The organism is Alcaligenes faecalis (genome assembly GCF_009497775.1).
Classification (GTDB): domain Bacteria; phylum Pseudomonadota; class Gammaproteobacteria; order Burkholderiales; family Burkholderiaceae_B; genus Alcaligenes; species Alcaligenes faecalis_D.
Map to the genome: position 1 here is coordinate 4,054,307 of NZ_CP031012.1, position 57,671 is coordinate 4,111,977.

51 protein-coding genes and 1 tRNA gene (1 of these 52 cut by a window edge) are annotated in these 57,671 nt (G+C 56.4%); 19 read left to right on the forward strand and 33 right to left on the reverse strand.

All coding sequences use genetic code 11. The features are described from left to right. Positions 1–591 carry the 5' end (the start) of a TolC family outer membrane protein gene (locus DUD43_RS18595; protein WP_153231440.1) on the reverse strand. The gene continues 927 nt to the left of window position 1, outside the view, so only the first 591 of its 1,518 coding nucleotides appear in the window; its start codon is at positions 589–591; its stop codon lies off the left edge, out of view. Between the two features lie 848 nt (positions 592–1,439). Between DUD43_RS18595 and DUD43_RS18600 the strand changes: the two genes are divergently transcribed. From DUD43_RS18600 to cysG, 12 genes are all read left to right on the forward strand, one after another. Then, on the forward strand, positions 1,440–2,867 hold the full coding sequence (locus tag DUD43_RS18600) for an NAD-dependent succinate-semialdehyde dehydrogenase (RefSeq protein ID WP_153231441.1): 1,428 nt from the start codon (positions 1,440–1,442) through the stop codon (positions 2,865–2,867). Between the two features lie 106 nt (positions 2,868–2,973). Further along, positions 2,974–3,627, forward strand: coding sequence for a TetR/AcrR family transcriptional regulator (locus tag DUD43_RS18605; RefSeq protein ID WP_094198158.1), 654 nt, complete (start codon positions 2,974–2,976; stop codon positions 3,625–3,627). A gap of 214 nt (positions 3,628–3,841) precedes the next feature. Further along, positions 3,842–6,187 (forward strand): acyl-CoA dehydrogenase, encoded by a 2,346-nt coding sequence (locus tag DUD43_RS18610; protein WP_153231442.1) that lies wholly within the window; start codon positions 3,842–3,844, stop codon positions 6,185–6,187. Next, a complete protein-coding gene (locus DUD43_RS18615; RefSeq protein WP_153231443.1) occupies positions 6,184–7,479 on the forward strand; it encodes an acetyl-CoA C-acetyltransferase in 1,296 nt (431 codons plus the stop codon). Before DUD43_RS18610 ends, DUD43_RS18615 begins: the two co-directional genes overlap by 4 nt. Continuing rightward, positions 7,476–9,419 (forward strand): 3-hydroxyacyl-CoA dehydrogenase NAD-binding domain-containing protein, encoded by a 1,944-nt coding sequence (locus DUD43_RS18620; protein WP_153231444.1) that lies wholly within the window; start codon positions 7,476–7,478, stop codon positions 9,417–9,419. Before DUD43_RS18615 ends, DUD43_RS18620 begins: the two co-directional genes overlap by 4 nt. Before the next feature lie 125 nt (positions 9,420–9,544). Beyond that, positions 9,545–10,864, forward strand: a complete 1,320-nt coding sequence (locus tag DUD43_RS18625) for an OmpP1/FadL family transporter (protein ID WP_153231445.1) — start codon at positions 9,545–9,547, stop codon at positions 10,862–10,864. Positions 10,865–10,873: 9 nt separating this feature from the next. Next, the gene (locus DUD43_RS18630) at positions 10,874–11,392 is read left to right on the forward strand and encodes a DUF4442 domain-containing protein (RefSeq protein WP_026484839.1); all 519 of its coding nucleotides are present in this window, start codon (positions 10,874–10,876) and stop codon (positions 11,390–11,392) included. Between the two features lie 19 nt (positions 11,393–11,411). Further along, positions 11,412–11,984 (forward strand): chalcone isomerase family protein, encoded by a 573-nt coding sequence (locus tag DUD43_RS18635; RefSeq protein ID WP_153231446.1) that lies wholly within the window; start codon positions 11,412–11,414, stop codon positions 11,982–11,984. A gap of 23 nt (positions 11,985–12,007) precedes the next feature. Then, entirely contained in the window at positions 12,008–13,672 is a 1,665-nt protein-coding gene (locus DUD43_RS18640) for an AMP-binding protein (RefSeq protein WP_153231447.1), read from the forward strand. A gap of 154 nt (positions 13,673–13,826) precedes the next feature. Then, entirely contained in the window at positions 13,827–15,659 is a 1,833-nt protein-coding gene (locus DUD43_RS18645) for an assimilatory sulfite reductase (NADPH) flavoprotein subunit (protein ID WP_153231448.1), read from the forward strand. An 11-nt stretch (positions 15,660–15,670) separates the two neighbouring features. After that, positions 15,671–17,380 (forward strand): assimilatory sulfite reductase (NADPH) hemoprotein subunit, encoded by a 1,710-nt coding sequence (cysI, locus tag DUD43_RS18650; protein ID WP_153231449.1) that lies wholly within the window; start codon positions 15,671–15,673, stop codon positions 17,378–17,380. A 1-nt stretch (position 17,381) separates the two neighbouring features. Next, positions 17,382–18,836, forward strand: a complete 1,455-nt coding sequence (cysG, locus tag DUD43_RS18655; RefSeq protein ID WP_153231450.1) for a siroheme synthase CysG — start codon at positions 17,382–17,384, stop codon at positions 18,834–18,836. Between the two features lie 303 nt (positions 18,837–19,139). On the opposite strand, the gene DUD43_RS18660 is transcribed toward cysG, so the two are convergent. From DUD43_RS18660 to DUD43_RS18680, 5 genes are all read right to left on the reverse strand, one after another. After that, positions 19,140–19,889: an ABC transporter permease gene (locus DUD43_RS18660; protein WP_153231689.1), complete on the reverse strand. Its 750-nt coding sequence runs from the start codon at positions 19,887–19,889 to the stop codon at positions 19,140–19,142. Between the two features lie 86 nt (positions 19,890–19,975). After that, positions 19,976–21,172: an ABC transporter substrate-binding protein gene (locus DUD43_RS18665; RefSeq protein ID WP_153231451.1), complete on the reverse strand. Its 1,197-nt coding sequence runs from the start codon at positions 21,170–21,172 to the stop codon at positions 19,976–19,978. A 10-nt stretch (positions 21,173–21,182) separates the two neighbouring features. After that, positions 21,183–21,992: an ABC transporter ATP-binding protein gene (locus DUD43_RS18670; protein WP_153231452.1), complete on the reverse strand. Its 810-nt coding sequence runs from the start codon at positions 21,990–21,992 to the stop codon at positions 21,183–21,185. Further along, positions 21,989–23,080, reverse strand: coding sequence for an acyl-CoA dehydrogenase family protein (locus DUD43_RS18675; protein ID WP_153231453.1), 1,092 nt, complete (start codon positions 23,078–23,080; stop codon positions 21,989–21,991). The genes DUD43_RS18670 and DUD43_RS18675 overlap by 4 nt, the downstream gene beginning before the upstream one ends. After that, the gene (locus DUD43_RS18680) at positions 23,065–23,625 is read right to left on the reverse strand and encodes a carboxymuconolactone decarboxylase family protein (RefSeq protein WP_009462432.1); all 561 of its coding nucleotides are present in this window, start codon (positions 23,623–23,625) and stop codon (positions 23,065–23,067) included. The genes DUD43_RS18675 and DUD43_RS18680 overlap by 16 nt, the downstream gene beginning before the upstream one ends. Before the next feature lie 129 nt (positions 23,626–23,754). On the opposite strand from DUD43_RS18680, the gene DUD43_RS18685 reads away from it, so the two are divergent. After that, positions 23,755–24,723, forward strand: a complete 969-nt coding sequence (locus tag DUD43_RS18685; RefSeq protein ID WP_086069905.1) for an AraC family transcriptional regulator — start codon at positions 23,755–23,757, stop codon at positions 24,721–24,723. 324 nt (positions 24,724–25,047) lie between these two features. Here DUD43_RS18685 and rpsQ read toward each other — a convergent pair whose 3' ends face one another. The 17 genes from rpsQ to rpsL form a co-directional block, all read right to left on the reverse strand. Then, positions 25,048–25,323, reverse strand: a complete 276-nt coding sequence (rpsQ, locus tag DUD43_RS18690; protein ID WP_003803027.1) for a 30S ribosomal protein S17 — start codon at positions 25,321–25,323, stop codon at positions 25,048–25,050. Between the two features lies 1 nt (position 25,324). After that, on the reverse strand, positions 25,325–25,516 hold the full coding sequence (rpmC, locus tag DUD43_RS18695; RefSeq protein WP_003803032.1) for a 50S ribosomal protein L29: 192 nt from the start codon (positions 25,514–25,516) through the stop codon (positions 25,325–25,327). Positions 25,517–25,525: 9 nt separating this feature from the next. After that, entirely contained in the window at positions 25,526–25,942 is a 417-nt protein-coding gene (rplP, locus tag DUD43_RS18700; protein ID WP_003803033.1) for a 50S ribosomal protein L16, read from the reverse strand. A gap of 3 nt (positions 25,943–25,945) precedes the next feature. Then, entirely contained in the window at positions 25,946–26,719 is a 774-nt protein-coding gene (gene rpsC / locus DUD43_RS18705) for a 30S ribosomal protein S3 (protein WP_003803035.1), read from the reverse strand. A 9-nt stretch (positions 26,720–26,728) separates the two neighbouring features. Next, positions 26,729–27,058, reverse strand: coding sequence for a 50S ribosomal protein L22 (gene rplV, locus DUD43_RS18710; RefSeq protein WP_009462426.1), 330 nt, complete (start codon positions 27,056–27,058; stop codon positions 26,729–26,731). A 3-nt stretch (positions 27,059–27,061) separates the two neighbouring features. Beyond that, positions 27,062–27,337, reverse strand: coding sequence for a 30S ribosomal protein S19 (gene rpsS / locus DUD43_RS18715; RefSeq protein WP_003803039.1), 276 nt, complete (start codon positions 27,335–27,337; stop codon positions 27,062–27,064). Positions 27,338–27,349: 12 nt separating this feature from the next. Further along, positions 27,350–28,177 carry a 50S ribosomal protein L2 gene (gene rplB, locus DUD43_RS18720; RefSeq protein WP_003803041.1) on the reverse strand — a complete coding sequence of 276 codons (828 nt, stop codon included), beginning with the start codon at positions 28,175–28,177 and terminating at the stop codon, positions 27,350–27,352. A 1-nt stretch (position 28,178) separates the two neighbouring features. Continuing rightward, complete coding sequence (rplW, locus tag DUD43_RS18725) at positions 28,179–28,475, reverse strand: 50S ribosomal protein L23 (protein WP_003803043.1); 297 nt, start codon at positions 28,473–28,475, stop codon at positions 28,179–28,181. After that, positions 28,472–29,092: a 50S ribosomal protein L4 gene (gene rplD / locus DUD43_RS18730; RefSeq protein ID WP_094198176.1), complete on the reverse strand. Its 621-nt coding sequence runs from the start codon at positions 29,090–29,092 to the stop codon at positions 28,472–28,474. Before rplD ends, rplW begins: the two co-directional genes overlap by 4 nt. Positions 29,093–29,095: 3 nt before the next feature. Continuing rightward, positions 29,096–29,770 (reverse strand): 50S ribosomal protein L3, encoded by a 675-nt coding sequence (gene rplC, locus DUD43_RS18735; RefSeq protein WP_003803046.1) that lies wholly within the window; start codon positions 29,768–29,770, stop codon positions 29,096–29,098. Positions 29,771–30,010: 240 nt separating this feature from the next. Continuing rightward, entirely contained in the window at positions 30,011–30,853 is an 843-nt protein-coding gene (locus DUD43_RS18740) for a quaternary amine ABC transporter ATP-binding protein (RefSeq protein ID WP_153231454.1), read from the reverse strand. Further along, positions 30,850–32,784 (reverse strand): glycine betaine ABC transporter substrate-binding protein, encoded by a 1,935-nt coding sequence (locus DUD43_RS19445; protein ID WP_153231455.1) that lies wholly within the window; start codon positions 32,782–32,784, stop codon positions 30,850–30,852. The genes DUD43_RS18740 and DUD43_RS19445 overlap by 4 nt, the downstream gene beginning before the upstream one ends. A 145-nt stretch (positions 32,785–32,929) precedes the next feature. After that, positions 32,930–33,241: a 30S ribosomal protein S10 gene (gene rpsJ / locus DUD43_RS18750; protein ID WP_003803053.1), complete on the reverse strand. Its 312-nt coding sequence runs from the start codon at positions 33,239–33,241 to the stop codon at positions 32,930–32,932. 146 nt (positions 33,242–33,387) lie between these two features. Then, positions 33,388–34,578 carry an elongation factor Tu gene (gene tuf / locus DUD43_RS18755; protein WP_054513288.1) on the reverse strand — a complete coding sequence of 397 codons (1,191 nt, stop codon included), beginning with the start codon at positions 34,576–34,578 and terminating at the stop codon, positions 33,388–33,390. A gap of 77 nt (positions 34,579–34,655) precedes the next feature. Next, positions 34,656–36,758 (reverse strand): elongation factor G, encoded by a 2,103-nt coding sequence (gene fusA / locus DUD43_RS18760; RefSeq protein ID WP_153231456.1) that lies wholly within the window; start codon positions 36,756–36,758, stop codon positions 34,656–34,658. A gap of 17 nt (positions 36,759–36,775) precedes the next feature. Continuing rightward, positions 36,776–37,246: a 30S ribosomal protein S7 gene (rpsG, locus tag DUD43_RS18765; protein WP_035269562.1), complete on the reverse strand. Its 471-nt coding sequence runs from the start codon at positions 37,244–37,246 to the stop codon at positions 36,776–36,778. A 140-nt stretch (positions 37,247–37,386) separates the two neighbouring features. Further along, the gene (gene rpsL / locus DUD43_RS18770; RefSeq protein WP_042489490.1) at positions 37,387–37,758 is read right to left on the reverse strand and encodes a 30S ribosomal protein S12; all 372 of its coding nucleotides are present in this window, start codon (positions 37,756–37,758) and stop codon (positions 37,387–37,389) included. Between the two features lie 420 nt (positions 37,759–38,178). Between rpsL and DUD43_RS18775 the strand changes: the two genes are divergently transcribed. The 6 genes from DUD43_RS18775 (at position 38,179) to azu (ending at position 44,201) form a co-directional block, all read left to right on the forward strand. Beyond that, the gene (locus DUD43_RS18775; protein ID WP_045930639.1) at positions 38,179–38,883 is read left to right on the forward strand and encodes a response regulator transcription factor; all 705 of its coding nucleotides are present in this window, start codon (positions 38,179–38,181) and stop codon (positions 38,881–38,883) included. Positions 38,884–38,893: 10 nt separating this feature from the next. Next, positions 38,894–39,985, forward strand: a complete 1,092-nt coding sequence (locus DUD43_RS18780) for a FecR family protein (protein ID WP_153231457.1) — start codon at positions 38,894–38,896, stop codon at positions 39,983–39,985. A gap of 19 nt (positions 39,986–40,004) precedes the next feature. After that, entirely contained in the window at positions 40,005–41,972 is a 1,968-nt protein-coding gene (locus tag DUD43_RS18785) for a CHASE2 and HATPase_c domain-containing protein (RefSeq protein ID WP_228125854.1), read from the forward strand. Next, positions 41,962–42,756: a helix-turn-helix transcriptional regulator gene (locus tag DUD43_RS18790; protein ID WP_153231458.1), complete on the forward strand. Its 795-nt coding sequence runs from the start codon at positions 41,962–41,964 to the stop codon at positions 42,754–42,756. The genes DUD43_RS18785 and DUD43_RS18790 overlap by 11 nt, the downstream gene beginning before the upstream one ends. Before the next feature lie 107 nt (positions 42,757–42,863). Continuing rightward, complete coding sequence (locus DUD43_RS18795) at positions 42,864–43,499, forward strand: LysE family translocator (protein ID WP_153231459.1); 636 nt, start codon at positions 42,864–42,866, stop codon at positions 43,497–43,499. A 255-nt stretch (positions 43,500–43,754) separates the two neighbouring features. Next, positions 43,755–44,201: an azurin gene (azu, locus tag DUD43_RS18800; protein ID WP_153231460.1), complete on the forward strand. Its 447-nt coding sequence runs from the start codon at positions 43,755–43,757 to the stop codon at positions 44,199–44,201. Positions 44,202–44,358: 157 nt separating this feature from the next. Here azu and rpoC read toward each other — a convergent pair whose 3' ends face one another. The 10 genes from rpoC to tuf (DUD43_RS18850) form a co-directional block, all read right to left on the reverse strand. Then, complete coding sequence (rpoC, locus tag DUD43_RS18805; protein WP_153231461.1) at positions 44,359–48,621, reverse strand: DNA-directed RNA polymerase subunit beta'; 4,263 nt, start codon at positions 48,619–48,621, stop codon at positions 44,359–44,361. Continuing rightward, positions 48,621–52,733: a DNA-directed RNA polymerase subunit beta gene (gene rpoB / locus DUD43_RS18810; RefSeq protein WP_153231462.1), complete on the reverse strand. Its 4,113-nt coding sequence runs from the start codon at positions 52,731–52,733 to the stop codon at positions 48,621–48,623. The genes rpoC and rpoB overlap by 1 nt, the downstream gene beginning before the upstream one ends. Before the next feature lie 162 nt (positions 52,734–52,895). Next, entirely contained in the window at positions 52,896–53,273 is a 378-nt protein-coding gene (gene rplL, locus DUD43_RS18815) for a 50S ribosomal protein L7/L12 (protein WP_003800851.1), read from the reverse strand. 79 nt (positions 53,274–53,352) lie between these two features. Then, on the reverse strand, positions 53,353–53,877 hold the full coding sequence (gene rplJ, locus DUD43_RS18820; RefSeq protein WP_153231463.1) for a 50S ribosomal protein L10: 525 nt from the start codon (positions 53,875–53,877) through the stop codon (positions 53,353–53,355). Between the two features lie 233 nt (positions 53,878–54,110). Then, complete coding sequence (gene rplA, locus DUD43_RS18825) at positions 54,111–54,806, reverse strand: 50S ribosomal protein L1 (protein ID WP_042489519.1); 696 nt, start codon at positions 54,804–54,806, stop codon at positions 54,111–54,113. A gap of 3 nt (positions 54,807–54,809) precedes the next feature. After that, positions 54,810–55,244, reverse strand: a complete 435-nt coding sequence (gene rplK, locus DUD43_RS18830) for a 50S ribosomal protein L11 (RefSeq protein ID WP_009464323.1) — start codon at positions 55,242–55,244, stop codon at positions 54,810–54,812. 67 nt (positions 55,245–55,311) lie between these two features. Then, positions 55,312–55,845 (reverse strand): transcription termination/antitermination protein NusG, encoded by a 534-nt coding sequence (nusG, locus tag DUD43_RS18835; RefSeq protein WP_009464325.1) that lies wholly within the window; start codon positions 55,843–55,845, stop codon positions 55,312–55,314. Between the two features lie 9 nt (positions 55,846–55,854). Further along, on the reverse strand, positions 55,855–56,235 hold the full coding sequence (secE, locus tag DUD43_RS18840) for a preprotein translocase subunit SecE (RefSeq protein ID WP_009464327.1): 381 nt from the start codon (positions 56,233–56,235) through the stop codon (positions 55,855–55,857). Positions 56,236–56,280: 45 nt separating this feature from the next. Continuing rightward, positions 56,281–56,356 (reverse strand) — tRNA-Trp (locus tag DUD43_RS18845). Positions 56,357–56,451: 95 nt separating this feature from the next. Next, complete coding sequence (tuf, locus tag DUD43_RS18850) at positions 56,452–57,642, reverse strand: elongation factor Tu (protein ID WP_153231464.1); 1,191 nt, start codon at positions 57,640–57,642, stop codon at positions 56,452–56,454. Positions 57,643–57,671 lie beyond the last annotated feature (29 nt).

The window sequence follows — 57,671 nt, forward strand, 5'->3', positions numbered from 1 at the left end:
ACGGCCCACACCCGATGCCGAACGTTCCTGAATCTGGCTCAGGATGTTCATGTGCATGCCGTAGTTTTCACGGGCCAGCTTTTCCATTTCGCGGTAGCGCAGCACGTCGATGTGCGCGTTGGCCGCTTCCAGAGCCAGAGAGTCTACCGAAGCCAGCAGCTCGTAGTAGGTAGCCAGTTTCTCGTAACCCAACTGACGAACCTGGTTGATCGAGGAGAAACCATCAAAAATCAACTGACGCAGTTGCAGGCTGTAGCCATTGCGCGACCAGTCGGTAGACGGAGCACCCGAGGTGCTGCCACGCCATTCTTTGCCAACCCAACCCTGGGCATTAACTTCTGGCAACAAGGCGCCACGACTGACATTCTGGCCTTCAAGCGCAGACTGGAAATCCTGAAAGCGAGCGCCAAGTTCAGGATTGGACATGATTGCCCGCTCAATACTGTCCTTGAAGCTCAAGCTGTTTTCCTGCTGGGCAAGCGCTGGTTGCGCCAGCAGTAGCGCTGTCAGCAGCGCACTTACCGTTAGAGTTTTCTTACCACGCACGTCGGCCTCCGTCAGATCCTGAGCCGCGTTTGCAACAGACGTCATCGCGTCAGCGTTGCCACGCATTGCCGGATCAAATTTAAGTACAAGAATGAAAGAAGAATGGGTTCGGTGTGCCGCTTAAACCAAGCTAAAGGAACACCACCCGAGGGCCCAACACCTATGTATTGCACATGGGCTTTACATCCAAGGCTGGCAAACCCAACGCCAGCCGCAGCAGTATGTTCATAATGGACCGGGGCAAGACAAGGCGGAGCTACAGGCTTCTGACCTGTATTCTTGGAGCATAACCTTGTGTCTGATTGTGACTTTTTACGCGATGCAGAGTGAAACTCATCACGCGGATCACGGGACAAATTGTATCTTAGATTACAAGGGGCTTCGTGGATGACAATGTTAAAAATGATAAATAGCCTGTGACAAAAACGGCAACAATACCCTGAAATTAAACGATTTCGAGCGATTAGGCACTTAATCATTAACTGTTGCGTGTAGTCCACTGCGTGCGATCGTTGGTAATAATCTACAAAAAACTTTCACCTTAATAAGCATTTAGGTTACATCAAGGCAAAACCAAGTTATCACCAAACGATAAAAAAAAATTTATCGTTAAAAACATAACAATCACTCACATTGAGAATGCTGCACTTGTAACGATTTCTTATTGCGTTTTGATGTCTGTTTTCATCTCTTTGTCAGGTTTCAAAAAGAGATATGAAATCAAAAACTTATAACAATCGAATGAAGTGCCCCCTGTTTTGCGCTCGTTTGTTGCTTCTCTGAACAATCCGTTGCTGCAATATCCGCCGCCCACGCTTGTCCCGCTTCTGCCCGCCCGATACCATCGAACGGTACGTATTTAGTTAGCAACACAGACAACTTGGAGGCCGCTCATGTATCAACACCTGGCCCTGTATATCAATGGTCAATTTCTGGACGGACAAGGTCGCCAGACCCAGGCCGTCATCAACCCTGCCAATGGCAGCACCTTGGGCCAACTGCCGCTGGCATCCCAGGCGGATCTGGATGCGGCTCTGAACGCCGCCCAGGCCGCGTTCAAAAGCTGGCGTCACAGCTCGCCCATGGATCGCAGCGCGATTCTGCGCAAGGTCGCGGAACTGTCGCGTGAACGCGCGCAGGAAATTGGCCGCAATCTGACACTGGACCAAGGCAAGCCTTTGGCCGAGGCGGTGGGCGAAATCATGTCCTGCGCGGACCATGCGGATTGGCATGCCGAGGAATGCCGCCGTATTTATGGCCGCGTCATCCCCGCCCGCAATCCCAAAGTGCAGCAAATGGTGTTGCGTGAACCTATTGGGGTCTGCGCCGCCTTTACGCCCTGGAACTTCCCCTATAACCAGGCCATTCGCAAAATCTGCGCCGCTATTGGGGCTGGCTGCACGATTATTCTGAAAGGCCCCGAGGACTCCCCCAGTGCAGTCATGGCTATTGCCCAAGCCTTTCACGACGCGGGCCTGCCGCCCGGCGTGCTGAATATTGTCTGGGGTGTGCCGCAGGAGGTGTCGGACTACCTGATCCGCTCGCCCATTGTGCGTAAAGTCTCCTTTACCGGATCGGTACCTGTGGGCAAGCAACTGGCTGCGCTGGCCGGTGCCCATATGAAACGCATCACCATGGAATTGGGTGGTCATTCGCCCGTGCTGGTCTTGCCCGATGCCGATGTGGCTCGCGCCGCCCGTCAGCTGGCTCGTTTCAAAATCCGTAACGCTGGGCAGGTTTGCATTTCGCCCACGCGCTTTTATATCCACGACGATATTTACACGGCATTTGTAGACCGCTTCACCGAAGAACTGGCCAATGTAAAAGTGGGCGATGGCCTGGACCCGGATACGCAAATGGGCCCCTTGGCTCACGAGCGCCGCCTGCCCATGATGCAAAAGTTTGTCGATAACGCCCGTGCTCTGGGCGGCAAAGTGTTGTTGGGTGGTGAACAGATCAAGCGCGACGGTTTCTTTTTCTCGCCCACGGTGCTGACGGATTTGCCTGACGATGCGCTGGTCATGACCGAGGAGCCGTTCGGCCCCATCGCCCCCCTAACCCGCTACAGTGATCTGGACGATGCCATTGCCCGTGCCAACAGCCTGCCCTTTGGTTTGTCGGCCTATGCCTTTACGCAATCCCTGCAAGACGCGCATCGACTGGGCACCGAGCTGGAATCCGGTATGGTCAATATCAACCACTTTGGCAGCTCCCTGCCCGAGACTCCGTTTGGCGGCGTCAAGGACAGCGGCATTGGCAGCGAAGGCGGTGCGGAAACCTTTGACGGATACTTAGTCACCAAATTTGTGACCCAGATCTAAGACTGGCTCCTGGCCCCGCTTTGCGGGGCTAGGGTGAACCCCTACTGTACTAACTGCGCATTCCCGTTACATTATTCAAACACTCGTTTGAAATTAGGAAATAACGGTGAAACGCTCTGATCGGACACAGTCCGCCATTCTCGATGCAGCCGAACATCTTTTCGCGCTGTATGGCCACGAAAATACCTCCATGCGCCAAATTACGGCGCAAGCCAAGGTGAACCTGTCGGCTGTCAATTATCACTTTGGCAGTAAAGACGGACTGACACAGGCCGTGTTCCAGCGCCGCCTGAACAGCATCAATCAAGAGCGCCTGGAAAAGCTGGCTTTTTATCGCCAGCAAGCCGGTGAAGGCCCGTTGAAAGCATCTCAGGTGGTGGATGCCTTTTTTGGCCCACTGATCCGCCTGGCGGGTTCAGGCAACGGCACGCCACGCTCGTTTATTCCTTTGCCAGGGCAAGACCGCCCGGCGCCGCAGGATTTCATTCAGTCCATCTGTTGGGACGAACAAGTCGCCATCTTCCTTCCCTTCAAGCAGGCTTTGCACGAAGCCCTGCCCACTGTGCCGGAAGAAGAAATTATCTGGCGATTCCACTTCATGCTGGGTGCCACCTCTTATGCCTTGATGGGCACCCAATCACTGCGTCGGGCTTTGCAATTACCCCTGAGCGACAGCCCCGAAAGTGAGCAACAACTGCAACAGCGTCTGATGAGTTTCCTGCTGGGTGGATTACGAGCTCCTTTACCCGCCAGCACCTGAGCTGAACGGTCCTGTCCACCAAGCTACACCAAGGTGAACCACGCCCCTCTTTTAGGGGCAGCAAGTCGAAGGTGCAGCGTGGGGTGTTTTTACCGCCGGGCCGCTCCCAAGGCTCGGCGCCCCCGGTAAAAAGCGCCCCCTCGGGGGGGGCAGTAAGCCGAAGGCGCAGCATGGGGGCATCCTTCTTTTTTTTCTGAGCTAGTCCGGAGTTGCTATGTTTGTGACCTTGCTATTGATAGTGCTAGTGCTTGGCTGCGTCTACGTTCTCAAAAACCGGAATCTACGTACCAAGTGGCTAAGCCGCCCAATCTACCGCGCTTTTTCCAGCGTTTTGCCTGCCATGTCCCAAACCGAGCGCGATGCGCTGGAAGCGGGTACGGTCTGGTGGGAAAGCGAGCTGTTTCGCGGCAAACCCAACTGGAATACCCTGAGCTCTTATCCGGCCTACCGGCTCACCGATGAAGAGCGCCAGTTCATGGACAATGAAGTCAATGTGGCTTGCGCCATGATTGACGACTGGCAAGTCAGCCAGGAAGACTTCGACATGCCTGCCGAGGTCTGGACCTACCTGAAAGAAAACCGCTTCTTCAGCCTGATTATTCCCAAGGAATACGGCGGTCGCGGTTTTTCGGCGCAAGCGCACTCGGCGGTTGTGGCCAAGCTCTCCACCCGTAACTCGGCCTTGTCCGTCTCGGTCATGGTGCCCAACTCGCTGGGCCCGGCTGAATTGCTGCTGCACTACGGTACTGACGAGCAGAAACAACACTATCTGCCCCGTCTGGCTGATGGCCGTGACATCCCCGCTTTCGCACTGACCAGCCCTTGGGCCGGTTCCGATGCCGCCTCCATTCCTGACGTAGGGATTGTTTGCAAAGGCGAGTGGGAAGGTCAGGAAGTTCTGGGCATGCGCGTCACCTGGGACAAGCGCTACATCACGCTGGCTCCGGTTTGCACCTTGCTGGGTCTGGCCTTCCGCCTCTATGACCCGGACGGTTTGCTGGGTGGCGAAAAAGACATTGGCATTACCTGCGCCCTGGTTCCTAGCGACCATCCCGGCGTGGACACAGGCCGTCGTCATTTCCCCTTGAACGCCATGTTCATGAACGGCCCCACCCGTGGCAAAGACGTGTTCATGCCGCTGGAGTTCATTATTGGTGGTCCCGCCATGGCCGGCCAAGGCTGGCGCATGTTGATGGAATGTCTGGCTGCTGGCCGCTCCATCTCCCTGCCCTCCTCCTTTACCGGCATGGCCAAGCTGACCAGCCGCGCCGTGGGTGGTTACTCCGCCGTCCGTACCCAGTTCCGCAGCGCCATCAGCAAGTTTGAAGGCGTGGAAGAAGCTCTGGCCCGTATCGCTGGTCACACCTACGCCATGGATGCTGCCCGCACCATGACGGCTGCCGCCGTGGACCTGGGCGAGAAACCCTCCGTGGTCTCGGCCATCGTCAAATACCACGTGACCGAACGCGGTCGTATTGTGGTGAACGACGGTATGGACGTAATTGGCGGTAAAGGCATTTGTCTTGGCCCATCAAACTTCCTGGGCCGTGCTTACCAGCAAATCCCCGTCGGTATCACGGTGGAAGGCGCCAATATTCTGACGCGCAGCCTGATCATCTTTGGTCAGGGCGCTATCCGTTGCCATCCTTTCATTCTGGAAGAGATGACCGCCGCGCTGAACCCCGACCGCGAAGCCGGTTTGCGCAAATTTGACCAGGCTTTCTGGGCGCACATCCGCTACACACTGGCCAACACAGGCCGCTCCTTCTGGTTGGGTCTGGGTGGCTGGCGCTTGCTGAGTGGCCCCACCGGCACCTCCAAGGCCATGCACACCTACTACAGCCAGGCCAGCCGTTACAGCGCCGCCTTCTCCTTGCTGGCCGACGCCTCCATGCTGGTGCTGGGTGGTTCCCTGAAGATGCGTGAACGTCTGTCCTCGCGTCTTGGCGACGTGCTGTCCGAGCTGTACATGCTGAGCGCCGTACTCAAGCGCTATCAAGACGAAGGCCGTCAGCAGGAAGATGCGCCTTTGGCTCACTGGGCGGCTCAAGACGCTTTGATGCGCGCTCAACACGCCCTGGACAAGGTACTGGAAAACTTCCCGAACCGTCCTTTGGCTGCCGTGCTGCGCTTCCTGGTCTTCCCCCTGGGCCAGCGCCGTCTGGGTCCCGATGACAAGCTGGATCACACCGTTGCCAAGCTCTTGACCAAACCCGGTGCCACTCGTGATCGCCTGACTTACGACACCTACTTGCCTGACGACGATATGGAACCCGTCGGTGCGATTGAAGCCGCCTTGCTGGCTTCGCTGAACACCCGCGATATTGACGCCAAAATCCGTCAGTTCGAGAAAAGCGGTCAATTGCAGGACAACCCCAAAGCCAACGTGCGCGATCTGGCCGAAGCCGTCTTCCAGGCCGGTGGCATCACCGCCCAGGAATACGAGCAAATCCAGGCCCGCGACATCGTGCGCGACCGCGTTATTGCTGTGGATGATTTCCCCTTCGATCTGCGTCGGGAAAATCCTGCCGCTGAAGCCGCCAGTGGGAGCCAGGTATGAGTTTTCAACCGGTCTATATTATTGACGGCGCACGCAGCCCGTTTCTGAAAGCGCGTAATGCGCCCGGCCCCTTCTCCGCTGGAGATCTGGCCGTGCAAACAGGTCGCGAGCTGCTGCTGCGCCAACCCTTTGAGGCCCCGCAGCTAAGCGAGGTCATCCTGGGTTGCGCCGCCCCCTCGCCCGATGAAACCAATATCGGCCGGGTTCTGGGTCTGCGTCTGGGCACAGGTCACAAAGTGCCGGGCTGGACCGTCATGCGTAACTGCGCTTCGGGTATGCAAGCGCTGGATTCGGGCGTGCAGGCCATTCAAACCGGCCGCTCGGATCTGGTGCTGGCCGGTGGCGTCGATGCGCTGTCTCACGCCCCCATCCTGTTCAGTGACGATATGGTGCGCTGGCTGGCCACCTGGGGCAAAGCGCGTAGCCTTGGCGCACGCCTGAAAGCACTGCGCAGTCTGCGTCTGGCCTACCTGAAACCGGTCATCGGCCTGCTCAAAGGGCTGACCGACCCAGTCGTTGGCCTGTCCATGGGACAGACCGCTGAAATCCTGGCACACGAGTTTGGTATCAGCCGTCAGGATATGGACGAGTTTTCGGCCCGCAGTCACCGTCTGGCCTTGCGCGCCCAGCAAGAAAACGCTTTTGAAGAAATCGTGCCGCTGAGCGACACGCGCGGTAATAACTACCCGCAAGATGATGGCGTACGCGAAGACTCCACGCCCGAGAAACTGGCCAAGCTGCGCCCGGTCTTTGACCCGCCCTGGGGCAATATCACCGCAGGCAACAGCTCCCAGGTAACCGATGGTGCGGCCCTGCTTATTCTGGCCAGCGAAGCAGCCGTCAAGGAACATCAGCTCAAACCCATTGGCCGCATTGTGGATGCGCAATGGGCTGGGCTGGACCCGGCCACGATGGGCCTGGGTCCTGTATTCGCCGCGACGCCTATTCTGGAGCGCAACCGTCTGGCCCTAAATGGCCCGGACTTGTGGGAAATCAACGAGGCTTTTGCCGCACAGGTACTAGCATGTCGTGCTGCATGGAACGACCAGGAGTGGTGCCAAAAGCATCTGGGTCGTGATGCGTTGGGACTGCTGGATATGGACAAGCTCAATGTGGACGGCGGTGCCATTGCGATCGGCCACCCGGTGGGCGCCTCCGGTGCCCGAATTGTGCTGCATTGCTTGAATGCCCTGCGTCGTCGCAACTTGCGTCTGGGCATGGCCGCTATTTGTATTGGCGGCGGTCAAGGCGGCGCCATGCTGATCGAATCGCTGCAAGGAACTGAATCATGATGCCCGTCGCTACCTTGGATTTGCAAAACTTCACGCTGTACACGGACGATCAGCAAATTGCCTGGCTGAACATCGATTGCGTGGGCAGCTCGGTCAACCGGCTCTCGGCCGCCGTCTTGCAGGAACTGAACCAGGCGCTGGACTACCTGGGCAGTCATCCTCCCAAAGCACTGATTATTTACTCCGGCAAAGCCGCCGGTTTTGTAGCCGGTGCGGACATTGACGAATTTTCCGAACACAACAACAACCCTGAAAAGGGTCTGGCGCTGGTCACGCGTGGCTGGACAGTTTTCAACAAGCTGGCCAAGCAAAGCTATCCCACATTGGCACTGGTGCAAGGTCACTGCCTGGGCGGTGGTCTGGAACTGGCCCTGGCGTGCCGTTACTGCCTGGCTGTGGAACAAGACGACACGCGTCTGGCTCTGCCTGAAGTGATGCTGGGTATTTTCCCCGGCTGGGGCGGCATGTTGCGCTTGCCTGAATATATAGGCCCCGCCGCTGCCATGGACTTGATGCTGAGCGGCAAAAGCGTGGATGCCCGCAAGGCTGCCCGTCTGGGTATGGTCGATGCTTGCGTCCCTGTCCGTCTGGCCAAGCAAGCCGCCGTCAAGCAGGTACTCAGTGGCAAGAAGCCACGCCGTGCCAAAGGTCTGCCCCGCCTGATGAATACCAAGCTGCTGCGCCCCCTGGTCGCGAATCAGGTACGCAAGCAACTGGCCAAGCGCGATCCCTATCAGCACTATCAGGCGCCCCGTGCCATCCTGGAGATCTGGGAAAAACACAACGGCAATGCCTTGAAGGCTCCCGAGCTGATCGAGCAAATCACCCGCTCCAACACCGCAGCCAATCTGCTGCGCGTCTTCCATCTGCAAGAGCGTCTGAAAAGCGTAGGCAAGCATTCCTCGACTCAAGAAGTCAGCCATATTCATGTGGTGGGTGCGGGCGTCATGGGGGGCGATATTGCCGCTGTATGCGCACTGAAAGGCATGCGTGTGACACTGCAGGACCAGGACCGTACACGGATCGCCCAGGCTCAGGGTCGCGCCGCCAAGCTGTTCCAGCGCCGTCTAAAGGACCGCAGACTGGTACAAGCTGCACTGGATCGCTTGATCCCGGACCCGGACGGCCACGGCATCCCTTCGGCAGACCTGGTTCTGGAAGCCATCTTCGAGAACGCCGATGCCAAGCGCAGCCTGTACGCCACGATTGAGCCCTTGCTAAAGCCCGGTGCTGTGCTGGCGACCAACACCTCCAGCCTGCCCCTGTCCGAGCTCAGCCTGAATCTGATCAATCCGGAACGACTGGTGGGCATTCACTTCTTTAACCCGGTCTCTCGCATGCCCTTGGTTGAAGTGGTGGAAAGCGAATTGCTGGCCCCGGAAGTGCGCAGCGCCGCCTACGCCTTTGTGAACCAGATTGGCAAGCTGCCCCTGCCCGTTAAAGACAGCCCTGGCTTTCTGGTCAATGCGGTCCTGGCTCCCTATATGTTGGAAGCCATGCGCTGCGTGGACGAAGGGCTGGACCCGGCCACCGTGGACAAAGCCATGGTGCAGTTCGGCATGCCCATGGGCCCGCTTGAATTGGCCGACACCGTGGGCCTGGATATTGCCCGTGATGCAGGCGCACAACTCAGCCAGCAGGCGGCCATGCCAGCCTGCCTGAAAACCCATCTGGATCGTCAGGAACTGGGCCGTAAAACCGGCCAGGGTTTCTACACCTGGAAAGATGGCAAAGCCCAGAAATCCCCTGCGGGAACGGTTCCAGGCGGTCTGGCTGATCGCCTGATTAAACCCTTGATCGAACAGACCGAACACCAGGTTCGAATTGGTGTTGTGGAGAACGACGATCTGGCCGATGCAGGCGTAATTTTCGGTACCGGCTTTGCTCCATTCAGAGGTGGTCCTCTGCATTACAAAGCAACACAAAAACAACGCAATTAGTTCGGATTGGCACAAATACCTATACGCCGATTGGCCTAGGTCATGCACCATAGAAAACAAACAGGTGTTTTAAAACCTGTCCCAAGCCTCTGTCAGACGTCGCACCTATACCTTGGAGAAGAGACATGAAAAAGACGGTAGTAGCTTTGCGTACCATTCCCGCCTTGCTGATTCCTCTGGGAATGAGCCTAGGGATGGGCCAAGCCCATGCGGCTGGTTTTAACTTGCTCGAACAAAATGCGAGCGGCCTGGGCAATGCCTACGCAGGCTCGGCCGCCATTGGTGAAAATGCCAGCACGATCTACTTCAACCCGGCCGGCATGACCCTGTTGCCCGAGACGAACTTCTCGGCAGGTTTTAACGCCATTAAACCTACCTTCAAGTTCTCCGATAAAGGCAGTACCGACCCTCTGGCCCTGACGGGTGGCGCCAGCCGTCCTGCCACCGGCGGTTCGGGTGGTGATGCCGGTAAAGTCGCCGCTGTTCCCAATATTTATCTGTCCCATCAGCTCTCGCCCAAGTGGTGGGTGGGTCTGGGTATTGGTGTCCCATTTGGTCTGACAACTGAATACGACGAAGGCTGGATTGGCCGTTACCACTCCGAAAAATTTGCCATTGAAACCATCAACGTCAACCCGTCGGTGGCCTACAAGGTCAACGATCAGTTGTCCTTCGGTGTGGGTGTGAACTGGCTGCACATTGATGCGGATTACCGTCTAGCGACCCCCGCTGGCTATCATCCGGCACTGGGCCCACTGGACATGGACACCCGCGTCAAGATGAAGGGCGACGCCTGGGGCTGGAACGCTGGTTTCCTGTACCAGATGACCCCAAGCACTCGTCTGGGTGTTTCCTATCGCTCGCAAATCAAGGTCACGGCTGACGGCGACACCAAGCTGCGCAACCGCAACATTCCAACCGGCGCTCCCAACATCAACTGGGATGCCGAAGCCACCATCAAGCTGCCTGACACCGCCATTGTCAGCTTGGTGCACGACCTGAACTCGCGCTGGCAATTGCTGGCCGACGTGTCCTGGACAGGCTGGAGCAGCATCCCACGCCTGACCATTGAAAACAGCGGCCCCGGCGCCAAGGATTCCGGCCTGGAGCTGAAGTTCAAGGACGCATGGCGTGTGGCCCTGGGTGCCAACTACCACTACAGCGAACAGTGGACCTTCAAGGGTGGTATTGCCTGGGACCAATCGCCCGTACGCGACAAGAACTACCGCCCAACTGCCCTGCCTGACAGCGACCGTTACTGGGTGTCCCTGGGTGCCCAATACCGCCCCAGCAAGAACGCCACCTGGGATATTGGCTACACCCACTTGTTCCTGAAGAACACCGACATGAACAACAACACGGATCTGGTTGGCCGTGGCTTGACTCGCGGTACCTACAAAAACAGTGGTGACATCCTGGGCGTGCAGTTCAGCTATCGCTTCTAAGGATGCACTATGGCCCGCAGTCGCCGCATGGAGCTGCTCGCACGCCTACCCCCCACATGGCGTGCGCGCTTTTTGCAGCTGGGCTTTAACTGGCACCCCGCCTTCCGGGCAACCGGCGGGCGGGTCCACAAAGTTTCAGCGAATCTGCAACACATCGTCGTACGCCTGCCATTGCGTCGTCGCACTCGCAACATCAATGGCTCTTTATTTGGCGGGTCCCTGTTTGCCATTACAGACGGCGTGCACGCCACCATGCTCCTGGCCGGGCTGCAACGTCATGTGATTGTCTGGGACAAGAATGCAGAGATCCAGTATCGCCGCCCCGGCTACCAGACGCTGTACGCCAATTTTCAAATCAATCCAGATGAACTGGACGCAATACGAGGACAGCTAGACCAATACCACGAGGCTGAAGCCACGTTTACCGTGCAGATCCAGGACCCGGAAGGCCAGATCTACACCACGGTGGAACGCACCATCTATATCGCCGACGCCCACTTCTACAAGCAGAAATCACAATCACGCTAATTTGCCGGAGGACCGCTTCATGTTTACCCCCCGCTGTGCCGCCCTGATTTTAAGTCTGTCCCTGGGGCTACCCGCCGCCCAGGCCGCTACTGTTGCGAATGTCACCGTGCCGGACACGGTCACCGTCGAACAGCAAAGCCTGAAACTGAATGGGGCAGGCCTGCGCAAGAAAGTTGTTTTTGATGTGTACGTTGCCGCCCTGTATACCGCCTCACCGTCCCAAGATGCCGAAGCCATTATCCAATCTCCCGGACCGCATCAGATCCGGCTGGTCCTCAAACGCGACCTGGATGCCCAAACCCTGATCGATGCCCTGAAAGACGGCATTCACAGCAACCTGACTGATCCTGAAAAACAAGAACTGGACCCCGTCATCAAGCAATTTGAAGACTTGATGCGCCAGGTGGGTGAAGCCAAGGAAGGCGACGTCGTGGTGCTGGACATGCATGCACCACAGGTCAAGATCCTGTTTAACGACAAGACGCTGGGCGAGCTCTCTCACCCCGGTCTGACCCCTGCTTTGTTGAAAATCTGGCTAGGCAAGAAGCCTGCTCAAGAATCGCTCAAAAAGGCCCTGCTGGGATTGTCTTGAACCTACACGCCTCGGAGCGCTTCATGGATAAAGTCTGGCTGCAGAACTACCCCACCGGTATTCCTGCCACTATCGAAGATCAGGCCCAGCAGTACTCGTCCTTGCTGGATGTATTTGAACAAAGTTGCACCGAGTTCGCGCAGCGCACGGCCTATATCAGCATGGGCAAACGCATGAGTTACCGCGAACTGTCGACCAATGCCTTGGCCCTGGCCAGCTGGCTGCAAAGCCAAGGCGTGAAAAAAGGCGACCGTGTCGCCCTGATGATGCCCAATATGCTGCAATACCCCATCAGCCTGTATGGGGTGTTGCGCAGCGGGGCCACCATTATCAATACCAACCCGTTGTATACCGCCCGTGAACTGCGCCACCAGCTGCAAGACAGCGGCGCGGAAACCATCATCATTGCGGAAAACTTTGCCCACGTGCTGCAGGAAATCCTGCACGAAACGCCGATCAAGCGAGTCATTGTGACCAGCGTGGGCGATTGCCTGGGCGGCTTCAAGGGCTGGCTGGTCAATCAAGTAGTACGCCACATTAAAAAGGGTGTGCCTGCCTGGTCCTTGCCCAGCGCCGTTCCGTTCAAAACCGTGCTGGCACAAGGCCGTAACCGCGCCCCTGCGCCGGTCGAACTAAGCCACGATGACATTGCCTGCCTGCAATACACCGGCGGTACAACAGGCGTTGCCAAAGGGGCCATCCTGACCCACGGCAATCTGGTCTCGAACCTGAGCCAGGCCCTGTCCTGGATTCGCCCGTATCTGAAAGAAGGCCAGATCGACTGCGTTGTCACCGCCCTGCCGCTCTACCATATCTTCGCTTTCACCGCGAACCTGCTGGTGTTCCTGCGTCTGGGTGCCGAGAACCTGCTGATCATTAATGCACGCGACATTCCGTCCATGATCAAGGACATGTCCAAGCTGCGTTTTACCGCCATTACGGGGGTGAATACGCTGTTCAATGCCATGCTGAACAATGCCGAGTTCCGCAAGCTGGATTTCTCCTCGCTGCGCTTTACCTTGGGCGGCGGGATGGCGGTGCAGGAAGTGGTCGCCAAGCGCTGGCTGGAAGCAACCGGCAAACCTCTGGCCCAGGCGTATGGCCTGACTGAAACCTCGCCGGCTGCCACCATCAATCCGCTGGATAAGAAAGAGTTCACCGGCTCGATTGGCCTGCCCGTTCCTTCTACCGACATACGCATACGCGACGAAAACCAGAACGACCTGCCTTTGGGCGAAACGGGCGAGCTGTGCATTCGCGGACCGCAAGTCACCCCCGGCTACTGGCAACGTCCCGATGAAACCGCCAAGGTCTTTGATCGCGACGGCTTTTTACGCACGGGCGATATCGGCTATATGGACGAGCTAGGCTACGTCTTCCTGCTGGATCGCAAGAAAGACATGATTCTGGTCTCGGGCTTTAACGTCTACCCCAATGAAGTGGAAGCCGTCGCCGCTCAGCACCCGGATATTGTCGAGGCCGCCGCCGTCGGTGTGCCGGATGAAAAAGCAGGCGAAATCGTCAAACTCTATGTCATCAGCCGTAATCCCGCGCTGACTGAAAAAGACGTGATTGCCTTCTGCCGCAAGGAACTGACCGGCTACAAATGCCCGCGTATTGTGGAATTCCGCGATGATCTGCCCCGCACCAATGTAGGCAAAATCCTGCGTCGGGAATTGCGCCCATAACACGTATTTCGCACGCGCTTAGACCAAGATGAAAGGGGCTTATGCCCCTTTTTCATTAACCGGAGGATTCATAAACAAATAAGAATCAGATCGTTCGTAGCCCTGATACCGCTCTTTAGAATGGGACAAACTATTTATATAAGCGAGTGTCAGAATGCACGCCCTGTCCCGCCTCTCGGAGTCCAATCGCACCGCGATTGCCCAAATTACCGACGAGCTCGATCCGCTGTCCCTGAACTGGCTGTCCGGCTATCTCGCAGGTGTCGCGCAAGTGCGCCATGCCGGCCTTCCCGCTCAAGCGCCTGTTTCCCCTGAACTGTCTTTGGTGCCCGCCGCCGCTGCGCCCGCCCAACGACCTGCCACCATTGTATTTGGCAGTCAGACAGGCAATGCCCAGCGCGTTGCCGAAGCCTTTGCCCAACGCTGCGAAGCCGCCGGTATCCCCGTGCGCCTGCTGCGCGCCGACCGTTACCCTACGCGCGAGCTGAAAGAAGAGCGTCTGCTGTACGTCATTATCAGCACCCAGGGTGAAGGCGACCCGCCAGATGATTCCATCGCGTTTTTCGAATTCCTGGCCGGTGCCCGCGCCCCCAAGCTGCCCGAACTGAAATTCGGTGTGCTGGGCTTGGGTGATTCCAGCTACCCCCTGTTCTGTGGGATCGCGGAAAAGATTGATCAACGTCTGCTGGCTCTGGGTGCGGAACGCATTCTGGACGCAGGCCTGGCCGATCTGGATATTGATACGGTTGCCGCCCCCTGGCAGGACAAGGCCTTCGGTTTTCTGGAAACGGATCACCAGACCCATGCCGCAGCGGCAGTTCCTGCTGCCCAGTCCAGCAACGTTACAGTGCTGGAAACCCAGGCTCGCAGCAGCTTCACCCGCGACAATCCCTTCCAGGCCACGGTGCTGCAAAGCCAAAGCATTACAGGCCGCGACAGCACCCGCAATATCTATCACTACGAACTGTCGCTGGAAGGCAGTGGCCTGAAGTACCAACCCGGTGATGCATTGGGTGTCTGGCCTACACAAAACGCCAAGCTGGTCGAAGCGGTTATTCAGACTTTGAAGCTGGACCCGCAAGAGACCGTCACCATTCAGGACAAGTCGCACACGCTGCAAGAGTGGCTGAGCCACTACCGCGAGCTGACGCAACTGACCAAACCTTTCCTGGTGGAACTGGCCAAGCGCAATAGCGATGCCATGCTGCAAACAGCGGTGGGCCCAGATGGTTTGAGCACCTTGCAAGAACTGCTGAAGACCCATCAAGTGCTGGACGTACTGGAACGCTTCCCGGCCACCTGGAACGCTGCCGAGCTGGTGCAAGCCTTGCGCCCCCTGGCACCCCGCATGTACTCCATCGCCTCCAGCCAGTCCGAGGTGGATGAAGAAGTACATCTGACTGTGGCCAATGTGCACTACCAGTTCAATGAACAAGATCGTTGGGGCGTGGCTTCCGACTATCTGGCCCGCCTGAGCGAAGGCGATACCGTGCCGGTCTTTATCGACCCCAATACCCGCTTCCGTCTGCCTGAAGACACCAACCGTGACGTGATCATGATTGGTCCCGGCACCGGCGTTGCCCCCTTCCGTGCCTTTGTGCAGGAACGCAGCGTTCAAGGTGGTGAAGGTCGCAACTGGCTGTTCTTTGGCAACCCGCACTTTCACTCCGATTTCCTCTACCAGACCGAATGGCAACGCGCCCTGCAGGACGGCCAGTTGCAACACCTGGACCTGGCCTTCTCGCGCGATCAGGAAAACAAGGTTTACGTACAGCACCGCTTGCTGGAAAAAGCAGCCGAGGTCTATGCCTGGATTCAGGGCGGCGCCCACATTTATGTGTGCGGTGATGCCAACCAGATGGCCAAGGACGTACATCAAACCCTGCAGGAAATTGCCCGCCAGGAAGGTGGATTGGACGCAGACCAGGCTCGCAGCTGGTTGGAAGAACTCTCGGCGCAGGGCCGCTACGCCCGCGACGTTTACTGAGAAGCAAGGACATGACAGAAAAGAAAATCGCCGCTATCGAGCAAGTAAAAATTGATAGCCGCTATCTGCGCGGTGGCATTACCGAGGGTCTGGCAGACCCCATTACCGGCGCCATCAGCGAAGACGACAACAAGCTGCTGAAATTTCACGGCAGCTATCAGCAAGACGACCGCGACCAGCGCGAAGAGCGTCGCAAACAAAAGCTGGAACCGGCTTTCAGCTTCATGATTCGCGCCCGCTTGCCCGGTGGCGTGGTCACGCCCGCCCAATGGCTGGCCTTTGACCAGATCGCCTGTGACTGGGCCCAGTTTGGCCTGCGCATCACCACCCGTCAGACCTTTCAATGGCACGGCGTGCGCAAGCCCTTTTTAAAGCCCACCCTGCAAGCCATCAATAACGCCATGTCCACGACATTGGCGACTTGCGGCGACGTGAACCGTCAGGTGGTCAGCGCCACCAATCCCTTGCTGTCCGAGCAGCACGGTCTGGTCCAGGAGTGGGCTGACAAGATTTCCGAAACCTTCCTGCCCAAAACTCGCGCCTATGCCGAGATCTGGCTGGACGGCAAAAAAGTCGAAGACGCCATTGATGGCGAAGACTTTGAACCGATTTACGGCAAGACTTACCTGCCCCGCAAATTCAAGATCGGCATTGCCGTGCCTCCCCTGAATGATGTGGACGTATTTGCGCAGGACATCGGCCTGATCGCGATTATTGAAAACAATCAGTTGTTGGGCTTTAACGTCGCCATTGGCGGCGGCATGGGTGCCACACATGGCGACGACACCACCTACCCACGACTGGGCAGCGTGATCGGCTTTGTACGCCCCGAGCAATTACTGGCTGTTTGCGAAGCCGTTATCACCACACAACGTGACCACGGTAACCGCGACGAGCGCCGTCATGCCCGCCTGAAATACACCGTGGATAAGCTGGGTGCCGACTGGTTCCTGGAAGAAGTGCAAAACCGCAGTGGCCAAACGCTGGAGCCTTCGCGCCCCTATCACTTTGACCACAATGGCGACCGCTTCGGCTGGACCCAGGGCAGCAATGGCCGCTGGCACCTGAGCCTGCGTATCGATTCAGGCCGCATCATGGATACCGAAGTCGGCCCCTGGCTGACAGGTATGCGTGAGATTGCCAAAATTCACCAGGGACAATTCCGCCTGACCTGCAACCAGAACCTGATCATTGCCGATGTGCCTGAAGAAGATAAGGCCAGGATCGACAAGCTGGTTGCCGACCACAAACTGGATGTGTACCAGACACAAAGCGGCATACGCAGCAGCACGATTGCCTGTGTCTCTCTGCCAACTTGCGGTTTGGCCATGGCCGAGAGCGAACGCTACGCCCCCATCTTGCTGCCCAAGCTGGAAACCCTGCTGGACAAATACCAGCTGCGTGACGAGCGCATTGTGCTGCGTATCTCCGGTTGCCCCAACGGCTGCGCCCGTCCCTACCTGGGTGAAATTGCCCTGGTGGGCCGCGCTCTGGGTCGCTATGACTTGCGTTTGGGTGCGAACTTCAGCGGCGAACGCCTGAACGTGATCTATCGCCAGAACATTGGTGAGCCTGAAATCCTGAGCATTCTGGACGAGCTGTTTGGCCGCTTCGCTGCCGAGCGTCTGGAAGGCGAGCACTTTGGTGATTTCCTGGTTCGCGCTGGCGTGGTTGCCGAGCCTTCAAGCCGCTTGATTCCTTTAGTTTTACAACCAGCCTGACATGAACCTCTTTCCTTTATTCGCCAACCTGAAGCAGCGCGCGGTACTGGTGATCGGCGGTGGAGAAATCGCTGAACGCAAAGTGCGTCTGGTCCTGGCTGCCGGTGCCCAGGTTACGCTGGTCGCCCCCTATGTGGTGGACAGTCTGGAAGAGCTGGCTAATCAAGGGCGCATTACTCTGATTCGGGAGCGCTATCAGGCCCAGCATCTGCAAGGGGCCTGGCTGATTATTGCCGCCACTGACAAGCGGGACGTGAACCAGGTCATTGCCCAGGATGCACAAGAAGCCCGCATTCTGGTCAATGTGGTGGACGACCCCGAGCTGTCCAGTTTTCAGGTGCCTGCCATTGTGGATCGCTCACCGCTGATTATTGCGATTTCCTCGGCGGGGTCGGCCCCCATGTTGGCACGGCGAGTACGGGAGCAGTTGGAAACCATGTTGGACCACAGCCTGGGTGCGATCAGCCGTCTGGCGCAGGAATACCGCAGCGCCATTCGGCGCGCTCGCCCCGAGCTGGGTGCGCGCCGCCGTTTCTACGACTGGCTGCTGGATGGCCCGGTGGGTGCAGCACTACGCAGCCATCAGAATGAACAGGCACGCCTTAGCCTGGAAAGCGCACTGCAACAGCCTGAATTGCCCCGCGCCACACAAGGCCGCGTGATTCTGGTGGGTGCCGGTCCTGGTGATCCAGGTCTGCTGACCTTGCATGCCCTGCGTGCACTGAATCGCGCTGATGTAATTCTGTACGATCGCCTGGTGTCTGATCAGGTGATGGAGCTGGCCCGTCGCGATGCCCACCGTATTTTTGTGGGCAAGCAGTTGGGTGAAGACCATCACCAGACCCAGAACCGCATTCATCAGCTGATGATTGAACACGCTCGCGCAGGCCAAACTGTGGTGCGCCTGAAAGGCGGCGATGGCTTTATTTTTGGCCGGGGCGGTGAAGAGCTGGAATATCTGGCCGAGCACGGTGTCGCCTTTGAAGTGGTGCCCGGCATCACGGCTGCCATTGCATGTGCAGCTTATAGCGGCATTCCCCTGACACACCGCGATCATGCCCAGTCCGTACAGTTCGTGACGGCACATCGTAAAAGCGGGCACGGCATCGAAGATTGGAACCCGTTGCTGGATACCAGCCAGACAGTGGCTGTGTACATGGGCTTGCAGCAAATCCTGGGCTTTAGCCATGAGCTGGTACAGCGTGGTCGCAGCGCCACTACGCCCTGCGCCTTGATTGAAAATGGCTCGCGCCCTGAACAACGTACCTTGCTGTCCACACTGGAAAATATTGCCCAGGATGCACAGCAACACCAGTTTGCCAGCCCCTGCATTTTGGTGATTGGTCAGGTCGCCACCTTGGGTACCACCCTGTCCTGGTATGGCGAGTTGATTGATCAGCTCAGTCCTCGTGTGGCGATTGAACAGGATGCGGACAATACCTTGGTCGCTGCCTGAAGGCAGTCGTCAAGCAGGGTTAGAGTCCCTGCATTGCACGACACTCTAAACAGCACGACATTAGCATCCTCAAACACCGCTTCAAGCTAAATCTAAAAAGGCCCTCAACATCTCAGCATGTTGAGGGCTTTTTTTATCTTCTGCAGCTTATGAAAAAGCCAGTACGCACAAGGTAAAACCGTCAGCGTCTATAAGCGCAAAATAGACAGCGGCAGGTAGCATAATCATTCTCTGTCATTGGCTTTTCACGCAGACAAAGGACAGCCACAGCCCTTCACCCGCCAGCCCCAAAAGGCTGCTTATCTAGCGCTGTCCAAAAGCCGCAAACAAGGCTCGCAAAGCACTATCCAGCAGATAGCCAATCAGACCAATCAGGACAATCACAGCCATCAGCTCGGAATACGCCATGCGATCACGCGTATCCAGAATCAGGTAGCCCAAACCGGCTGACACACCCAGCATTTCGCAGGGCACCAGCACAATCCACAAGACACCGATAGCCAGTCGGCTACCCGTCAGCACCGAGCCGACAATGCCGGGCAGAATCAAATACAAAAGCGTTTCCAGCCTGGTAGCCGCCAGACTGCGACCCAGCATCAGCCAGCGTGGATTCAAATGCCGCACGCCCGATGCCGTATTCAGCAAGACAGGCCAGACACCGGCTACACCCAGCAGAAAATAAATCGGTGCATCCCCAATCCCGAAGGCCATGACAGCAATGGGCATCCAGGACAGGGGCGAGATCATGCGCAGGAACTGGAACAAGGGAGTCAATGCAGCGTGGGCTCGGGCTGACAAACCCAGCAGCAAACCGGCAGGCACGCCGACACCCAATGAAATCGCCAACCCTACAAAAATACGCTGCAAGCTGGCGCCTACGTGCATCCAGGTCTCTGACCAGCCCAGTATTTCCAACAGGCTATGAAACGCGGCTGCAGGCCCGAATTGCTGCATCAACGGGCTGCTGGACCAGGCTGTAGTCAGGTACCACAGCACGACTCCCGCCAACAAACCGCCCAAACCCCACAAAGTGCTGGCAATCCAGGCATTCATTTTGGGACGTCGCAAAGACGCAGCCGATCGTGGATCAGACTGCGCCAAAGGCGTCACACGGGAAGAAGAAGCAGACACACTCAAACTCATACAACAATGCTCTCGTTGCGGCTGTATTGCTCGGACAAGCCAAACTGCGCCAGACCACCCTGCTTTTCCAAAGCGGCACGGACAAAGCGGTCATCCACCAGATCACTGGCTACATGCTCAGGAGACAGCCCTTCCAGAAAACCACGTTCGCCCTGGATCAGGGTCCCTTGCAGCATTTGCACCAAGGACTCGGTGTAACTGGGAAAGGGATAGGGTTGAAAATCAATGCGCTGATCATCCCAGTCCGGGTGACGAATCACGCCAGACTTCACGTATTGAGCACGATCAGCCGGGTCCGGGGACAACACTTTCAACAGGTTTTCCTGAGTGTGCGGGGTGTAGCGATTCCCACCCTCACGCGACAGGATCTGGGCCGCCTCGGCACGGTTGCTGCGTATCCAGATCTGCGCCTTGACCAGACCATCCACCACGCCTTGCGACCATTGGGGACGAGTCTGCAAATCCTGCTCGTGCATGAAGGCCACGCAACAGGCGTGATCGCGCCAAACGTCGCCAGTAAAGCGCAGGATGCGGCCCATGCCCTGGGTTTCTGCCAAGGCATTGAACGGTTCGGCCACAGTAAAACCGGCAATCCGCCCCGAAGCCAAGGCCGGAGGCATGTCGGCAGGCGCCATCACCACCAGATTGACCTCGTTGGAAGCCAACGCACCGGAGTTTTTCACGACCGGCGTCAGGCCATGTGCTTTGAGCACATGCTGCAACACCACGTTGTGAATCGAATACCAGAAAGGAATAGCCACCGTCTGCCCGCCCAGTTGCTCGGCCGAGCTGATGTTCTGCGCCACCGTGATGGCAGAGCCACTCATGTGATTCCAGGCCACCACTTTTGCAGGCACTTTGCTGCCGTAGCGTGCCCACACCGTCATGGGCGAGAGCAAGTGCACCAGATTGACCTGACCGGAGATAAAGGCCTCGATCAGTTGGGCCCAACTGCGCACCATCACGGGCTTTTCCACCGCAATGCCTGCTTCTTCAAAGTATCCATTGTGATGCGCCACCAACATGGCGGTGGCATCGGTAATTGGCAAATAACCGATACGCAAAGGCGCATTCGACTCGCTCTGTGCACGGGCAACCCCTTGGGCCAGCAAAGGCGCAGCGCCCGCGACAGTCAGCAGGGACGCCAGTTTCAGTAAGTCGCGACGGGTACGGGACGTAGGAGATTCAATCATGAAATGCACCTTACAAAACAGAAGCGTGAACCGCCTGGGAGAGGCTTTGCTCCAGGCTGGCCACAATTTCCAGGCGTATGGCCTGAAGCCAGTTATCCAGATGAGATCGGGGATGTGCCGGGCAGCTCCACTCACGCTGCAAACCGGCAGGACGGCCACCTAAAAGCAGGACGCGGTCTGCCAACAAGAGGGCTTCATCAATATCGTGAGTAACCAGCACAATGGCGCAGCCGGTCTGGTCGCGTATCGACAGAATCAGCTCCTGCATCTGACGACGGGTTACTTCGTCCAGCGCGCCAAAAGGTTCGTCCATCAACAAGACTTGTGGGCGTCGAGCCAGACAACGCGCAATGGCAACGCGCTGTGCCATACCGCCCGACAAGGCGCCAGGACGCTGATGACGGCTTTCATATAAACCAACCTGGCGCAGCGCCTGTTCAACTCGCAGGCGACGTTCTGCCGCGGATACGGAAGGCTGACGAGCAAAGCCCAGGCCAAAGCCGGTATTGGCCTGCACATTTAGCCAAGGCAAAAGAATGGCCTCCTGAAACGCCATGGCCAAAGCGGGATGCACTCCACGCACGGCCTGCCCCAGAAAGGACACCTCACCCTGAGTGGGCGTTTGCAGACCGGCCAGTACCCGCAACAAGGAGGACTTGCCCACCCCGCTGGGACCCAGCAGCGCCACGATCTCGCCCGCGCGCACGTTCAAGTCCAGGTTCTGCAAGATCGTCTGGCCACCGTAGGCCAGACTGATCCCCCGTGCGGACAAGAGCCCGGCCCTTTCAGAATCGGTATGCGAGGGGGCGGCGGAACTCATACGGCATCCTGCCCAAGTTCAGCTTTCAGCTGCGCCACAGTAGGCGAAATCAAAGGCACCAACATGGCTTCACGATAACGACGCAGCAGTTGCGGATGCTTGCCCTGCATATAGGTCGCGCCGCCAATCGCTGAGCTTTCCAAGGCCACGGCCTGCGACGCCAGACTGCTTAGCTCGATACGGACCTTGAACAGATCAGGCGGCGTAGCCGAACCGGGTTTACGTACGGCATCAACCAGCACATCCGACAATTCCTGCACGCGATCCAGCAAGCGGCGAGCAGGCTGTTCCTGTACCCATTGGCAGCGTGGCGCATCCAACACTTGCTTCAAGGAGCGACGTGCCAGGCCCATGGTCATACCGCATTGCAGCGCCATGAAACGGGGACGTACCGAGCGCACAAAATGACCCGCATCAGGATGCAGCAAACGCTCCTGTCCCAGACGCACGGCATTGAACGTCAAGGCAGCGGTATTGCTGCCACGCAGTCCGACCAGATCCAGGTCCGCCGAACGTTCCAATCCTTGATCGCCCAGTTCTGCCACCCAGATACCGGCCTGGTCCTCGGGCATGGCGGCCACAATGGCGACCAGACAATTGCCGGGGCGCAGATTGGTAATCCAGGGCAAGCGACCTTCAAACTGCCATTGCCCTTGCTCGGGCTGGGCGCGCACTTGCAGCTCTTCAATACCACCCAAAAACTTGATGGCATTGGACAGTCCCGTTGCACCCGCAATACTGCCGTCCAGCAAACCGGGTAGATAACGCTCGCGCATGGCGGGGTCCTGAACATCACGCAGGTATTCAATAAAGGTGCGCTGGCTCCACAGGACAAAACCTGCCGTCAGCGAATGTTCAGCCACTTCCACGATGGATTGAACGGCATCGCCAAAGTCGGAAAAGTCTGCTTTCAGGCCCAGGCTCAACAAACCGTCTTGCGCCAGGCGAGGCAGCAAAGCCTGCGCCTGGGAGGCATCGCTATCCAGCGATAGGGCATGCTCCTCCAGCCACTGGGCCAAGCCGGGCGACAAAACAGGGCGTTCTGAGGCCAGCACAGGCTGCTCAGCGCGCTTTAAGGCGTTTCCCATGCGTAGGCCTCCAGCTGGCTATTGAGCGGCGTACGGGCCAGATTATTGGCAAAGTTGCAGATCGTCGCCAAGCCGATGCCGGTAATCACTTCCAGAGCCTGCTGGTCGCCGTAACCCGCTGCACGGAAATCGGCCAGAGCCTGATCCGACACCTGACCACGGGTATCAATCACGGCGCGGCTGAACAAAGCCAATGCTTGCAGGCGCTCGTCGTTGATCTGGTCAAAGCCACGCGCACGCAAGGCAGCCAGGATTTCCGGGTCCAGCTTGGCTTTATTGGTCGCAATGGCGGTGTGACCAGCCACGCAGAAGCGGCAACCATGAGTGGTGCCAGCGACCAGTTGCACCACCTCGCGCTCGACCAGCGACAGGCTGGCGGTGGCGTTCAGGGCGGACATATCCTGATAGGCTTGCAGGGCAACGGGCGCATTGGCCAAAATAGCCAGCAGATTGGACAAAAAGCCGCTACCACGCACAGCTTTTTCAAGGGCTGGTTTGACCGCCTCTGGTGCGGAGTCCACAGTATGCAAAGTTAAGCGGGTCATGATGGCGACAATTCCTTAGTTAATCCGAGAAGGTTTTATTGTCGATTGACTGGCGCCTTATCTCCATGTGCGAACATAGCGGTATTCATATTAAAAATATCCACGAAAAGAAATAAGCATATTTTCTGCATGAGCGACTCTGCCTTTCCTGACAGCCATTGCGCTGTCGATTCCAAAGACACAGGACACCCTGTGGAGGAACTGCTCTTGTCCGGGCTGGAGATCTCGGCCAGCCTGTTTCACTTGGGCCAGTACTGCAATCAATGGGAAAGCAGCCTGCACGGACATCAACGGGCAGGCTTTCATGTGGTCTTGCATGGGCCGTGCTGGCTGCATATTCAGCATCAGGACGCCCTGGCCTTGCAGGCGGGTGATGCGGTGTTCTTCTTGCGGGATGTGCCCCATCGCCTAAGCTCATCGCCCACGCCGCCAGACTGGAACGCGGCCATGCAGCGGCAAACCATGCAGAATCTGGAGCCGCAGGTGCCGCAAAGCACGGGTTTGCTCTGTGGTTTCCTGGATCTGGGGCGTGGTTTGAGCGAATTGCTGCTGGCAACCGTGCCTGATGTTTTATTGATTGATGGTTCTCAGGCAGATGCGGACTCTGGACGTCCTTTGCTGGACTTGATCCAGGCCGAGATGCAGCGGCAGCCACAGGCCAATTCCAGCCTGCTGGAAAAACTGGTGGAACTGTTATTGTTCTATACCTTGCGCCAGCAAATCGGGCAGACACCGGCTGAAGGGGCCCTGCCTGCGGGCTTGATTCATCTGGCCAGCGATGCTGCGTTTGGTGGTTTGATCGAGCAACTGCTGCGAGAGCCTGCCAAAGCCTGGTCGGTGGATGATATGGCCGCCTACCTGAATATGTCACGTGCCGCCTTTCACCGCCGCTTTACTCTGCTCTGTGGGATGGCACCGGCCCAGGTGCTGCTGCAGCTGCGTATGCAGCTCGCCAAGCGTCAGCTGGAGCAAGGGCTGACCATGGAACAGATTGCCGAGCGTATTGGCTATAGCTCGGCGGCCGCCTTTAGCGCCGCATTCAGGCGCAGTGTGGGTGTCAGCCCCGCGCAGTGGCGCAAGCAAGACGCGCGTAGCTAAGTCGTCAGTATGCGACTTACGGCCGCAACCAGCCGCTGTTTTCAGCCCAATCATCCATGCAGGTCAATGGCCCGAGCCATAGGACATAGCCGATATCCTGCGCAAGATGCCATGCTGCCCAGGCAGGAGTAAAACCCACGGGCCACTCGGAATCAAACGCTAATTCCAGCCTTCACGCCGGCAACTGGCACACCATACGATCACTCTTTTTTTCCAGTACCCGTCGACAAACAACCGGGCATAAAAAAACCCCAATCTGTAACCAGATCGGGGTTTTTTTGACCTACCAGAGCCAGGCCGAAGCCTGGGCATCTGAGCAAGCGTTTAGATCACGCGGGCTGCTTCGATCAGACGCACAACAGTCCAGGACTTGCTGCGGCTGATAGGACGGCCTTCGGAAATCTCAACGGTATCGCCTTCGTTGTACTGGTTGGTCTCGTCGTGCGCTTTGTATTTATTGGAGCGGACGATGATCTTGCCATACAAGGGATGTTTAACGCGGCGTTCAACCAGAACGACGACAGTTTTGTCCATCTTGTTGCTGACAACTTGACCAATCAGGGTACGTTGACGTTTTTCGGTAGTTTGAGTTTCGCTCATCTTACTTTCCTGCGGTCTCAGCCATGACAGTACGGACACGAGCGATGTCGCGACGTACTTTGCCCAATTGGCTGGTGTTGGAAAGCTGTTGAGTAGCACGCTGCATGCGCAGGTTAAATTGTGCTTTCAACAGGCTCTCGAGCTCTTTCTGGAGCTCGGCGGCATCTTTGGTACGGAGTTCGCTGGCTTTCATGACGTCTCCTTAAGCACCGATCTGACGCGTTACGAACGTCGTCGAGATAGGCAGCTTGGCAGCGGCCAGACGGAATGCTTCGCGTGCCAGCTCTTCGCTAACACCTTCCATTTCGTACAGGACCTTGCCTGGTTGAATCTCAGCGACCCAGAACTCTGGATTACCCTTACCGTTACCCATACGAACTTCGGCAGGTTTCTGCGAAATTGGCTTATCGGGGAAGATACGGATCCAGATGCGGCCACCACGTTTGATGTGACGGTTAATTGCACGACGTGCTGCTTCGATCTGGCGAGCAGTCAGACGGCCACGGTCAGTGGCTTTCAGACCAAATTCGCCAAACGAAACTTGCGCACCGCGAGTAGCCAGACCGGTGTTACGGCCTTTGTGCTCTTTGCGGTACTTTCTGCGAGAAGGTTGCAGCATGTTTTATTCTCCTTCGGACGCAGCAGGAGCAGCGTCTTTACGAGGACCGCGGCCACGACCACCTGGACGGCGGTTTTCAGGGCGGTCACCACGTGGACGACGTGGGCGGCGCTCTTCAGGGGCTACGGTGTCAACAGGCATTTCGCCGTTAGGCAGCATGTCGCCCTTGTAGACCCAGACCTTGATACCGATGATCCCGTACGTCGTGTGCGCTTCGGAAGTACCGTAATCGATGTTAGCGCGCAGGGTGTGCAGAGGCACACGGCCTTCGCGGTACCATTCGGTACGAGCGATTTCGATGCCGTTCAAGCGACCCGAGCTCATGATCTTGATGCCTTGGGCACCCAGACGCATGGCGTTTTGCATGGAACGCTTCATCGCACGACGGAACATGATGCGCTTTTCCAGTTGCTGAGCAATGGAGTCGGCGATCAGTTGAGCGTCGGTTTCAGGTTTGCGAATTTCTTCGATATTAACGTGCACTGGCACGCCCAACAGGCGCTGCAGGTCAGCCTTCAGGCTTTCGATATCCTCGCCGCGCTTGCCGATCACTACACCAGGACGAGCCGAGTAAATGGTGATGCGAGCATTCTTGGCAGGACGCTCGATGACCACACGGCCAACGGACGCACTTTTCAGCTTGCGTTTCAGGTATTCGCGCACACGGATGTCGTCAGCCAACATCGTACCGAACTCAGCACCGTCAGCGTACCAACGCGAGCTCCAGTTACGGTTAACAGCCAGGCGGAACCCAATTGGGTGGATTTTCTGTCCCATTGTGACTCCTTAAGCGCCGACTTTGACCACAATGTGGCAAGTCTGCTTCTCAATACGGTTACCGCGGCCTTTGGCTCGTGCAGAAAAACGCTTCAACGACTGAGCCTTGTCCACGTAAATGGAGGTGACTTTCAGTTCGTCGATGTCGGCGCCGTCATTGTGCTCAGCGTTGGCAATAGCCGATTCCAGAGCTTTCTTGATGATGCCAGCGGCTTTCTTAGGAGTGAAAGTCAGCGTATTCAGAGCGTGAGCGACGGACTTGCCGCGGACCATGTCCGCAACCAGACGTGCTTTTTGCGCCGAAATATGGACTCCACGAATAATTGCTGTAGTTTCCATCACTTATCTCCGGGCCTTTTTGTCCGCAGCGTGACCCTTGAAAGTACGGGTCAAAGCGAACTCGCCGAGCTTGTGGCCAACCATGTTCTCGTTGATGTAAACGGGAATGTGTTGACGGCCATTGTGAACGGCAATCGTCAGCCCAATGAACTCGGGCAGGATGGTAGAGCGGCGCGACCAGGTTTTGATTGGTCGCTTGTCGTTACCCACAACGGCTGCGTCAACCTTTTTGATCAGGTGAGCATCAACGAATGGGCCTTTTTTGATCGAACGTGACATAGTGTTCGCCCCTTACTTGCGCTTACGGCGCGAAACAATCATGTTGTCTGTGCGCTTGTTACGACGGGTGCGGTAGCCCTTGGCAGGAGTACCCCATGGGCTGACTGGCTCACGGCCTTCACCCGTACGACCTTCACCACCACCGTGCGGGTGATCGACTGGGTTCATCGCCACACCGCGAACGGTAGGACGAATACCACGCCAGCGAACAGCACCGGCTTTACCGATTTGACGCAGGCTGTGATCGTGGTTGCTGACTTCGCCAATCGTGGCGCGGCAGTCGATGTGAATGCGGCGAACTTCACCGGAACGCAGACGCACTTGAGCGTACGTGCCTTCACGAGCCAGCAACACAGCGGAACCACCAGCGGAACGAGCGATTTGAGCACCCTTACCAGGCAGCATCTCGATGCAGTGAATGGTTTGACCCACAGGAATGTTGCGGATAGGCAAAGTGTTGCCGGAACGGATAGGAGCTTCCGCGCCAGACACAACCGTTGCACCCACTTCCAGACCACGAGGGGCGATGATGTAACGACGCTCGCCGTCTGCGTAGCACACCAATGCGATGTGAGCGCTGCGGTTAGGGTCGTATTCCAGACGTTCTACTTTCGCAGGAATACCGTCCTTGTTGCGACGGAAGTCGACAATACGGTAGTGCTGCTTGTGACCGCCGCCACGGTGACGAACCGTGATGTGGCCGTTGTTGTTACGGCCAGCACTGCTGGATTTCTTTTCCAGCAAAGCCGCGTAAGGAGCGCCTTTGTGCAGTTCAGGGTGAACCACTTTGATCATGCCACGGCGACCTGGCGACGTTGGTTTTACTTTTACCAATGCCATATTAGTTCACCTCAGAAAAGTCGAGTTCCTGACCGGGCTTGAGCGAGACATATGCCTTGCGCACACTGCGGCGGCGACCCATGAAACGGCCAAAGCGCTTTTCCTTGCCCTTCTGATTGAGCACCTGCACCGACTCAACTTCTACTTTGAACAGCAGTTCAATAGCAGCTTTGATTTCAGGCTTGGTAGCATCAGGAGCGACGCGGAAAGCGATTTGCTGATTTTTTTCGGCAACGTACGTGGCTTTTTCAGTCACGACAGGAGCCAGAATTACTTGCAATAGACGTTCGGCGTTCATCCCAACATCTCCTCAAACTGAGCGACAGCCGCTTTGGTGACCAACACTTTTTTGTAGTGGATCAGGGACAGCGGGTCAGCGTAGCGTGGTTCAACCACAGCAACGTGAGGCAGGTTACGCGTAGCCAGGTACACGTTCTCGTCCAGCGCGTCGGTGATGATCAGCACGGATTCCAGGCCCAGGTCTTTCAGCTTGTTGGCTGCCAGACGGGTCTTGGGTGCTTCCAGAGTGAAGGAATCAACAACCAACAGACGCTCGTCACGGACCAACTGAGACAGAATCGCGCTGATACCGGCGCGGTACATCTTCTTGTTGACCTTGTGCGTGTAGTTTTCTTCACCGGTGTTGGGGAATGCACGACCGCCTCCACGCCACACGGGCGAGGATGTCATACCAGCACGAGCGCGGCCGGTGCCTTTCTGGCGCCATGGCTTCTTGGTGCTGTGGTTGACTTCGGCACGAGTCAATTGCTTGCTGTTACCGCTGCGAGCATTGGACTGGTATGCAACAACGATCTGGTGAACCAGGGCTTCGTTGAATTCACGACCGAAAACGGTTTCGTTGGCCTGCAATGTGGATGCAGCTTGGCCTTGTTCGTTCAGGAGCTTCAGTTCCATGGATTAGGCTCCTTTCACAGCAGGGCGCACAACGATATTGGCATTCTTGTGACCTGGGACAGCGCCCCGGACCAGCAACAAGCCACGCTCGGCGTCGACGCGGATCACGTCAAGATTCTGAACCGTACGGGTAACGTCACCCATATGGCCCGACATTTTTTTACCTTTGAACACACGGCCTGGATCCTGGGCTTGACCAATGGAACCGGGTACGCGGTGCGAGCGCGAGTTACCGTGGCTGTTACGCTGGCCGCCAAAATTGTGGCGTTTGATGGTACCGGCAAAGCCTTTACCGATCGTGGTGCCCGTAACGTCAACCTTCTGACCCGCTTCGAAAATGCTTTCCACAGCAACTACGGAACCGGCGGAAAGCTCGGCGATAGCAGCGGGGTCGAGGCGGAATTCTTTCAGGATGCTGCCAGCTTCAACGCCAGCTTTTGCATAGTGCCCTGCCTGGGGCTTGGTAACGCGTGTTGCACGACGGGTGCCAAAGGCAACCTGTACAGCAGCGTAACCGTCAACTGCGGGCGTCTTGACCTGGGTGATGCGGTTGTTGGACACGTCCAGCACGGTCACAGGGATGGACTCGCCTTCCTCTGTAAACACACGGGTCATGCCAACTTTACGCCCAACAAGGCCCAGCCGCCACGCGGCAGGCGTAGGTGTCGAGTTCGACATCGTTTTCTCCATTCCTGACTACGATTGGTCAGGGCTAACTGAGAGTACACGCAATGATTTGCGCGACGACCATAGCCAAAACTTTTTGGCTAAGCTAGTAAATATAGCACGCTGCTGTAAAGCCAAGCAAGATTTACTGCAAAAATCTGCCCTAAACTGCTTGATTGACAACAGTTTTTTCGGATTCGGGGAGTGCGGCTATGGAGCTACGATCAGGAAAACTGATCTGCGCCCCGTTTTCTATTGATGCGCCTTATTTACAAAGCGGGCAACGTATTCGTTCACGGGCTCGTCGCGAATTTGAGCTGGAGTACCGCTTTGTTCCACCCTGCCCTCGCGCAGCACCACGATGTGTTGGCCCAGCCGCAATGCCTCATCAATATCGTGAGTAATAAAGATGATGGTTTTGTTCAGGCTGCTTTGCAGGCGCAACAGCTCATCCTGCATCTCGTAGCGAATCAAGGGGTCCAGAGCCGAAAAGGCTTCGTCCATCAACAGAATGTCTGCATCGACGGCCAAGGCTCTGGCCAGACCCACCCGTTGCTGCATCCCGCCTGACAATTCGTCTGGGTAGTTATCGGCATAGTCTTGTAGACCCACACGCTCCAGCCATTGCCTGGCCTGCTCCCGGGCTTGTGAACGCTTGTCGCCGCGTACCTCCAGACCAAAGGCAACGTTCTCCACCACCGTCAAATGGGGCAACAAGCCAAAGGCCTGAAAGACCATGCTGATTCCATAGCGACGGAACTGTCGCAGGCTGGCCATGTCCAGCTGCAAGATGTCCTGCCCATCCACCAGCACCTGTCCGGCACTGGGATCGATCAGGCGATTGATGTGACGCACCAAGGTAGATTTACCTGAACCGGACAAACCCATTACGCAGGAGATCTGCTGCGCAGGAAAGCAGGCATTCACACCCGCCAGACCCACAATGCAATCCGTCTGCTTCTGCACTGCCTGCTTATCAGCCCCCTGCTTTAACAGTTCCACGGCTTCACTCGCCCGGTTGCCAAAGACCTTATAGACGTCTCGCAACTCTATCTTGCAAGCTTGCTCGCCCAAGGGTGTAGGAATGGTATTCATGCTTGCCTCCTGACCTTGCGGCGATGACGCTGGGAACGGCCAAAGGATTGAGAAATCCGGTCAATAACAATGGCCAGGATCACAATCGCCACCCCTGCCTGCAGCCCACGCCCTATATCCAATGTCTGAATGCCGGCCAACACGTCTTCACCCAAGCCCTGAGCCCCAATCATGGAGGCCACCACCACCATGGACAAGGCCATCATGGTGGTTTGATTAATGCCCGCCATGATGCTGGGCCGCGCCAAGGGCAAGGTGACCTTGGTCAGCATTTGCCAGCGCGTGACCCCATACGCCTGCGCCGCCTCCATCACATGCTTGTCTACCTGTCGCAAACCCAAACTGGTCAGGCGAATCAAGGGCGGGACAGCATAGACAACGGTGGCTAGGACGGCGGGGACTTTACCCAGACCGAACAGCATCAGCACCGGAATCAGGTACACAAAGCTAGGCATGGTTTGCATCACATCCAGCACGGGCGTCAGCACTTTTCTAAGCAGACGGCTTCGGGCGCTCAGAATGCCGACCGGGACACCGATCAAAACAGAGAAGACAGTTGCCACCAGCACCAGGGTGAAGGTTTGCATCAGCTTGTCCCACAGTCCCATGGCGCCTATCAAGTACAAGCCACCCATATACAGAAGGACAGGCAAAAAGCGCCGTTGTCCCCACCAGGCCAACAAGCCGGTCAAAACCAGAATCGCCCAGGCAGGCACTTGCTGCAAAACACGCTCCACCGGCAAGATGGCATGCGTCAGAATCCAGGCGCTGATCTGGCGAAAACCCGTGCCCCAATCCTGCACGGCAACCAGCAACTGACGGTTCACCCAATCTGCTGCTGACCACTCCGGGAAGAAGCGGGACTGCGCTGTGGTGACTGGTTTTGTTGCTTGCGGCTCCAAAGCAGCCTGCAAGCGATCTGCCTGAGCCACCGGCATCCACTGACGCCATTGCTCTGCGTTCTCTGTCAGGAATTTCTGTACCTGCGTGCTGGCGTTCTGCCCGCCTTCCGTCATGCCCAAAATGATCTTGTTCATCTGCTCGGGCTCTAGCTGGATCTTTTCAAACAAAGCCACCAGCTCAGGATAAGACTCTACGAAAGGGGTGGAAGCCGCTACGCCTATATGCGCCAGGATGAAGTCCGTCGGGCAAATCGTGCCCTTGCCAGAAACAGCAGCCTCCCAGCAGCTTTCATTGAAAGGCGCGCTGGCCAGTTTCTTGAAGGAGTACTTGGCCATCAGGCCTGCAGGCTGCCAGTAGTAAAACAGAATGGGCTCACGTCTGTCGTAGGCAGCACTGATTGCCGCATCCAGAGCCGCGCCCGTACCGGGCCGGAAGTTTTGATAGTGCTCGCCCAGACCATAGAGATCGAACAGGCGACTATTGAAGGTTTCACATACCCAACCGGAGGGGCAGTTATAAAAGCGGCCTTTATTCGGCTGCTCCGGGTCGCTGAAAACAGTGGCGTAGCGCCCTAGATCTTCCACTTTCTGTAGATCGGGAGCAGTTGGCTTGATTCCCTTGTCCGGGTCGCCGTCGACGACATAGTCCGGTACATACCAGCCCTGCTCGGCCCCGCCCTTCAAGGTATTGCCTAGTACTTGAACTTGACCGGCTTCAATGGCTTTTTCGATGATCTCGGTACGTCCTGACCAGATCTCGCCTATGACTTGAATATCATTTTGCGCCAGCGCACTTTCCAGAGCAGCCGAGGAGCCCGGCACCCGTTCGGTCTTGCAACCGTAGGCCTTCTCCAGAATCTGCTGATACAGCTCGGTGCTGAATGCTGCGCTTTCCCAGCTCAGGTCGGCCAACCGTATGGGTTTGTCATCTGCACAGGCTTGCGCTGCTGCGCTGCTTCCCCACAGACATAGCCAGAGTGCCAGGAAATACCACAGGGCCAGGAACGGCTTGCGTCTCCGATTTATCATTCTTGTCCTCCTTCACCTTGCCCATCGTCGCATTTGTTTCCGGGTCAAAGTGTGTCCGGTCGTAAAAAACAAACCCGCAGACGAAAAAAAACGCCATGCAGTTGCATGGCGTTTCTTTCGATGAAGCTCGAACAGCTAGGCAGAATTACTGCAGAGCGATTTCGACGTCAACACCGGCTGGCAAATCCAGACGCATCAGAGCGTCGACGGTCTTGTCGGTAGGATCGACAATGTCCATCAAGCGCTGGTGGGTACGCATTTCAAACTGATCGCGCGATGTCTTGTTGACGTGCGGCGAACGCAGAATGTCGTAGCGACGGATACGTGTTGGCAGTGGTACTGGACCACGAACAACAGCGCCGGTGCGCTTGGCGGTTTCTACGATCTCAGCAGCAGACTGATCGATCAACTTGTAATCGTAAGCCTTCAGACGGATGCGGATTTTCTGGTTTTTCATGGGTAATCCTAAAGAACGATATAAGTGGGGGCTTTTTGACTGGGCTTATCAATTGCTCGAAGAAACTCTGACTAAAAAGCACCCCTTTTGGGGGTAGCAAAGACGCGGCGGGAAGGTTTACACCTTCACACCGCGATCAAGGCTTATTACTTGATGATTTTTGCAACCACGCCAGCGCCAACGGTACGGCCGCCTTCGCGAATAGCGAAGCGCAGACCTTCTTCCATGGCGATAGGAGCGATCAGGGACACTTTCATCGAAATGTTGTCGCCTGGCAGAACCATTTCCTTGTCTTCTGGCAGCTCGATCGTGCCGGTCACGTCAGTTGTACGGAAGTAGAACTGAGGACGGTAGCCCTTGAAGAAAGGAGTGTGACGACCACCTTCTTCTTTGGACAGAATGTACACTTCGGCGTCGAAGTCAGTGTGTGGCTTGATCGAACCAGGTTTGGCCAGAACTTGACCACGTTCCACGTCTTCACGCTTGGTACCACGCAGCAGCAGACCGACGTTATCGCCAGCTTCGCCTTGGTCCAGCAGTTTGCGGAACATTTCAACGCCGGTACAAATGGTCTTGACCGTGTCTTTGATACCCACGATTTCGATTTCTTCGCCGACTTTGATGATGCCGCGCTCAATACGACCGGTCACAACCGTACCACGGCCGGAGATCGAGAACACGTCTTCAACAGGCATCAGGAACGTACCGTCAACAGCACGCTCAGGCGTAGGAATGTAGTTGTCCAGCGCTTCGGCCAGAGCCAGAACGGCTTGGCTGCCCAGTGGGCCTTCGTCGCCTTCCAGAGCCAGTTTGGCCGAACCCTTGATGATCGGGGTGTCGTCGCCAGGGAAGTCGTACTTGGACAACAGCTCGCGAACTTCCATTTCAACCAGTTCGATCAGCTCTTCGTCATCGACCATGTCGGCCTTGTTCAGGAACACGATGATGTAAGGAACGCCAACCTGACGGCTCAGCAGGATGTGCTCGCGAGTCTGGGGCATTGGGCCGTCAGCGGCCGAGCAAACCAAGATAGCGCCGTCCATCTGGGCAGCACCAGTAATCATGTTCTTGACGTAGTCAGCGTGGCCGGGGCAGTCAACGTGAGCGTAGTGACGGTTAGGCGTTTCGTACTCAACGTGCGACGTGCTGATGGTGATACCACGTGCTTTTTCTTCAGGGGCGTTGTCGATCTGCGAGTAATCGCGTGCTTCGCCGCCGTATGCCTTGGACAGAACCGTGCAGATTGCAGCGGTCAGAGTGGTTTTACCGTGGTCAACGTGACCGATAGTACCGACGTTGACGTGCGGTTTAGTCCGTTCAAACTTACCTTTTGCCATGATTTATCCCAATTATGTTTTACAGGAAAACAAAAAAATTGTTGAGCAGCCCGCCATAGGGCGGGCTGATATTGCTATTACTTACCGCGAGCGCTGATCACTTCGTCAGCCACGTTCTTTGGAGCTTCAGCATATTGCTTGAATTCCATCGTGTACGTAGCGCGACCTTGTGTTTGCGAACGCAGGCTGGTCGAGTAACCGAACATCTCGGCCAGAGGAACCTCGGCCTTGATGACCTTGCCACCACCAACCATATCGTCCATACCCTGAACCATACCGCGACGGGAGGACAAGTCACCCATCACTGTACCGGCGTATTCCTCAGGGGTTTCAACTTCTACAGCCATGGTCGGCTCCAGCAGAACTGGGGCAGCCTTGCGCATACCATCCTTGAAGGCCATCGAAGCGGCCATACGGAAGGCGTTTTCGTTCGAGTCCACATCGTGGTACGAACCGAAGAACAGCGTAGCTTTGACGTCCACCACTGGGTAACCAGCGACCACACCTGCGTGCAGGGTTTCGCGAATACCTTTTTCAACAGCAGGAATGAATTCGCGAGGAACCACACCGCCCTTGATGGCGTCAACGAACTCAAAGCCGCCGCCTGCTTCCAGGGGCTCAAGCTTGAGGACAACGTGACCGTACTGACCACGACCACCGGACTGTTTGACGAATTTACCTTCAATTTCGTCGCAAGTCTTGCGGATGGTTTCGCGGTAAGCCACTTGTGGTTTACCCACGTTGGCTTCCACGCCGAATTCACGGCGCATGCGGTCTACCAGAACTTCCAGGTGCAGCTCGCCCATACCGGAAATAATGGTTTGGCCGGACTCTTCGTCGCTGCTGACGCGGAAAGAAGGATCTTCCTGAGCCAGACGGGACAAGGCCACGCCCATTTTTTCCTGGTCGGACTTGGTTTTTGGTTCCACAGCCTGCGAAATCACGGGCTCCGGGAACTCCATGCGTTCCAGAATGATGTGCTGACCAGCGTCACACAGGGTTTCACCTGTGGTCACGTCTTTCAGACCCACCACGGAAGCGATGTCACCAGCAACCAGTTCTTTCAGTTCGGCACGGTTGTTTGCGTGCATCTGCAAGATACGGCCGATACGCTCTTTTTTGCCCTTGATAGGGTTGTAGACCGTGTCGCCCGAACGCAGAACGCCCGAGTAAACGCGCACGAAAGTCAATTGACCAACAAAGGGGTCAGTCATCAGCTTGAACGCCAGAGCGGACATAGGCTCTTCGTCGTTGGCTTTACGATGAATGACTTCACCGTCATCGTCCGTACCTTCAACAGGTGGAATATCCACTGGCGATGGCAGGTAGTCGATCACGGCGTCCAGCATGCGCTGTACACCCTTGTTCTTGAACGCGGTACCGCACAGCATTGGCTGAATTTCGCAGGCAATGGTACGTGTACGCAGACCCAGGTTGATTTCCTCTTCGGAGAGGTCACCGTTTTCCAGGTACTTGTTCATCAGGTCTTCGCTGGCTTCAGCAGCCGACTCGACCATTTTTTCGCGCCATTCCTCGGCCGAAGCTTGCAGCTCGGCAGGAATGTCGGTGTATTCAAATTTCACGCCGTTGCTGGCTTGATCCCAGATGATTGCTTTCATCTTGATCAGGTCAACCACGCCTTGGAACTCTTCTTCAGCGCCGATCGGGATAACGACAGGCACGGGGTGGGCTTTCAGACGCAGCTTGAGCTGGTCGTAAACCTTGAAGAAGTTAGCGCCAGTACGGTCCATCTTGTTGATGAAGGCCAGACGAGGCACACCGTATTTGTTGGCTTGACGCCATACGGTTTCCGACTGAGGCTGAACACCACCCACAGCGCAGTACACCATGCAAGCGCCGTCCAGCACGCGCATGGAACGCTCAACTTCAATAGTGAAGTCAACGTGACCGGGGGTATCAATGATGTTGATACGGTGTTCTGGGTAATTGCCCGCCATACCACGCCAGAAAGCAGTGGTAGCAGCCGAGGTAATGGTGATCCCGCGCTCTTGCTCTTGCTCCATCCAGTCCATGGTGGCCGAACCTTCGTGGGTTTCGCCCAGCTTGTGGTTCACACCGGTGTAGAACAGGATGCGCTCGGTAGTGGTCGTTTTCCCGGCGTCGATGTGAGCCGAGATACCGATATTGCGGTAGCGCTGAATGGGGGTTTTGCGGGCCATGGTTATATGTCCTCAGATTACCAACGGAAATGGCTGAATGCTTTGTTAGCATCGGCCATCTTGTGCGTGTCTTCACGCTTTTTCATTGCACCGCCACGGCCTTCAGCCGCATCGGACAATTCGCCGGCCAGGCGCAAGTCCATCGATTTTTCACCGCGCTTTTTAGCGGCTTCGCGCATCCAGCGCATGGCCAGAGCCAGACGACGGACAGGGCGCACTTCGACAGGAACCTGGTAGTTAGCACCACCAACACGGCGGCTCTTAACTTCAACAACAGGTTTTACATTATTGATGGCAGCATTAAACACTTCGAGCGGATCTTTGCCGGTTTTCTGCGCAATTTGTTCCAGCGCGCCATAAACAATACGTTCGGCAACAGCTTTCTTGCCGGACAGCATGACCACGTTCATGAATTTGGCCAGCTCAACGCTGCCAAATTTTGGGTCAGGTAGGATTTCACGTTTGGGTACTTCGCGACGGCGAGGCATTTTAAATTTCCTTGTGACTATTCAGTTGAACCGCTTTTCGCGGTCTCGGCCATTCATGACAAATGACCACTTACCTACCATGGCGCAACGGCCACGGTTGCACGGATCCAGATCAGTGAACTGATCGATGGATACATGGATTACTTGGGACGCTTGGCGCCGTATTTGGAGCGGGACTGTTTACGGTCCTTGACGCCTTGCAGGTCAAGTGCACCGCGAACGATGTGGTAACGAACACCAGGCAAATCCTTGACACGACCACCGCGGACGAGAACGACCGAGTGCTCTTGCAGGTTGTGGCCTTCACCACCGATGTAAGAAATGACTTCGAAGCCGTTGGTCAGACGCACTTTGGCGACTTTACGCAGAGCGGAGTTAGGCTTCTTGGGGGTCGTGGTGTATACACGGGTGCAAACACCGCGGCGCTGTGGGCAGTTCTCGAGCGCTGGGCTCTTGCTGCTAACGCGGCTGACTTCGCGCGGTTTACGCACGAGCTGGCTAATGGTTGGCATGACCTTTACGTATCCTATAACGTACTTTACGTACTGGTTGACGTATGTGTTTTGAAAAACGCCGTCCAGTTGGCGGGTTTTGAAACCCTGTACCGGAAGCGGCATTGCGCAATACCACTCCCCATAAAACACGAAAAAGAGCGGTCTTGCACATGGCTTGGGCTTGATTTCAGGCACTAAAAAAATGCCCGCAGCCCTGAAAATCCGGGCTGCTATCAAATTACTGCAAGGTGTACCGGCAAAGGATCCTTAAAGTAAGCTCTAAAATTTACCACAGTAAACCCTTATAGGTCAACGATTTGGGCACCGATCCAGCAGTTTCCCGTTGTCACGGCACACGCATGGAAGCACTTGGTCACTCGCTATCTACATATCGTTATACTGCAGGGCTATTGCACTTCTGCGACAAGGACAATACCCATGATCATCGCTTCCCTGGAAGACGACCTCGTCCAGGCTGAACTGATTGCCCGGATCTTGACCGAGGCTGGCTATGAATGTCGCTCCTTTCATCAAGGAAAGGACCTGCTGGCCGCGCTGGCCAAGCCACATAATTTCGGTTTATTGCTACTGGACTGGGAACTGCCGGATGTCAGCGGCCTGGATGTGTTGCGTTGGGTTCGCACCACACTGGGTCATGCCCTGCCCGTCATATTCCTGACCAGCCGTACCCAGGAAGAGGATCTGGTCACGGGTTTGCAGGCCGGAGCCGACGACTATATTAATAAGCCCGTACGCAAGGGAGAACTGGTTGCGCGCGTCAACGCCGCTGTCCGGCGTATGGATCTGAGCACCTCGGCCACTCAGGACAGCCGATTTTCATTTGCCGGCTACGACATCTTCCCTGAACAAGGCCATATTGTGCTGGACGGGGAAACCGTCACCCTGGCGCCCAAAGAATTTGAACTGGCCCTTTTGCTGTTTCGCAATCCCGGCCGCCTGTTCTCGCGTGATGTTTTAAGCTCCGCGGTCTGGAACCGGGAAATTCCTGCCACCTCCCGTACGCTGGACACTCACCTGTCCAACATACGCCGTAAACTCCAGTTGCGACCCGAAAACGGGGTGCGCCTGACGGCGTCCTACGCTCTGGGCTATCGCCTTGAACTTTTGACCGACCCTAGCTAGCTGACTTTCTATGATTACTTTGCGTATCGCCGCGCCCCTTGTTTGCGGCCTGATTTGGGGCGGCGTCGTGTCAGCCCAACCCTCCGGCGCCCGTGGCGAGAACTTTGTCTACAAAGTGCTGGCCGGCGACACCTTGCTGGGCATTTCCCAGACCTACACCCGCCAGGACCGCAACTGGTCCGAAATCCAGCGTTTGAATGCGGTGGCTGACCCTTATCGCCTGCCTATTGGCAAAGAGCTGCACATTCCGTTTCGCATGATTCCGGAAGTGGCCGCCCCCGCCCGCATTACGCACCAAACCGGCCAGATCCAGGTGAACGGTCAGCCTCTGGGCGCAGGTACAACACATTTGCAGGAAGGCGACCTGATACACACGGGCAGCAATGGCTACCTGACACTGGAACTGCAAGACGGCAGCCAGCTGAGCGTCCCCGCCCAGGCCTCCTTGAGCGTGACCCGCATGCGTGCCTTTGAAGGCACTGGTCTGACCGACTCGATCATCGCTCTGGATGATGGCGACGTGGAATCGCGCGTTTCCCCGGAAAAAACCGGCGTAGGCCGCTTTGAAGTTCGCACCCCCGTCAGCATTACCGGCGTGCGTGGGACCGAATTGCGTGTGCGTACACAACAAGGCATGGCTCACAGCGAAGTGCTGGAAGGTCGCGCAGAACTGGGAACCCAGCAACGCAGCACCCCCACGGCCCTGAAGCAGAATCAAGGGGCTGCGGTGGGCACGGACGGCAATATCATGGCGCTGGAGCCTTTGTTGCCCGCTCCGCAGATTTCCACGCCCGAGCGTCGCGGTGGTCAATGGAACAGCACGATTCAGGCAGTACCCGGTGCCCAGGCCTATCTGGTCCAGACCTCCACCGACCCGCAAGGTGCCAAGCTGCTGTCGCGCGACATTACGACAGATACGGACATTCAGTTCGGTGCCTCGCGCCCCGGCACTTACTACGTCACCGTACGTGCCATTGACCGTCACGGTCTGATGGGCCCGGACACGATCGAAAGCTTCGAAGGCGCAGCCAGCCTGACCAGCTCGGATGGCCAAGCCGTGGTCAGCAATTTTGGCGACCCGATCCTGCTGTCTCAGTTCTAAAACCTGAACGGCGTACGGCATGAGCAGCCCGGCCCCCAGAAACAACAAGCTACTCTCTGACCGGATCCGGAAAGAGTGGCATCTGGTTTCGGGCTTGCTGATGCTGCTGACCTTATTGTTCAGCTCCCTGCGTGATGACTTCGCGCTGGGCAAGCTGAACAACCTGATTTACGACTTCACCATGGCGGCAGCTCTTCCACAGGCTGCGCCCCCGGATATTGTCATCGTCGCCATCGACGACTACAGCATTGCCAATCTGGGCTTCTGGCCCTGGCGACGCATCAACCATGCACAACTGCTGAGCCGTCTTGAACAGGCCCGCGCTGTCGGCATCGATCTGGTCTTTCAGGAACCCAACCCGGCCTACCCGGATGATGACCTGGCGCTGTCCGAGGCCATCCATCATCACGGGCGCGTTGTGTTGCCGATGATTTATGACACCCAGCGCCAGACCGTCAATACCGCCATTCCCATGCTCAGCAAGGCGGCCAAGGCATCGGGCTATATCAATATCGAGCCTGATTCAGACGGTGTGGTGCGGCGTGTCGCCCTGCAGCAGGCGACCCCCTCGGGCCGGGTGCTGCCACACTTCACGATTGCCATGCTGATGACGGGCGGAGATGTGGATCTGGCCCTGCAAGCCCTGGACTCCAGCCAAACAGACATTCCCCACATTCCCTTTCTGGGCCGCAGCGGTCACTTCCAGACCGTGCCTTACTTCAATGTCCTGAACGGCGATATTCCGCCTTCCTTCTTCAAGGACAAATACGTGCTGGTGGGTGCCTGGGGCAGTGGGCTGGGCGATACCTTTCCTACCCCTTTGTCCAAAGCCGGCATGAGCAGCATGTCGGGTGTGGAGATTCTGGCCAATACCTTGCAGGCAGTGCGCAGCAATCAGTGGGTACGCACGCCACCGGCCTGGTTTATTGCGCTGGCCAGCTGCTTGCCAGTCCTGCTGGCCTGTCAGGTTCTGATTTATCTGTCGCCACGCGCCACCTTGCTTAGCCTGATCGGGCTGGTCTTTGCGATTTTGCTGGTGAACTGGATCGCCATGCATGGCTTCAACCTGTGGATTCCGCCACTGGCCAGCCTGATTACCGTCCTGCTGGCCTACCCGCTATGGCACTGGCGCAGTCAGGAAGCGGCGCTGAATCAGGTCACAGAAGAGCTGAACAAACTGCAGCTGGAGTACCCGGATGTCCGAACCGCACTGAACGAGCGCCTATCCGGCTTGAGTGCGCGTAACTTGCCGCATCGTCTGACCCAGCTGCACAAATCCATCAATCTGCTGCGTCAGGCCCAGACCAAGCGTGAAGAGACCTTGCGCTTTATTTCGCACGATATGCGCGCCCCCCAGAACTCGATTCTGGCACTGACCAGCCTGCAACGTCAGGATGACAGCAAGCTGCCGCCAGATCAGTTTCTGCACAAGATGGAAGGCTATGCCGAGCAAACGCTGGAGCTGGTGGATAACTTCATCAGCCTGGCACGGGCCGAGGCCATGGAAATGGTATTGAGCCCCCTGAACCTGTCTGATCTGCTGGCAGACTGTCTGGATGATGCCTGGGCCAGCGCCAGCAAGCGCTCTATCAGCCTGAACCTGAATGACTCGGAACTGGTCTGGGTGAACGGTAATGCACCCATGCTGCGCCGTGCCTTTACCAACCTGATTCAGAACGCCATCAAATACGGGCCGGATGGCAACCAGATCGATATTGACCTTGCGCTGGACAAAAACACAGTTCAGGTATTCGTCAAAGATCAGGGCTGGGGGATTCCGGCAGAAAATCAGGCGACTATTTTTGAACCTTATCATCGAGCCCACGAAAACGCCGCTGGTGCGCCTTCAGGTAGCGGACTGGGTTTGGCCTTTGTGAAAACCGTGATCAACAAGCACGGCGGGGATATAGCCCTGGACAGCACACGCGAGCAAGGCTGTACCTTTATCGTCTCCCTGGCCACCGTTGATGTCTCCGATGAAGACTGAATTCTGGCGTGATGCTGCCCTGCCCTATGTAGAAAGCCGACGCGCCTGTGACAGCCGTATCTGCTACCAGGAACACAGCCACCCCACCTACTCGATAGGTGCAGTTGATGGCGGTGGCAGCGTCTTTACGGGCGCACCCGGCGGCCCGGTCCGGCTTGCACCTGGTTCTTTGGTCTTTGTACCCGCGCACCGCAGCCACGCCTGCAATCCTCTGCCTGACCAGTCCTGGAGCTATCAAATGCTGCATCTGGATGCGGCATGGCTGGCGCAGCTTTGGCAGGAAAGCACAGGACTCAGGCTGGAGGCCCAGGAGCCTATCCGTGTTAGCCACGAACCGCAGCTTTATGCGGCCTACTGCGAGTTGAACACCCTCTTGTTTTCAGCCGCTCCGATACTGAGCAAAGAAGCAGCGATGATCGACTTTTTGCTGCACCACGGCTCAGCCCAATCCCAGCCCTTGGCCCCCGCTCCCCCACCTAGCGCCGTTTTGCAGAAAACCCTGGATCGCTGGATAAAAGGCCAGTTAGCCACTATTCCCCTGCACGAACTGGCGCAGGAAACAGGTTTTAGCCGCTATCAGCTGATTCGCGCCTTTCGTCGCCATACCGGCCTGACGCCACAGCGCTGGCAATTGAATCAGCGTGTCAACCTGGCCCGTGATGCCTTGCGCCACGGTGATGAGCTGGCTGATATTGCCTATCGCCTGGGCTTTGCCGACCAAAGCCATTTTCAGCGCGTCTTCAAGCACTACACCGGCGTCACCCCCGGCCAATACCGCAGCTAAGGCACACCTCACGCCCCTGCGACCTCTGCTCCAAGGGCGCGCACTTTTATTCAATACGGTCCCCACGCTTCTGGTCACACTGCGGTTTTGCTCCTGGAAGTACCGCCGTGTCCTTGTTCCTGCTGATCGCCAGTACCCATTTCCTGGCCCTGCTTTCCCCCGGCCCTGATTTCTTCCTGATCGCCCGCAGCACCTTGGCCCATGGTCGCTGGGTCGCAAGCGGTGCTTGCGCTGGTGTCGGCCTGGCCAATGGCCTGTACATCAGCCTGGCGCTGACGGGTTTTGCCCGGATGAGCACCGGCAGCCCCCTCTTTCTGCTGCTTCAGGGCGCGGGAGGGCTGTATCTGCTGTATTTGGGCGTGAAATTCCTGCAGGCAGCCCATCACAGCACCCAGCAAAGGATCAGTGCCTCTGGCGCCTCTACAGGCGGCTGGTGGCATCATGCCCTGCTGGGCCTGCTCTCCGGTCTGCTGAATCCTAAAAACGCTCTGTTTTACGCCAGCCTGGCCTCCGTACTCGCCAGCAGCCGCGCTGGCACCGGTCTGCACATCCTGCTGGGCCTGTGGATGTTTTTTATCGTTCTGCTCTGGGACTTGTTCATCACGGTTTTGATCGGGCATCCCCACTGGCAACAGCGCATACAAAAGCACTTGCCACGTATCGAGCAGCTTTGTGGCCTGCTGTTATGCCTGATTGCCGCTGCGGCACTTTTCAATGTGGCCCAACACCTGGTCACAAACTAAACATCCCGAAAAGCGGAACCTGATCTGCGCTGCCGTCAAGCTCACTGGGGGCGATAGAGTGAGGCTGTTAGAGCCACATCAAACGATAAGAAAACAAATCATTTACGGGCTCGGATGCGGCAATATAAGCCGGTAAAATAGTCCGGGTCTTTGTTTTGTTAAGCACCTTGAGTGCGCTACAGTCTATGCTGTAAGACCGGAACAACACCCCCGTGTCCCGTTCCTTTTTTTGTCAGTTTTCGAGGAGTTACTAGAATGTTTGCCAAACTTGCTTTCACAGCCGTTCTTGGATTGGCCAGCGTGCCTGCTTTTGCTGCTTGCGACGTTACCATCGAAGGCAATGACTCCATGCAGTTCAACACCAAGAGCATCGTTGTTGACAAGACATGCAAGGAATTCACAATCAACCTGAAACACACCGGCAAGCTGCCTAAAGCAGCCATGGGCCACAACGTCGTTATCTCGAAGAAAGCCGATGAAAGCGCTGTTGCTACCGATGGCATGAAAGCCGGTCTGGACAACAACTACGTTAAAGCCGGTGACGAGCGCGTGATCGCTCACACTGACGTGGTCGGCGGCGGTGAAAGCACCTCCGTAACCTTTGACGTCTCCAAGCTGCAAGCCGGCGAAGACTACGCTTTCTTTTGCTCCTTCCCAGGTCACTGGAGCATCATGACTGGCGAAATCAAGCTGGGTAGCTAAGCGCATCCGCTTATAGCCGCCAGACGGCCATGAAAAAACCCCACGTGGCATAGCCATGTGGGGTTTTTTTTTAAGCTCGAACTAGCTGGTTTTATCCGATTACCTGAAGGTATCGGCCCACCCTGGATAGCCAGGGTGGGGAACCACTATATCCTGCTTATTCCTGATCGCCTTCTGGGGCTTCAGGCTGCTGCTCGGGCTCGGAGGCACCGGACACAAAGACCGGATCTTCCGAAGGCTCAGGAGCCGATGCGAACGGGTTTTCCAGTTCACGGGCTGCTTTGCGCTCTGCCACTTCAAAGGCTTCTTTTTCCTTGCGGGCGGAATGGAAGGCCATACCGGTACCAGCAGGAATCAGACGACCCACGATCACGTTTTCTTTCAGACCACGCAGATCGTCGGTTTTGCCCATGATGGCCGCTTCGGTCAACACGCGGGTGGTTTCCTGGAAGGAAGCCGCCGAGATGAAGGAGTCGGTCGACAGCGAGGCCTTGGTAATACCCAGCAGCACGTTTTCGTACGTAGCTGGAATACCGTTTTCGGCCAGGACGCGATCGTTCTCGTTCAGCAGTTCGGAGCGTTCAACCTGTTCACCCGTGATGAAGTTGGTATCACCGGCATCCACAATGTTCACGCGGCGCAGCATCTGACGAACAATCACTTCAATGTGCTTGTCGTTGATCTTCACACCTTGCAGACGGTAAACGTCCTGCACTTCGTTAACAATGTAGTTGGCCAGCTTCTCGATACCCTTCAAGCGCAGGATGTCGTGCGGGTCGGCTGGGCCGTCCACAATCATCTCGCCCTTGTTCACCACTTGACCGTCGTGAGCCAGAACCTGTTTTTCCTTCGGAATCAGGAACTCGTGGCTGACGCCGTCCAGGTCGGTAATGACCAGACGCTGTTTGCCCTTGGTGTCTTTACCGAAGGAAACCGTACCCGTAACTTCGGCCAGCAGACCGGCGTCCTTGGGCGAACGAGCTTCGAACAGTTCGGCCACACGTGGCAGACCCCCGGTAATATCCCGAGTCTTTTGCGATTCTTGAGGAATACGCGCCAGAATCTCACCCACGGACACTTGCTGACCGTCGCGAACGGTAATCAGCGCACCCACTGGGAAGGAGATATTGACCATGTGGTCGGTACCAGCGATCTTGATCTCCTGACCTTGCTCGTTCAGCAGCTTGATCTGAGGACGCATGGTGATCTTGCCACCACGTGTCTTGGGAGTGATCACAACCAGAGTCGACAGACCAGTCACTTCGTCCACTTGACGAGCCACGGTCACGCCTTCTTCGATGTTCTCGAAGCGAACGGTACCGGTGTACTCGGACACGATAGGACGGGTCAGCGGATCCCAGCTTGCCAGACGTTGGCCAGCCTTGATGGCTTCACCATCGCCCACCGTAATGGTGGCGCCGTAAGGCACTTTGTGGCGTTCGCGTTCGCGGCGGTTGTCGTCAAAAATGACGATTTCACCGGAACGGGAGATCGCAACACGTTCGCCCTTGGCGTTGGTCACGTAGCGCAGACCGATTTCAAAACCGATCGTACCGGCCGTCTTGGTTTCCACCGAGCTTGCCAGCGCTGCACGCGAAGCCGCACCACCAATGTGGAACGTACGCATGGTCAGCTGAGTACCCGGTTCACCGATGGACTGAGCAGCGATAACACCGATGGCTTCACCACGGTTAACCAGCACACCACGGCCCAGATCGCGACCGTAGCAGCTTGCGCACAAGCCGTGACGGGTTTCGCAAGTCAGCGGAGTACGGATCTTGACTTCATCAATACCCAGGTTGTCGATCAGGTCGACCAGGTCCTCGTTCAGCAAAGTGCCGGCGGGGATAACCAGTTCCTGATTGTCAGGGTTGACGATGTCGGTCGAGGCCACACGGCCCAGAATCAGATCGCGCAGGGGCTCGATAACCTCACCACCATCCAGGATGGCTTTCATGGTGTAGCCGCCCTTGGTACCGCAATCGTCTTCGGTAATGACCAGATCTTGAGTCACGTCGACCAGACGACGAGTCAGGTAACCGGAGTTAGCCGTCTTCAAGGCCGTATCGGCCAGACCCTTACGAGCACCGTGAGTCGAAATAAAGTACTGCAGTACGTTCAGACCTTCACGGAAGTTCGCGGTAATAGGCGTTTCAATAATGGAGCCATCAGGCTTGGCCATCAGACCACGCATACCAGCCAGCTGACGAATCTGTGCAGCCGAACCACGAGCACCGGAGTCCGCCATCATGTAGATGGAGTTGAAGGACTCTTGGCGTACTTCTTCACCAAAACGGTTGGTCACTGGCTCGGAAGCCAGTTGCTCCATCATGGCCTTACCCACGCGGTCACCGGCTTTGCCCCAGATGTCCACTACGTTGTTGTAGCGTTCCTGAGCCGTCACCAGACCGGAGGAGTACTGCTTGTCAATTTCTTTAACTTCGTTGCTAGCCTGAGCCAGGATGCTTTCCTTGACGACAGGCACAACCATGTCATTCATCGCGATGGAAATACCACCACGAGTTGCCAGACGGAAACCGGACTGCATCAGCTTGTCCGCGAAAATCACGGTGGCACGCAGGCCGCAGCGACGGAAGGACTGGTTGATCAGACGCGAAATTTCTTTCTTCTTCAACGCACGGTTCAGTGCGGTGAAAGGCATGCCCTTGGGCAGAATTTCGGACAGCAAGGCACGGCCAGCAGTCGTTTCGTAACGCTTGATGGTCTTGACCCACTCACCGTCTTCGCCCTTCTCGAATTCTTCGATACGGACGGTCAGACGAGTTTGCAGCTCGACTTCCTTGTTGTCGTAGGCGCGCTGAACTTCAGCCACGTCAGCCAGGAACAAGCCTTCGCCCTTGCCATTCACCAGTTCGCGGGTCGCGTAGTACAGACCCAACACGATATCCTGGGAAGGAACGATGGACGGTTCACCGTTGGCGGGGAACAGCACGTTGTTGGAGGCCAGCATCAGGGTGCGCGCTTCCAGCTGGGCTTCCAGCGACAGCGGCACGTGAACGGCCATCTGGTCACCGTCAAAGTCAGCGTTAAAGGCGGCACACACCAGGGGGTGCAGCTGAATCGCTTTACCTTCGATCAGGACCGGTTCAAAAGCCTGAATACCCAAACGGTGCAGCGTAGGCGCACGGTTCAGCATGACCGGATGTTCGCGGATCACCTCTTCGAGGATGTCCCACACCACCGGTTCCTGGCTTTCCACCAACTTCTTGGCTGCCTTGATGGTCGTAGCCAGACCCATCAATTCCAGACGGTTGAAGATGAAAGGCTTGAACAGTTCCAGCGCCATCAGCTTGGGCAGACCGCACTGGTGCAGTTTCAGCTGAGGACCCACCACAATCACGGAACGACCGGAGTAGTCCACGCGCTTGCCCAGCAGGTTCTGACGGAAACGACCGCTCTTGCCCTTGATCATGTCAGCCAAGGACTTCAGTTGACGCTTGTTGGCGCCAGTCATGGCTTTACCGCGACGACCGTTATCCAGCAAGGAGTCCACGGACTCTTGCAGCATACGTTTTTCGTTGCGCAGGATGATGTCCGGAGCCTTCAGTTCCAGCAGACGCTTCAAACGGTTATTACGGTTGATAACGCGGCGGTACAGATCGTTCAGGTCGGAAGTCGCAAAGCGGCCGCCGTCCAGTGGTACCAGCGGACGCAGGTCCGGTGGCAGCACGGGCAGCACTTCCATGATCATCCAGTCTGGCTTGATGCCGGATTTCTGGAAGCCTTCCAGCACTTTCAGACGCTTGGAGATCTTCTTGATCTTGGCATCCGAGCCAGTGGCTTTCAGTTCGGCACGCAGGCGCTCGACTTCGCGATCGATGTCGATGGTACGCAGCAGTTCGCGCACGGCTTCCGCACCCATCAGGGCGTGGAAGTCGTCACCGTATTCTTCAGTCTTGGCCAGGAAATCGTCGTCGGACATGATCTGACCGCGCTTGAGCGGGGTCATACCAGGTTCGATCACGCACCAGGCTTCAAAGTACAGCACGCGCTCGATGTCACGCAGGGTCATGTCCAGCACCATGCCCAGACGGGATGGCAGGCTCTTCAGGAACCAGATGTGAGCAACCGGGCAGGCCAGTTCAATGTGACCCATGCGCTCGCGACGCACCTTGGAGACGGTGACTTCAACGCCACACTTCTCGCAGATGACGCCACGATGTTTCAGGCGCTTGTATTTACCGCACAAGCATTCGTAGTCCTTGATGGGACCAAAAATCTTGGCGCAAAACAGGCCATCGCGCTCGGGTTTGAACGTGCGATAGTTGATGGTCTCTGGCTTGCGGACTTCTCCGAAAGACCAGGACCGGATCTTCTCGGGCGAGGCGATGCCGATCTTGATGGCATCGAACTGCTCGTCCTGAGTGACTTGTTTAAAGAGATCGAGTAGCGCTTTCATTATTTACGCTCCAAATCCATGTCCAGGGACAAGGAACGGATTTCCTTGACCAGAACGTTAAAGGACTCCGGCATACCGGCGTCGATCACGTGGTCACCCTTGACAATGTTCTCGTAGACCTTGGTACGGCCGGCGATGTCGTCGGATTTAACCGTGAGCATTTCCTGCAGGGTGTAGGCGGCGCCATAAGCTTCCAGCGCCCAGACTTCCATCTCCCCGAAACGCTGACCACCGAACTGCGCCTTACCACCCAGCGGCTGCTGAGTAACCAGCGAGTATGGGCCAGTGGAACGAGCGTGCATCTTGTCATCGACCAGGTGATGCAGCTTCAGGTAGTGCATGTAGCCTACGGTGACCATACGCTCAAAGGCTTCGCCGGTACGACCATCAAACAGGCGAACCTGAGTGCGGTGTGGTGCCAGCTGCAGGTTCTCGGCGATGTCGTCAGGGTAGGCCAGACGCAACATCTGGTCGATTTCCTGCTCGGTTGCACCGTCGAACACTGGCGTTGCCAATGGCAGACCTTTCTGCAAGTTGGTGGCCATGTTCATCACTTCGTCGTCAGTCAACTCGTTGATGCGAGTCTTCTTGCCGGCAGTGTTGTAGACCTTGTCCAGGAACGCGCGCAGTTCGGAAACCTGCACGTTCTTTTCTTCTTGCATCATGTCGTTGATGCGGTGGCCAATACCCTTGGCAGCCCAACCCAGGTGAACTTCCAGAACCTGACCCACGTTCATACGCGAAGGCACGCCCAGCGGGTTCAGAACGATGTCCACAGGAGTACCGTCAGCCATGTGCGGCATGTCTTCCACGGGAACGATGCGGGAAACCACACCCTTGTTACCGTGACGACCGGCCATCTTGTCACCAGGCTGCAGACGACGCTTAACAGCCAGGTAAACCTTGACCATCTTCAGCACGCCAGGAGGCAGCTCGTCGCCTTGGGTGAGCTTCTTGCGCTTTTCTTCAAAAGCCAAGTCGAACTGGTGACGCTTTTGCTCCAAGGATTCCTTGGTGTGCTCCAGCACCAGTGCGTGTTGCTCGTCAGCCAGACGGATGTCGAACCACTGCCAGCGATCCAGATCGTTCAGGTAATCAGCGGCCAGCTCGGTGCCCTTGGGCAGCTTGCGTGGACCACCGTTGACGGTTTTGCCGACCAGGAACTTCAAGGCACGGTCAAAGGCGTCGTCTTCAACGATTTGCAGCTGGTCGTTCAGGTCCTGGCGGTAGCGACGCAGTTCATCATCAATGATGGACTGGGCGCGCTTGTCACGCTCGATACCTTCACGGGTAAAGACTTGAACGTCGATCACCGTACCGACCATGCCCGAAGGCACGCGCAGGGAGGTGTCTTTAACGTCAGAGGCTTTTTCACCAAAAATGGCGCGCAGCAGCTTTTCTTCCGGAGTCAGCTGAGTTTCACCCTTGGGTGTCACTTTACCGACCAGCACGTCGTCGGCACGCACTTCGGCGCCGATGTACACAATGCCGGAATCGTCCAGACGGTTCAGCTGAATTTCGGACAGGTTGCTGATATCGCGAGTGATATCCTCAGGCCCCAGCTTCGTGTCACGGGCAACAACCGTCAGCTCTTCGATGTGAACCGAAGTGTAGCGATCATCAGCCACGACCTTCTCGGAGATCAGAATCGAGTCCTCGAAGTTGTAGCCGTTCCAGGGCATAAAGGCGATCAGCATGTTCTGACCCAGAGCCAATTCGCCCAGGTCAGTCGATGCGCCGTCAGCCAGCACGTCACCACGAGCCACGATATCGCCACGTTTGACGATAGGACGCTGGTTAATGTTGGTGTTCTGGTTGGAACGGGTGTACTTGGTCATGTTGTAGATATCTACACCGACCTCGCCAGCCACGTTCTCGTCATCGTGCACGCGAATAACCACGCGCTGTGCGTCAACGTCTACCACCACACCGCCACGACGGGCTTGTACGGTTGTACCCGAGTCAACAGCAACAGTACGTTCGATACCGGTACCGACCAAAGGCTTCTCAGGGCGCAGGCAAGGAACTGCCTGACGCTGCATGTTGGCGCCCATCAGTGCTCGGTTGGCGTCATCGTGCTCCAGGAACGGAATCAGCGAAGCAGCCACAGACACGATCTGCGAAGGAGCCACGTCCATGTAATGGATGTTCTCTGGCGCAGTCATCATGGTTTCGCCAGCTTCACGGCAGGCAACCAGATCGTCAGCAAAGGCACCGTCTTCGGTCAACTCGGCGTTAGCCTGAGCGATGACGTAATTGCTTTCTTCAATAGCCGACAGGTAATCGATCTGTTCACTGACCTTGCCGTCAACAATCTTGCGGTAAGGCGTTTCCAGGAAGCCGTACTCGTTCAGACGAGCGTACAGCGCCATGGAGTTGATCAGACCAATGTTTGGACCTTCAGGCGTTTCAATCGGGCACACGCGACCGTAGTGGGTTGGGTGCACGTCGCGCACCTCAAAGCCCGCACGTTCACGAGTCAGACCACCAGGGCCCAGTGCCGAAACACGACGCTTGTGCGTGATCTCGGACAAGGGGTTGGTTTGGTCCATAAACTGCGACAGCTGGCTGGAACCGAAGAACTCTTTAACAGCCGCAGAGATGGGCTTGGAGTTGATCAGATCGTGCGGCATCAGGTTTTCGGTCTCGGCCTGGCCCAGACGTTCCTTGACAGCACGTTCCACACGCACCAGACCGGCGCGGAATTGGTTTTCGGCCAATTCGCCAACGCAACGAACACGACGGTTACCCAGGTGATCGATATCGTCGATCTGACCGCGGCCGTTACGCAGACTCACCAGCACCTGAATGGTGTCCAGGATGTCTTCGTCGGTCAGGGTCATGGGACCTTCAATGCTGTCACCACGGCCCAGACGGCTGTTGACCTTCATACGACCCACGCGCGACAAGTCGTAGGACTCTTCGCTGTAGAACAGACGGTTGAACAGGGCCTCAACCGCTTCTTCGGTTGGTGGCTCGCCGGGACGCATCATGCGATAGATCGCGATACGGGCAGCATTGGAATCCGCTGTTTCATCCGTGCGCAGGGTCAGGGAGATAAAGCCGCCCTGGTCCAGTTCATTGATGTACAGGGTCTCGAAATCACGCACATTGGCTGCGCGCATTTCGGCCAGAATGGATTCGGTGATTTCGTCGTTGGCGTTGGCAATCACTTCGCCGGTTTCGGCGTTGATGATGTTCTTGGCCAGCACACGACCCAGAAGGAAATCTTCCGGGATGGAAATGTATTCGATCTTGGCTGCTTGCAGGTCGCGCAAATGCTTGGCATTGATACGCTTGTCCTTTTCAACCAGTACGCGACCGTCACGGTCGGTAATGTCGAAACGGGCAACCTCGCCCTTCCAGTGTTCTGGAACGAATTGCAGCTTGCCACCTTCCTGGTGCAGTTCGATGTGATCGAACTCGAAGAAGTGGGCCAGGATCTGCTCTGGCGTCAGGCCAATGGCCTTTAGCAAGATAGTCACAGGCATCTTGCGACGACGGTCGATACGGAAGAACAGAATGTCCTTGGGATCGAACTCGAAGTCCAGCCAGGAACCACGGTAAGGAATCACGCGCGCCGAGAACAGCAACTTGCCCGAGCTGTGCGTTTTACCGCGGTCATGTTCAAAGAACACGCCGGGGGAACGGTGCAGCTGGGAAACGATGACTCGTTCGGTACCGTTGATCACAAAAGAGCCGTTATCAGTCATCAGGGGCATTTCGCCCATGTAGACTTCTTGCTCTTTTACTTCCTTGACGGTAGGCTTGCTCACCTCGCGGTCCATGAGGACCAGACGAACCTTCGCCCGCAAGGGGGAGGCATAGGTCAAACCACGAAGTTGACACTCTTTGACGTCGAACACCGGCTCGCCGAGCGTATAGCTCACGAACTCTAGCCGCGCCATTTGGTTATGGCTTACTATTGGAAATATGGAACTGAAAGCTTCCTGCAAGCCTTCAACCTTACGCTGAGAAGGCAGCGTGTCCTTCTGCAAGAAGGTTCTGAAAGAATGCAGCTGGGTAGCCAACAGGTAAGGAACCTGCTGTACGTCTTCACGTTTGGCGAAGCTCTTGCGTATGCGCTTTTTTTCGGTGTACGAATAAGGCATGAGCACTCCGACTCAAGGGTTACACGGACCGTCAACCACGGCCCTGGTTTACGACTCTAAAAAACCCGACTTTCTACAATACTAATTAAAAATCGTGGGTTTTCTGGAAACGCAAAAGCCCGGGAAGGCTTGAAACGCATTCCCGGGCATCTATCGATACTCTTACTTGAGCTCGATCTTGGCGCCAGCTTCTTCCAGCTTCTTCTGAGCGTCTTCAGCATCAGCTTTGGACAGGCCTTCTTTAACAGCCTTAGGAGCACCGTCAACCAGATCTTTGGCTTCTTTCAGGCCCAGACCGGTGATTTCGCGCACGACTTTAATGACGCTAACTTTGTTTGCGCCAACGTCAGCCAGGAACACGGTGAATTCGGTTTGCTCTTCAGCGGCAGCAGCAGCGCCACCAGCAGCAGGAGCTGCAACAGCAACAGCGGCGGCAGCAGCCGACACACCGAATTTTTCTTCCATTTCTTTGATCAGCTCGGACAGTTCGAGCACGGACATTGCGCCGATGGCGTCAAGGATTTCAGCTTTAGTAGCCATTTTTAAGAACTCCAGATATTAGGTAAATGCCAGGTTTGGTTGTCGTTCGCAACGACGAAGTTTCCTGAAGGAAAACCGCTTACGCAGCTTCTTTCTGATCGCGCACAGCCGCCAGGCCGCGAACAAACTTGGTGGGAACTTCGTTAAGCGTACGCACAAAAGTAGCGATAGGTGCTTGCATGGTGCCCAGCAGTTTCGCCAGCAATTCGTCGCGCGAGGGCATTGTGGCCAGAGCCTTAACACCATCAGCATTCAGAACGCTATTGGGCAGCGCACCGCCCATGACGACCAATTTGTCATTGGTCTTGGCAAAATCTGCAACGACTTTCGCCGCAGCAACGGGATCTTCACTGATGGCGTACATCAGAGGACCCACGAGCTGGCTGGAGATACCGTCAAACGAGGTACCTTCCAACGAACGACGAACCAGGGTGTTTTTCAACACACGCAGGTAGACGCCAGACTCACGCGCTTTTTTGCGCAATACGGTAGCAGAAGCGACGTCCAGACCACGGTACTCGGCGATAATGATCGATTGGGCCTTTGCCAGTTCGGCAGTGACTTCTTCGATGACTACCGCTTTCTCTTCACGATTGAGACTCACGGTTGAACACTCCTTCAAACGATGTCGGGAAGGCTTCCCAACATCAACCGAATGCGGCGCACCTGGACGAGTTCTATTACGAATTCTTCCACGGGCGCCGTCTACGTTGGATGGGACGTTTTGCCCCGATTAAGCAGTGAGATGACAAGTCAGCCAACTGCTCCAACGGTCTTTGACAGCAGTGACCCTGTAAACAGGATCACAGCCCAAAGTTCTTTTTTTCCAACTGTTGATTAAACAGTCAGAGATGCAATTTCAACACGTGCACCGCCACCCATGGTGGAGGACACGGCAACCTTGCGCAGGTAAACACCCTTGGCAGCGGCTGGACGAGCCTTGTTCAAGGCGTCAACCAGAGCAACCAGGTTGGTCTGCAGCTGTTCAACGTTGAACGAAGCGCGACCGATGGTGCTGTGAATGATACCGGCCTTGTCAGTACGGTATTGAACTTGACCAGCCTTGGCGTTCTTGACAGCCGTGGCAACGTCAGGAGTCACAGTACCAACCTTGGGGTTTGGCATCAGGCCACGAGGACCCAGAACCTGACCCAGGGTACCAACAACACGCATGGTGTCGGGCGAAGCGATCACAACGTCAAAGTCCATTTGACCGGCTTTGATTTGCTCAGCCAGATCGTCCAGACCAACGATGTCAGCACCAGCTTCACGAGCGGCGTCGGCTTTTTCACCTTGGGCGAAAACGGCAACACGCACGGATTTACCGGTACCAGCAGGCAGAACCACCGAGCCACGGACCAATTGGTCGGACTTACGGGGATCGATGCCCAGCTGAACAGCGATATCGATGGATTCGTCGAACTTGGCAGTGGCAGTGTCTTTCACCAGGGCCAGAGCTTCGGCCACAGGGTAGAACTTGTTGCGGTCGATCTTGGCAGCAATAGCGGCTGCGCGTTTGCTTACTTTAGCCATGACTTACACCACCCCTTCAACGTTGATGCCCATGCTGCGAGCGCTACCAGCGATGGTACGCACAGCGGCGTCCAGATCGGCAGCGGTCAGGTCGGGTTGTTTGGTCTTGGCGATTTCTTCAGCCTGTGCACGAGTCAGCGTACCGACCTTGTCCACGTTAGGACGTGCAGAACCGGATTTGATACCAGCAGCCTTTTTGATCAGGATGGTTGCTGGAGGAGTCTTCATGATGAACGTGAAGCTCTTGTCAGCAAAAGCGGTGATCACCACAGGAATTGGCAGACCGGGTTCCAGACCCTGTGTCTGGGCGTTGAACGCCTTGCAGAATTCCATGATGTTCAGACCGCGCTGACCCAGCGCTGGACCGATTGGAGGGGATGGGTTTGCCTTACCAGCTGGGACTTGCAGCTTGATAAAGCCGACGATTTTCTTCGCCATGCTTAGCTCCTTGCGGGTGATGACGCCTGACACATGATGCGGCAGGCTTCCCGGGGGTTGTAATTAATCAGGTCTTTTCGACTTGATCGAAATCGAGTTCAACGGGGGTGGCGCGACCGAAAATAGTAACGGTGACACGAACCTTGTTTTTCTCGTAGTTAACTTCTTCGACGTTACCGTTGAAGTCTGCAAACGGACCGTCCTTGACGCGTACCAGTTCGCCCACCTCAAACAGCACTTTGTGCCGTGGCTTCTCAACGCCCTCTTCCATTTGCGACAGGATTTTTTCCACTTCGCGCTCGGAGATAGGAGCGGGACGGTTACCGGAACCGCCCAAAAAGCCGGTGACTCGCGGCGTACTTTTTACCAAGTGCCAGGTTTCGTCGGTCAAGGCCATCTCGACCAGGACGTAACCGGGGTAAATACGTCGCTCTGTAATTGATTTCTTGCCGTTCTTTACTTCAACGACTTCTTCCGATGGAACCAGAATGCGACCAAACGCTTCTTGGAGATCAGCGCGTTCAATGCGCTCCACCAGAGCTTTGTGCACGCTTTTTTCCATGCCGGAATAAACGTGAACCACATACCAGCGTTTGCTCATGTGTGCCCTTTATTTCCAGCCCAGCAACAGGCCATAAATGATCCAGCCGAGCCCTTTGTCAATCAGCCACAACAAGATGGCCATAACGGCAACAAACACAAAGACGATACCCGTCATTTGCGTTGCTTCTTTACGGGATGGCCAGTGGACGCGACGTACTTCCGTGTAGGCATCACGAGAAAAAGCGACCAGGCGGCGGCCTGTATCGCTAAACCAGATGATCAATACGGCGACGATTAAGCTGGCTACAAATACCCCAGCGCGAACCAGTGAATTTTGGCCATCCAGAACGGAATAGCCAACAATACCGGCGGCGACGACTAGGACCGCTAGGCCCAGCTTGATGCGCTCGGAACCTCGGTTAACGGTTTCTACGTTGGTATTCGACATATTCCGACGAGTGACGCCACGCGAGATGGTGGCGAGTGACTGTGGTGGCAGGGGCAGAAGGAATCGAACCCTCAACCTTCGGTTTTGGAGACCGACGCTCTGCCAATTGAGCTATACCCCTATACCTTGACAAACCGTAGCGCGCTACTTTGCTACGTTTGGCTTTTAGGCAAAAGAGGATATTAACCTCTTTCGCCCAAAATTACTACTCTTTTTTTACTTCAGGATCTTGGCTACGACACCAGCGCCAACGGTACGGCCACCTTCGCGAATAGCGAAGCGCAGACCTTCTTCCATGGCGATAGGAGCGATCAGGGACACTTTCATCGAAATGTTGTCGCCTGGCAGAACCATTTCCTTGTCTTCTGGCAGCTCGATCGTGCCGGTCACGTCAGTTGTACGGAAGTAGAACTGAGGACGGTAGCCCTTGAAGAAAGGAGTGTGACGACCACCTTCTTCTTTGGACAGAATGTACACTTCGGCGTCGAAGTCAGTGTGTGGCTTGATCGAACCAGGTTTGGCCAGAACTTGACCACGTTCCACGTCTTCACGCTTGGTACCACGCAGCAGCAGACCGACGTTATCGCCAGCTTCGCCTTGGTCCAGCAGTTTGCGGAACATTTCAACGCCGGTACAAATGGTCTTGACCGTGTCTTTGATACCCACGATTTCGATTTCTTCGCCGACTTTGATGATGCCGCGCTCAATACGACCGGTCACAACCGTACCACGGCCGGAGATCGAGAACACGTCTTCAACAGGCATCAGGAACGTACCGTCAACAGCACGCTCAGGCGTAGGAATGTAGTTGTCCAGCGCTTCGGCCAGAGCCAGAACGGCTTGGCTGCCCAGTGGGCCTTCGTCGCCTTCCAGAGCCAGTTTGGCCGAACCCTTGATGATCGGGGTGTCGTCGCCAGGGAAGTCGTACTTGGACAACAGCTCGCGAACTTCCATTTCAACCAGTTCGATCAGCTCTTCGTCATCGACCATGTCGGCCTTGTTCAGGAACACGATGATGTAAGGAACGCCAACCTGACGGCTCAGCAGGATGTGCTCGCGAGTCTGGGGCATTGGGCCGTCAGCGGCCGAGCAAACCAAGATAGCGCCGTCCATCTGGGCAGCACCAGTAATCATGTTCTTGACGTAGTCAGCGTGGCCGGGGCAGTCAACGTGAGCGTAGTGACGGTTAGGCGTTTCGTACTCAACGTGCGACGTGCTGATGGTGATACCACGTGCTTTTTCTTCAGGGGCGTTGTCGATCTGCGAGTAATCGCGTGCTTCGCCGCCGTATGCCTTGGACAGAACCGTGCAGATTGCAGCGGTCAGAGTGGTTTTACCGTGGTCAACGTGACCGATAGTACCGACGTTGACGTGCGGTTTAGTCCGTTCAAACTTGCCTTTAGCCATGGCAGACTCCTGAAGGGATAGAACGATAT

Coding starts and splice junctions, on each gene's coding strand:
- DUD43_RS18600 (WP_153231441.1), top strand. CDS start 1,440: ATGTATCAACACCTGGCCCTGTATATCAATGGTCAATTTCTGGACGGA.
- DUD43_RS18610 (WP_153231442.1), top strand. CDS start 3,842: ATGTTTGTGACCTTGCTATTGATAGTGCTAGTGCTTGGCTGCGTCTAC.
- DUD43_RS18615 (WP_153231443.1), top strand. CDS start 6,184: ATGAGTTTTCAACCGGTCTATATTATTGACGGCGCACGCAGCCCGTTT.
- DUD43_RS18620 (WP_153231444.1), top strand. CDS start 7,476: ATGATGCCCGTCGCTACCTTGGATTTGCAAAACTTCACGCTGTACACG.
- DUD43_RS18625 (WP_153231445.1), top strand. CDS start 9,545: ATGAAAAAGACGGTAGTAGCTTTGCGTACCATTCCCGCCTTGCTGATT.
- DUD43_RS18630 (WP_026484839.1), top strand. CDS start 10,874: ATGGCCCGCAGTCGCCGCATGGAGCTGCTCGCACGCCTACCCCCCACA.
- DUD43_RS18635 (WP_153231446.1), top strand. CDS start 11,412: ATGTTTACCCCCCGCTGTGCCGCCCTGATTTTAAGTCTGTCCCTGGGG.
- DUD43_RS18640 (WP_153231447.1), top strand. CDS start 12,008: ATGGATAAAGTCTGGCTGCAGAACTACCCCACCGGTATTCCTGCCACT.
- DUD43_RS18645 (WP_153231448.1), top strand. CDS start 13,827: ATGCACGCCCTGTCCCGCCTCTCGGAGTCCAATCGCACCGCGATTGCC.
- cysI (WP_153231449.1), top strand. CDS start 15,671: ATGACAGAAAAGAAAATCGCCGCTATCGAGCAAGTAAAAATTGATAGC.
- cysG (WP_153231450.1), top strand. CDS start 17,382: ATGAACCTCTTTCCTTTATTCGCCAACCTGAAGCAGCGCGCGGTACTG.
- DUD43_RS18660 (WP_153231689.1), bottom strand. CDS start 19,889: ATGAATGCCTGGATTGCCAGCACTTTGTGGGGTTTGGGCGGTTTGTTG.
- DUD43_RS18665 (WP_153231451.1), bottom strand. CDS start 21,172: ATGATTGAATCTCCTACGTCCCGTACCCGTCGCGACTTACTGAAACTG.
- DUD43_RS18670 (WP_153231452.1), bottom strand. CDS start 21,992: ATGAGTTCCGCCGCCCCCTCGCATACCGATTCTGAAAGGGCCGGGCTC.
- DUD43_RS18675 (WP_153231453.1), bottom strand. CDS start 23,080: ATGGGAAACGCCTTAAAGCGCGCTGAGCAGCCTGTGCTGGCCTCAGAA.
- DUD43_RS18680 (WP_009462432.1), bottom strand. CDS start 23,625: ATGACCCGCTTAACTTTGCATACTGTGGACTCCGCACCAGAGGCGGTC.
- DUD43_RS18685 (WP_086069905.1), top strand. CDS start 23,755: ATGAGCGACTCTGCCTTTCCTGACAGCCATTGCGCTGTCGATTCCAAA.
- rpsQ (WP_003803027.1), bottom strand. CDS start 25,323: ATGAGCGAAACTCAAACTACCGAAAAACGTCAACGTACCCTGATTGGT.
- rpmC (WP_003803032.1), bottom strand. CDS start 25,516: ATGAAAGCCAGCGAACTCCGTACCAAAGATGCCGCCGAGCTCCAGAAA.
- rplP (WP_003803033.1), bottom strand. CDS start 25,942: ATGCTGCAACCTTCTCGCAGAAAGTACCGCAAAGAGCACAAAGGCCGT.
- rpsC (WP_003803035.1), bottom strand. CDS start 26,719: ATGGGACAGAAAATCCACCCAATTGGGTTCCGCCTGGCTGTTAACCGT.
- rplV (WP_009462426.1), bottom strand. CDS start 27,058: ATGGAAACTACAGCAATTATTCGTGGAGTCCATATTTCGGCGCAAAAA.
- rpsS (WP_003803039.1), bottom strand. CDS start 27,337: ATGTCACGTTCGATCAAAAAAGGCCCATTCGTTGATGCTCACCTGATC.
- rplB (WP_003803041.1), bottom strand. CDS start 28,177: ATGGCATTGGTAAAAGTAAAACCAACGTCGCCAGGTCGCCGTGGCATG.
- rplW (WP_003803043.1), bottom strand. CDS start 28,475: ATGAACGCCGAACGTCTATTGCAAGTAATTCTGGCTCCTGTCGTGACT.
- rplD (WP_094198176.1), bottom strand. CDS start 29,092: ATGGAACTGAAGCTCCTGAACGAACAAGGCCAAGCTGCATCCACATTG.
- rplC (WP_003803046.1), bottom strand. CDS start 29,770: ATGTCGAACTCGACACCTACGCCTGCCGCGTGGCGGCTGGGCCTTGTT.
- DUD43_RS18740 (WP_153231454.1), bottom strand. CDS start 30,853: ATGAATACCATTCCTACACCCTTGGGCGAGCAAGCTTGCAAGATAGAG.
- DUD43_RS19445 (WP_153231455.1), bottom strand. CDS start 32,784: ATGATAAATCGGAGACGCAAGCCGTTCCTGGCCCTGTGGTATTTCCTG.
- rpsJ (WP_003803053.1), bottom strand. CDS start 33,241: ATGAAAAACCAGAAAATCCGCATCCGTCTGAAGGCTTACGATTACAAG.
- tuf (WP_054513288.1), bottom strand. CDS start 34,578: ATGGCAAAAGGTAAGTTTGAACGGACTAAACCGCACGTCAACGTCGGT.
- fusA (WP_153231456.1), bottom strand. CDS start 36,758: ATGGCCCGCAAAACCCCCATTCAGCGCTACCGCAATATCGGTATCTCG.
- rpsG (WP_035269562.1), bottom strand. CDS start 37,246: ATGCCTCGCCGTCGCGAAGTACCCAAACGTGAAATCCTACCTGACCCA.
- rpsL (WP_042489490.1), bottom strand. CDS start 37,758: ATGCCAACCATTAGCCAGCTCGTGCGTAAACCGCGCGAAGTCAGCCGC.
- DUD43_RS18775 (WP_045930639.1), top strand. CDS start 38,179: ATGATCATCGCTTCCCTGGAAGACGACCTCGTCCAGGCTGAACTGATT.
- DUD43_RS18780 (WP_153231457.1), top strand. CDS start 38,894: ATGATTACTTTGCGTATCGCCGCGCCCCTTGTTTGCGGCCTGATTTGG.
- DUD43_RS18785 (WP_228125854.1), top strand. CDS start 40,005: ATGAGCAGCCCGGCCCCCAGAAACAACAAGCTACTCTCTGACCGGATC.
- DUD43_RS18790 (WP_153231458.1), top strand. CDS start 41,962: ATGAAGACTGAATTCTGGCGTGATGCTGCCCTGCCCTATGTAGAAAGC.
- azu (WP_153231460.1), top strand. CDS start 43,755: ATGTTTGCCAAACTTGCTTTCACAGCCGTTCTTGGATTGGCCAGCGTG.
- rpoC (WP_153231461.1), bottom strand. CDS start 48,621: ATGAAAGCGCTACTCGATCTCTTTAAACAAGTCACTCAGGACGAGCAG.
- rpoB (WP_153231462.1), bottom strand. CDS start 52,733: ATGCCTTATTCGTACACCGAAAAAAAGCGCATACGCAAGAGCTTCGCC.
- rplL (WP_003800851.1), bottom strand. CDS start 53,273: ATGGCTACTAAAGCTGAAATCCTTGACGCCATCGGCGCAATGTCCGTG.
- rplA (WP_042489519.1), bottom strand. CDS start 54,806: ATGGCTAAAGTAAGCAAACGCGCAGCCGCTATTGCTGCCAAGATCGAC.
- rplK (WP_009464323.1), bottom strand. CDS start 55,244: ATGGCGAAGAAAATCGTCGGCTTTATCAAGCTGCAAGTCCCAGCTGGT.
- nusG (WP_009464325.1), bottom strand. CDS start 55,845: ATGAGCAAACGCTGGTATGTGGTTCACGTTTATTCCGGCATGGAAAAA.
- secE (WP_009464327.1), bottom strand. CDS start 56,235: ATGTCGAATACCAACGTAGAAACCGTTAACCGAGGTTCCGAGCGCATC.
- tuf (WP_153231464.1), bottom strand. CDS start 57,642: ATGGCTAAAGGCAAGTTTGAACGGACTAAACCGCACGTCAACGTCGGT.